The organism is Pseudomonas luteola NBRC 103146 (genome assembly GCF_002091675.1).
GTDB classification, from domain to species: domain Bacteria; phylum Pseudomonadota; class Gammaproteobacteria; order Pseudomonadales; family Pseudomonadaceae; genus Chryseomonas; species Chryseomonas luteola.
The window spans coordinates 57,424-115,094 of the sequence record NZ_BDAE01000010.1 but is presented as its reverse complement, the minus strand read 5'-3'; the positions used below and the strand labels follow the sequence as shown (position 1 = coordinate 115,094).

The following is a 57,671-nucleotide window of genomic DNA, read 5'->3' as shown; positions in this document are numbered from 1 at the left end:
AGTCAAAACCTTCTCCCAAAGGTAAAGTGTGGCCTATCGCCAAGAGGCTTCTGACCTACGCTTTTTTCATTGCCGTTACTGTTCTGCTCGTGATGTATGCCCGGCAGGTGAACTGGGTGCAGGTATGGCATTCCATTCGCCAGTATGGCTGGACCGCTATCCTCATGGCCGTGGGCCTGGTTGTGGTCAGTTATATCATGTATGGCTTTTATGACCTGATCGGGCGAGCCTACTGCAGGCACAAGCTGGGCAAACGGCAGGTGATGATCGTGTCGTTTATCTGTTATGCCTTTACTCTTACGCTCAGCACATGGGTAGGCGGCATTGGCTTGCGGTACAGACTTTATTCTCGCCTGGGTCTGGAAAGCGGCACCATTACCCGTATCTTCAGCCTAAGCCTGGCGACTAACTGGCTGGGCTACATCCTGCTGGCAGGGATTATCTTTACAGCAGGGCTGGTGAAGATTCCGCCGCACTGGTACATCGGCAATATGACGCTACGGATGATAGGCATCGGCCTCGTCACCTTTATTGCCGTCTACCTGCTGTTCTGCCAGTTTTCCAAGCGTCGCTCATGGACCATCAAAGGGCAAAACCTTAATTTACCTTCCCTGCGTATGGCCTGTATTCAGCTTGTGGTGTCGTCCATCAACTGGATGGCAATGGGTGCCATTATCTATGTGCTGCTCGGACAGAAGATGGATTATGTGTTTGTGCTGGGCGTTCTCCTGATCAGCAGTTTTGCCGGTGTCATCACGCATATTCCTGCGGGCATCGGAGTGTTGGAAGCAGTATTCGTAGCCTTCATGGGCCATGAGCTAGATCAGTCGTACATCATCGCGGCACTGCTTGCCTATCGAGCCATCTATTTCATCGCTCCGCTGCTGATTGCCATCGTTGTGTATTTCTTCATGGAAAGCCGTGCCAAGAAAATCCGGGCGCGAAACGAGGCCAAGATGGAAAAACAGGACGAACAGGCACAGGCACAGGCACAGGCACAGGCCAAAGGTCCGGCAGCCTGACGGGCTGCCGAGTCCTTATCGGTTGTTGGGTTGATGCATGGTGACCAATCGGTTGAAGGTCACCTTACCCCCTTCGGTAGAAGGTCCCTCCTTGTCCTCCACATAAGCGCCCGCCTTAAAGTAAAGGTGGTAACTTGCCCAGCGCTGATCCAACTGTACAGACAGCTCCCCGTTTCCGCGCCCATGTGTAAAAAGCCTTACGCTCAGCACGCCGGTCCGACTCAAGCGCAATTCATAACTGAACGGACCGTCCAATGGAATATTGCGTAGCAGAATTTGTGGCGGAATCTTGAGGGTGTCCGGCTTGGTACGAATCAAGGCCTCAACCTGTCCAGTGACAGGCGTTTTCCCCTCCATGGTAGGGTCCAGACGATAACGCAGGCTGATCAATGCTGAGTCTGGTGTACCCTGACTATCTCCCACCGTACGGATCTGTCCGATAATCATCTTGCCACTGGAAGGCACTTGATTAACGCGCAGGTCAGCCTGCATCAGGCTGACGGAGTCTTCGTATTTCCAATTGTATTCACTGCCATCCGGGCGCGTTTCCCGAAGCTCAGTACTGGGATAGTTGAGTTCCGGCGTATAACGTCCTGTTACGGGAGCCCAGAGGGTCACGCTACCATCGGGAGTACGATAAAAGTAATCACTGCGGTAGTTGCGATTGAGTACGTTGGTCTCAATAACGACAGGACTGGATGGCTCGGGAATTGTCAGATTCCACTCTGCCAGATCTACCATGTGAGTCCTCCCTGATTACCTATAAAGACCCTGACCCGGTGCTACTGCATTAGTAGAACCCATAGCGTGTCAATAAAACGTGAATGATGCAAACAGCCGCTTAACAACCCCGACAGCAGTAAAATATCAGCCTCTTTCACCAGTCAAAAAACGCAAGAAAAACGGCGCGTTAAGCGCCGTTTTCTTTTGCTGTCTCCCGATCAATGCTCGGGCCGGGTGCCAGGTCTCAGGATAACAACGCCCAATGGCGGCAACTTCAGATTCAAAGAGGCTGGCTGGCCATGGCTGGAGGTTTCGTCGGCCATGACGGCACCGCTATTGCCGAACCCACTCCCACCATAAATATCGCTGTCGCTATTGAAGAGCTCCAGCCATTGCCCCCCTTCGGGAACGCCTATCCGATAATCGCTACGGGGAACGGGCGTGAAGTTTCCAACAACCAGCAGGGGCCGCTTCTGTGAGTCGAAACGCAGCCAGGCAAATACGCTGTTGGCAGAATCATCACCTACCAGCCACTGGAAACCTTCCGGTTCGCAGTCATGCTCGTGCAGCATGGGCTCTGCCCGGTATAACCGGTTCAGATCCGCTACCAGCTTTTGTACACCCTGGTGGTTCTGATGCTGCAGCAGGAACCAGTCCAGTTCGCGGTCGTGGCTCCATTCACGCCATTGACCGATCTCGGACCCCATGAACAGGAGCTTCTTGCCCGGATGCGTCCACATAAAGGACAGGTACGCACGCAGGTTGGCAAACTTCTGCCAATTGTCACCGGGCATCTTGTTCAGCAAAGACCCTTTGCCATGCACGACTTCATCATGGGAAATGGGAAGAACAAAACGCTCGGAATAGGCGTATACCATACCGAAGGTCATGTTGTGATGGTCGTAACGGCGGTAGATCGGATCACGCTCGATGTAATGAAGCGTGTCATGCATCCAGCCCATGTTCCACTTGTAGGAGAACCCAAGACCGCCCTCGGAGGTAGGCTTGCTGACACCAGGCCATGCGGTGGACTCCTCTGCAATCATCAACGCACCGGGCGCTTCTTCATGCACCACATCGTTCAAATGGCGGAGAAAATCGATTGTCTCGAGGTTCTCGCGGCCGCCATATTTATTGGGAATCCACTCGCCCTGCTTGCGGGAATAATCGCGGTACAGCATGGATGCGACCGCATCCACACGCAGGCCGTCTATATGGAAATGCTTGAGCCAATGCAGCGCAGACGACAGCATGAATCCGTGTACTTCATTGCGCCCAAGGTTATAGATGTAAGTGTTCCAATCCTGATGGAAACCTTCGAAAGGATGCTCGTACTCATAGAGTGCTGTACCGTCGAAACGCGCCAGTCCATGGGGATCCGTCGGGAAATGCGCAGGCACCCAGTCGAGAATCACACCGATGTGCGCCTGATGGCAGGCATCTACGAAGGCGGCGAAATCAGCCGGCGTGCCATGACGAGAGGTTGGAGCGAACTGCGACAGTGGCTGATAGCCCCATGATCCACTGAACGGGTGCTCCATCACAGGCAATAGCTCGATATGGGTAAAGCCCATCTCCTGAATATAGGGAATCAGCTGTTCAGCTAGCTCCCGCCAATTCAAGATACGACCATCGTCGCCACCGTCACGACGCCACGAGGTAGAGTGCAGCTCATATACCGAGAACGGCGCATGAACAGACTGGCGCTCCTTGCGCTGCGCCATCCAATCATCATCATGCCATTCGAACGGAGCCGGATCAGCCACTACCGAGGCGGTGCACGGGGGTAGCTCCGTTGCCAAGGCGACTGGGTCAGCTTTTAGGGGCAATAACCCATGCTGGCCAAGGATTTCGTACTTGTATGAGTCACCCGGCTTGATACGGGGGATAAACAATTCCCATACCCCTGCCCCGTGCCGTAGGCGCATTGGGTGACGGCGACCGTCCCAGGTGTTGAAGTTACCCACTACGGAAACCCGACGTGCATTGGGTGCCCACACAGCAAAGCGTACACCCTGAACACCATCGATCGTCATCGCTTGAGCACCCAGGCATTGGCCCAGCTGACGATGCTTACCCTCATTGATTAGGTAGATATCGACATCGCCCAACAGCGTACCAAAGCTGTAAGGGTCTTCTGTCTCCTGTACGCCACTGGGCCAGCGGATCCTGAAGAAATACGTTGCCTGATAGTCCAGGCGGGCATAAAACAGCCCGGGAATCTGCCCGGCTTCCATATGGGCCAAGTGGCGACCGCTCTCACGCTCGACCAGCTCGACACCCAGCGCATTGGGTAAAAAGGCACGAACCAGAAACCCGGTACCATCCGGGTGAGGCCCCAAGATGGCAAACGGGTTGCCATGTTCTCCGCGAGCCAGCGCGTCCGCCTCTGGAGCAGATAGCTGGGCGTAGTCTGGTTGGTGGTTCTGGGGTGCTACGGCTTGAGTCATCCTTTTGCTCCCGAAATGAGCGAATCCACAATGGCGGCTACGCCGCGCAGCGGAATGTTGATCCAGTTAGGCCGATTGGCCGCTTCATAACCAATTTCATAAACGGCTTTCTCTAGCGTATAGAGATCCAGCGCTGCCTGCTCACCACGCTCGCTCCACTCATGGGCGATACCGGCAGCAGCCTCACGATAAGCCTTGAGGAAGGCCGCGTAAGCCGTTGTGCGATAGGTCTCTGCTGCCTGTAGCCGTTGACGCATTGCCTCTTCCGACGTATCGGCACCACTGTTACTGCTCATGGTGATCATGGCCGCCGCATAGTCAAAGGATCGCAGCAGACCTGCCACGTCCTTGTGCGGACCATACTTGGCACGACGCTCGTCCAGCGAACGGGCAGGCTCACCTTCAAAGTCAATCAGGTAGGCATCGTCCTGAGACACCAGGACTTGCCCAAGGTGCAAATCTCCGTGAACACGGATGCGCAGGCCACCCGCTACGTCTTCGGCAAGGGCTTCAATGCGCTCGCCAAGCTCTTTGCGCTGAGATACCAATTTGTCGAGGTGCTGGGTGCTGGCGCTATCCAGGGAGGCGCGCTTGTTCTCAAGCGTATCCAGAGCAGCGTCAACCTGCTCCCGTACACGGTGAGCAAACGTACGCGCGGAGTCTGCATCGATCTTCTCGGGTGCAAACGCAGCGTCATCGGTGTCCTGGGCAAGCAAGGTGTGCATTTCACCCAGGCGCTGCCCCAGAATGGCGGCAAAGTTTTCCAGATCGGACATGGCAGTGAACTCGTTCTCCACCTCTGACAGCCCTGCCTCCAACATGTCACGGGTTACCTGGTCCAGCTTGTCCAGCGTCCACTTCCAGGCATCCCCCTGGTTATGGATCTGAGGCTGCACCAGCATGAGCACATTGGGTGTGCCCTCTTCGTTGTAGCGTGTTACCTCACCCAGCAAGGGCGCCATGTTGGCAAAGCCTTTGTCCGTCAGGAACCGACCCATTTCGACTTCAGGATGAATACCTGTAGCTACCTTCCGGATCAGCTTGAGCATGTACTTGTCGCCTACAATGAGCGAACTGTTGGACTGCTCTACACCCATGTGCCGAATTTCAGTTTCATCGGTTGTAGTGAAGTTCTCGACATCCATGTACGGCTGGAAGCGGATTTCACCTGCAGGCGATTTCAGTACGGCCTGATCCTTGAAGGCCTTAAACACCCCATGCACAAAGCTGGTCAGTGTAAAGGCATCGGTAACCAGACCTACGTTGCGAACATGGCGAATGCGGGACATCGCCAACTGGGTAGCCAACGGACTGCAATGCTGGTCACTCTCGGCCAGGAAGCCCAACGGCAAAGCATAATGTTCCTGCCCCTTGGCATTTTTCACGCAGACTTCCATGAACAGCACGGGGAATTTCGGCGTTGGAATTTCCACAGCGTACATGAGAGTGACCTGCTGGATCGCCTCGTCCTTGCTGCCGAACCAGCGGCGCTTGGGCAGGTACAGCGGCAGGATTTCCTGCTCAAGAGCCTTGCGCGGCGTACCGCTGAGCAACTCTTGCAGATTCTTTTTGATGACGAGCGTTTGGAAGTCAGGCATGGTTTCTGGAGGCTCGGAGTGCCACGCAGGCATCTGTTCATTGCCTGCGAGGTAGAACCAATAAAATCCGTACGGCTGAAGTGTCAGCATGTAAGGCAGTTGGCCAATGGGCGGAAAGGCACTGCCTCCCAGCATTTCCACGGGCACCTTGCCTGCCATGGATGACAGATCCAGTTCGACGGCCTGGGCAGCACGCGACACGTTGGCAACACAGAGAATGGTCTCGTGCTCGCCTTCGGGCGTGGTGTAGTCACGCAAATACGCCAGAATACGGCGGTTGGTTGGCCGGAGCATCTTCATGGTGCCGCGACCAAAGGCTTTCTGTTGCTTGCGCACGGCCAGCATGCGGCGCGTCCAGTTCAGCAGCGAATGAGGATCGCGCGCCTGTGACTCTACGTTGATCGACTGATAGCCATATAGCGGGTCCATTACCACCGGTAGCACGAGGCTGGCCGGGTCGGCACGGGAGAAGCCACCATTGCGGTCGACCGACCATTGCATCGGCGTACGTACGCCGTCTCGGTCGCCTAGGTGGATATTGTCGCCCATGCCGATTTCATCGCCGTAGTACATCGTAGGCGTACCTGGCATGGAGAGAAGCAGGCTATTGAGCAGTTCGATCCGCCGACGATCCCGCTCGAGCAGCGGTGCCAGGCGACGGCGAATCCCCAGATTGATGCGCGCACGTCGGTCCGAGGCGTAAAAATTCCACAGATAATCCCGTTCCCGGTCAGTCACCATTTCAAGCGTCAGTTCGTCGTGGTTGCGCAAAAAGATCGACCATTGACAGTTCGCTGGAATTTCAGGGGTCTGACGCAGGATATCGCTGATAGGAAAGCGGTCTTCCTGGGCAATAGCCATATACATGCGAGGCATCAGCGGAAAGTGGAACGCCATGTGGCACTCGTCACCTTCGCCAAAGTACTGCTGCGTATCTTCCGGCCACTGATTGGCTTCCGCCAGCAACATCCGGTCCGGGTAATTCGCATCGATCTCGGCACGAATCTGTTTGAGTACCGCATGGGTTTCGGGCAGGTTTTCGTTATTGGTGCCGTCACGCTCCACCAGATAGGGAATGGCATCCAGACGCAAGCCATCGACGCCCATGTCTAGCCAGTAGCGCATGATCGAGATCACCGCTTTCATGACCTGAGGGTTATCAAAGTTCAAGTCAGGCTGGTGCGAGTAGAATCGGTGCCAGTAATACTGCTCAGCGACAGGATCCCACGTCCAGTTGGACTTTTCGGTATCCAGAAAGATGATCCGCGTACCATCGTACTTCTTGTCATCATCTGACCAGACATAAAAGTTACGCGCCGAAGACCCTTTCTTCGCCTTGCGTGCACGCTGAAACCAAGGGTGATCGCTAGAGGTATGGTTGATTACCAGCTCAGTGATGACCCGCAATCCCCTTTTGTGCGCCTCGGCAATAAAGCGCCTGGCATCCGCCATGGTGCCGTAATCCGGATGCACTCCACGGTATTCGGAGATATCGTACCCGTCATCGCGGCGCGGCGACGGGTAGAACGGCAGTATCCAAATGGTGTTGACGCCCAGGCCAGCAATGTAGTCGAGCTTATCGATCAGGCCAGGAAAGTCACCGATTCCGTCGTTGTTGGAATCGTAAAACGACTTCACGTGAACCTGATAGATGACCGCATCCTTGTACCACAACGGGTCATTGATAAAGGCCGCTGGTTTGCGCGAGCGCGTTTTCTTTGGTTTCGCCATTTATAGTCTTCCTTTGGCCTAGATGGCCGGGCGGATACGCCATATGCCAAATGGCATGGAAGGATCGAGACGCGTCCATTGTGTTTTCCCGTGCCATGTCCAGCGGTGGCCGGTCATGAGGTCTTCGCCATGCATGGATGCATTATCGTCGAGTCCGAATTCCCACAAGGGGAGTTCAAAGTGGCCTTCCTGGGCGTTATGGGGATCAAGATTGATTGCCACTAGTACGAAATTGCTGAGATCAGGCGTGTACTTGCCGAACAGGATGATGTTGTCATTGAACACGTTGTAGAACTTGATCCCCAGATGTGTCTGGAGAGCAGGGTTCTGCTTGCGGATCCGGTTGAGCTGTGCAACTTCCGCCATGATGTTGCCCGGCGCATACCAGTTGCGGGGGCGCAACTCGTACTTCTCGGAATCCAGATATTCTTCCTTGCCGGGCGTTAGCGGCGTGCCTTCACACAACTCAAAACCTGAATACATGCCCCACAGGCCCGACCCCATGGTGGCCAGCGCTGCGCGAATCAAAAACCCTGGACGCCCACTGGTCTGTAGGAAAACCGGATTGATGTCCGGCGTGTTAACAAAGAAGTTGGGCCGATAGCATTCGCGCCAGGGCGAACTATTGAGCTGTGTGAAATATTCCGTCAGCTCAGCCTTTGTATTGCGCCAGGTAAAATAGGTATAGCTCTGCGAATATCCGACTTTGCCCAAACGCGCCATCATCGCTGGCTTGGTAAAGGCCTCGGCCAGGAACATGACTTCTGGGTCACGGCCACGGATATCCGCAATCAGCCATTCCCAGAACGGCAATGGCTTGGTGTGGGGGTTATCGACCCGGAAAATCTTGACGCCCTGCTCCACCCAATGCCAGACCACATCACGCAGCGCGAGCCAGAGGTCCGGGACGGAATCCTTGGCATAAAAATCGACGTTGACGATGTCCTGGTACTTTTTGGGCGGGTTTTCCGCGTAGCGCATGGAGCCATCAGGACGCCAGGAGAACCAGCCCGGATGCTCCTTGAGCCAGGGATGATCAGGTGAACATTGGATGGCAAAGTCGAGTGCGATTTCAAGACCATGATCAGCCGCTGCGGCAACCAGCGCACGGAAATCTTCAAGCGTTCCGAGTTGCGGATGTACGGCATCATGGCCACCATCGGGACTACCAATGGCATAAGGGCTGCCAGGCTGATCAGGGCCCGCACCCAGGGTATTGTTCTTGCCCTTGCGGTGGGCGAGACCGATCGGATGGATCGGTGGGAAGTACAGGACATCGAAGCCCATGTCACGTACACGAGGCAGCTCACCGATTACATCGCGAAAGGTGCCGTGACGCTGTGGGTCATTAGTGATCGAGCGGGGAAAGAGTTCATACCAGCTGGCGAATTGTGCCTTGAGGCGCTCAATGTCCAACGGGTACTCGACGCTGTGGGTCAGATGCGGATAGGCATCTGCGTCGCGCATGTTGCGCTCAGTTTCCGAGCTAAGCAACAAAGCCACCTTGTCACCTTCGGTAGCGCACTGATCGAACCGTACCAGCAAGGATTCCAGACCGGGCCGCACCTCGTCATCCGCACGAGTCAGGGCCTGCTCCAGATGGATGCGTCCTTCCTGTAACTCAAGTCCGATCGGCACACCAGCGCCATATTTCTTTTCAAGCTCGTAGCGGTAACTGCCGTACACATCCCACCACGCTTGAACGACAAATTCATGTCGAGCCACCTGTACCGGCGTGAACTCGCACAGCCAGAGGTCATTGGTTTGAAGCTCCAGCGGTACTCGCTGCCAGTCTTCAGCACCCTCCACGCGCCACAGTACGCAGGCGGCCAGCTTGTCGTGCCCGTCTGCGAAAATGGTGGTCTTTACGGTAATGGGCTGGCCGGCGATGCCCTTGGCAGCGAATTGTCCGTTATCCACTGTCGGACTGACCGACTCGATGGCAATTCTCGGTGTTTGCGACGCCGTTTCCGGGTCATAAGGTAGATAAGCGAGTGAACCGGGGAGATCGGTATTCGACATCGAGCCTGACTCCTTAAAGTGCTGTTGGCTGGCTCATGCCCAGCTTCCGGCGATCGGAACATCCTTCGATGCCTTGTGGCGGGTGCGGCGGAGGGTCATAACCTCTACCGCGCTGAGCCCAATAGGTATGAAATACTGAGCCGACGCCTAAGGGAAAAGTTCAGGCTATTGATGGAGATAAGTTGCAAGCAGCCGAACGGTTGACTCGGCTGCAGCACAGGCGGGGGGAAGAAATCAGGCGTGTCGGGCAACGCATTGCAGGCGCACTGCCCGTCTACTTACTCAACGGTCAAGACGACCCGCCCCTTGAGGCATTCGTTTTCTACAAGCCGATGGGCTTCCACGAACTGGTCAAACGGCAGCGTATGCGCAACGATGGGCTTGAGCAGACCATCCCGGGTCATTTGATTGATCACCGTCAGCGCCCGTTGTACCGCCTCGGCATGGGGCTCCAGGCCAAGCTCTGGATGACCTGTAAAATCCAGGACGCTATGCCGGAAAATCTGCAGGTGCTTCTTGAACGCAGCGCAAGCCGGAAAGGACGCCTCGTTACCGCCACCCATCCCGTAAATGATCAGCTTGCCCCGTGTCGCGGCAATATCACCCAGGCGGGACAGCTGCGGACCACATAGCGCATCCAGTACAACCTCAACGCCGCGACTCTCGGTAAAACGCTCTACTTCCAGCACCAGATCCTGCTCATCGGTCGATACGACCTTCACAGCACCCAGCCCTTTGAGCAGTGCACGGTTTTCCGACTCGCTGGTAGCCGCGATCACCTGTGCACCCAAGGCGGTCGCCAGCTGAACCACCGCCGGGCCTACGCAGTTGCTGGCTTCGGTAACCAGTACCTGCTGTCCGGCCTTGAGCTGAGCCAGGTCTACCAGGGCAAAATAGGCCAGCAGCAGACCGGCATAATGAACTGCCGCTTCAGCCGGCGTCAGCGTATCAGGGTATTCGGTCAATGCCTGCTGGGGCATCAGCACCATGTCACCACTGGCCGGATACTGGTTGATCGAGTGCGCAGGAAAGCTGGCCACTCGCATGCCTGGTTGGAAATGGCGGACGCCCTCGCCCACGGACACAACCTCACCCGCCAGCTCAGAACCAAACCCAGCCGGCAATGTGGCAGGCTCATCGGCCAGGTTCTGCCGCCAGAGCACGTCGCCCCAACATACGCCCAGCGCCTGTACACGCACCAGTACTTCCCCTGCACCAGGCTCAGGAGTGGGTTGGTTTTCGCAGCACAGGACATCAGCACTGCCGAACTGGTGAAAGCGAATCACACGGGACATCGCAAACCTCTTTGGTGGATTCCGTATGGCTACGGACTGTATCCAAGCTGGCGCCTCAACGCTACCCGCCCGTATCGATAGTTGTCATGAATGTCAGTGATGCAAGGCTTGACGCCGCCCTCGACTCACTACAGTCTCATGCGCTCGAACAAATGCATGGCCACGGTTAAGGGCATACCATGAATCGCAACGATCTTCGCCGAGTAGACCTCAACCTGTTGATTGTGTTCGAGACATTGATGCGGGAGCGGAGCGTAACCCGCGCTGCTGAAAAGCTCTTCCTGGGCCAGCCTGCCATCAGCGCCGCCCTTGCCCGTCTGCGCAGCCTGTTTGACGATCCATTGCTGGTCCGCACCGGCCGTACGATGGAACCTACACCCCGTGCCATGGAGATCTTCGGCCTGCTTTCACCAGCCCTGGACTCAATCTCCTCGGCCATGAGCCGCGCACAGAATTTCGAACCGGCAAGCGCCGATCGCGTATTCAGAATAGGACTGTCGGACGACGTCGAGTTTGCCCTGCTGCCGCCCCTGCTCAGGCGCCTTCGCGCAGAGGCACCCGGAGTAGCCTTGGTCATACGCCGAACCAACTACCTGAACATTTCCAGCCAACTGGCCTCCGGCGAGATAACTGTAGGCGTTGCCTACACCTCCGAGCTGCCCGCCAATGCCAAACGCAAGACCTTGCGGCGCTCGCGCTCAAAAGTGCTTCGGGCCGATTCCATTCCCGGCACGCTGACCTTGGACGACTTTTGTGCTCGCCCTCATGCTCTGGTATCGCCTGCTGGAGACCTGAGTGGCTTTATCGATGATGCGCTGGCCACGCTGGGCAAGCAGAGGCGCGTCGTGCTGGCAGTCCCCCAGTTCAACGGTCTGGGAACACTGCTGACCAATACGGACCTGCTAGCTACCGTCCCTGACTACACCGCCCAGGTATTGGCTTCCAATGGCGGCTTGCGCATTGAGGACCCACCTCTAGAGGTGCAATCCTTTGAACTCTCCATGGCCTGGAGCGGTGTGCACGATAACGATCCTGCCGAACGCTGGTTACGCTCTCGTATACAAATGTTTGTGGGAGATCCAGACAGTTTATAGTTATGGGCTGGTATTACATAGCTAAAAATAGTCTGCTATCGATACATTTGAAGGCTTTTATCATTTTGATCGATAGTTAAATTCAGAGTGTTCGATTCGATCGTGTCAGACCCTTGAGCCAGACTCCGCCGTACTTAAATTTTCCTCACTTTGTCCGGCGGAAACGAACATGGAACAGTCTTCCACTCTCTGGCGATCTTCTCTGGCATTAGCCAGCGTTCTATTGCTCAGTGCCTGCGACAACAAGCCTGATGCGTCGGCCACAGCACCAGCAAAGCCCAAGGTCAGCGCCGCTCAGGTCATTCAACAACCGATCACGGAATGGGATGAGGTTACCGGCCGCCTCGAAGCGCCCGAGTCTGTCATCATTCGTCCGCGCGTTTCGGGCTATATCGATCGGGTTGTCTTTCAGGAAGGCACCTTAGTTAAGAAAGGCGACCTGCTTTTCCAGATCGACCCCCGCCCCTTCCAGGCCGAAGTGAAGCGTCTGGAAGCGCAGCTGCAACAGGCCAAGGCTCATCTGGATCGGGCTCAGAATGAAGCACAACGTGGCGAGCGCTTGCGCTCAAGCAATGCGATCTCTGCCGAAGTAGCGGATGCCCGCACCAGCGACGCATTGGAAGCCAAGGCGACGCTTGCCGCTACGCAAGCCGAACTGGACGCAGCTCGTCTGAACCTGAGCTTTACTCAAGTTACCGCCCCCATTACAGGTCGCGTTGGCCGGGCCGAGGTCACCGCGGGTAACCTGGTAAATGCTGGGGAAAGCCAGCTCACCACGCTGGTATCCACCGACAAGGTGTATGCCTATTTCGATGCTGATGAACGTGTTTTCCTCAAGTATTCCGACTTGAAACGCCAAGGTGTGCGGGGCGAAACCAGTCCGGTCTTTATGGGGCTTTCCAGCGAAACCGGCCACCCTCACCTAGGCAAGATGAACTTTCTTGATAACCAGGTTGATCCCCGTACAGGCACCATTCGTGGACGGGCCGTATTCGAAAACACTGATGGCCAGTTTACTCCCGGGCTCTATGCAAGGCTGAAGCTGGTTGGCAGCGGTACCTATAACGCGATGCTCATCAAGGATGAGGCTGTAGGTACTGATCTGGGCAAAAAATACGTGCTGGTAGTCAAAGACGACGGCACCGTGGATTACCGCTCGGTTGAACTGGGTCCGAAAATCGAAGGGCTGCGGATCGTCCGTACAGGTCTGGCCAGCAATGACAAGGTCATCATCAATGGCCTGCAACGCATCCGTCCGGGCTCCCAGGCAGATGCTCAGATCGTACCCATGGCTGACGAGGCTACCCTGGCTGCACTCAAGCATCAGCGCGAGCTGGTAGCGAAAAGCCTGCCTCTGCCGGACAAGCCGATTCAGCTTACTGCCAACGATACGCGTCGCTAACACCGTCTAACCCTGCCGCCAAGCCCATGCGCCTCGCTCTTCTACCAGGAGAGCGACGGTGCCCTGTTGCTCGCGTTTACAAAGGAATGGTCCGATGAACTTCTCACAGTTCTTCATTAAGCGTCCCATTTTCGCGGCCGTTCTCTCGCTGATTATCCTGATCGGCGGAGCCGTCTCGCTCTTTCAACTTCCTATCAGTGAATACCCGGAAGTCGTGCCGCCCACAGTAGTGGTTAACGCTACCTTCCCGGGCGCCAACCCCAAAGTTATCGGCGAGACCGTGGCAGCCCCGCTGGAGCAAGCCATGAACGGCGTCGAGCACATGCTCTATATGTCGTCCCAGGCCACTGCCGACGGCAAGATGAAGCTGACCATTACGTTTGCCTTGGGCACAGATCTGGATACAGCGCAGGTACAGGTGCAGAACCGTGTCACCCGCACCCTGCCCAAGCTGCCTGAAGAAGTGCAGCGTCTTGGTGTAACCGCTGACAAAGCCTCACCGGATCTGGCCATGGTGGTGCACCTTACCTCGCCCGATGAGCGCTACGACATGCTGTACCTGTCCAACTATGCGCTGATCAACATTAAGGACGAGCTGTCCCGCCTGGACGGTGTGGGTGATGTCCAGCTGTTCGGCATGGGCGAGTATTCCCTGCGTGTGTGGCTTGACCCGAACAAGGTGGCCTCCCGTGGCCTGACGGCAACAGATGTTGTCAACGCCATTCGCGAACAAAACCGTCAGGTTGCGGCAGGCTCTCTGGGCGCCCCGCCCGCGCCCAACGCGAACAGCTTCCAGCTGGCTATCAACACCCAAGGCCGCCTGGTCAATGAGGAAGAGTTCGAAAACATCATCGTTCGAGCCGGCGCAAATGGTGAAATCACCCGCGTGAAGGACATTGCGCGCGTTGAATTGGGCTCGAACCAGTACGCCCTGCGTTCACTGCTGAACAACAAACCAGCCGTCGCCATACCGATCTTCCAGCGTCCAGGCTCCAACGCAATCGACCTGTCCAATCAGGTGCGGGCGAGAATGGCTGACCTGAAGAAGAGCTTCCCTCAGGGTATGGACTACTCCATCGTTTATGACCCTACGATCTTCGTCCGTGGCTCCATCGAAGCGGTTGTGCATACCCTTTTTGAAGCCATTGTGCTGGTTGTGCTGGTTGTGGTGCTGTTCCTGCAAACCTGGCGCGCCTCTATCATCCCGCTGGCAGCCGTTCCGGTTTCGCTGATCGGCACGTTCGCCTTGATGCACTTGTTCGGGTTTTCACTGAACGCACTGTCTCTTTTCGGGCTGGTATTAGCTATTGGGATTGTGGTGGACGATGCCATCGTGGTCGTGGAAAACGTCGAACGGAACATTGGGCTGGGCCTCTCTCCGGTTGCCGCAACCCAGCGAGCGATGCGGGAAGTAACTGGTCCTATCATCGCTACCGCGCTAGTGCTGTGCGCTGTGTTTGTACCCACCGCCTTTATTTCCGGATTGACGGGACAGTTCTATCGACAGTTCGCCCTGACCATTGCTATTTCAACGGTCATCTCAGCCTTCAACTCGCTTACGCTCTCCCCTGCACTGGCAGCCGTCCTGCTCAAGGGACACGATGCTCCCAAGGACCGTTTTTCGCGCTTGCTGGATCGCCTGCTGGGCAGCTGGCTGTTCGCGCCATTCAACCGTATGTTCGAACGCGCCAGTCACGGCTATGTAGGCGTGGTTGCACGTGTGCTTCGCCGCGGCTCGATTGCGCTGGTGGTCTATGCCGGTCTGATGGCGCTGACGGTGTTTGGGCTGACGAACACGCCTACAGGTTTCGTGCCGCAGCAGGACAAGCAGTATCTGGTCGCCTTTGCGCAGCTGCCTGACGCTTCTACGCTGGATCGTACCGAAGACGTCATCAAGCGGATGTCCGATATCGCGCTCAAGTATCCGGGCGTGGAAAGCACCGTGGCGTTCCCGGGACTCTCCATCAATGGGTTTACCAACAGCCCCAACAGCGGCATTGTTTTCGTGACACTCAAGCCCTTCGAAGAGCGTAAGGACCCGAGTCTGTCAGCCAACGCGATTGCAGGTGCACTCAACGGCAAGTTCAGTTCTATTCAGGATTCGATCATCGCGATCTTCCCGCCTCCGCCGGTTCAGGGCCTGGGTAGCATCGGCGGTTTCCGTGTGCAAATCGAGGATCGAGGCAACCTGGGCTATAACGAGCTGTTCGCCCAAACGCAGAACATCATTGCGAAAAGCCAGAGCGTGCCGGAACTGGCAGGCCTGTTCTCCAGTTACCAGGTCAACGTTCCGCAAATCGATGCCGATATTGATCGTGAGAAAGCCAAAACTCATGGCGTTGCGATCAGCGATATCTTCGATACGCTACAGGTTTATCTGGGCTCGCTGTATGCCAACGACTTCAACCGCTTTGGCCGTACCTTCCAGGTCAACGTACAAGCCGATCAGCAGTTCCGCCTTGAAGCCGACCAGATCGGCCAGCTGAAGGTACGTAACAACCTGGGCGAGATGGTGCCGCTGTCTACCTTCGTGAAGGTAAGTGATAGCGCAGGCCCCGACCGCGTGATGCACTACAACGGGTTTATCACAGCCGAAATCAACGGCGCCCCGGCACCCGGTTACAGCTCGGGCCAGGCACAGGCCGCGCTGGAAAAACTCATGAAGGAAGAGTTGCCCAATGGCATGACCTACGAGTGGACCGAGCTGACCTACCAGCAAATCCTGTCGGGCAACACGGCCTTCCTGGTCTTCCCGCTGTGCGTGCTGCTGGCCTTCCTGGTGCTTGCTGCCCAGTACGAAAGCTGGAGCCTGCCGCTTGCCGTTATTCTCATCGTACCAATGACGCTTCTGTGCGCTATCACAGGGGTCATTCTGTCCGGGAGTGATAACAACATCTTTACCCAGATCGGCCTGATCGTCTTGGTTGGCCTGGCCTGCAAAAACGCAATTCTGATCGTGGAGTTCGCCAAGGATAAACAGGAAGAAGGCATGGACCGTGTGGCCGCCGTACTGGAAGCATGCCGGTTGCGTCTACGCCCGATCCTGATGACCAGCTTTGCCTTCATCATGGGCGTGGTGCCGCTGGTGACGTCTACCGGTGCAGGTGCCGAGATGCGTCATGCCATGGGCGTTGCGGTGTTCTCCGGCATGCTGGGTGTGACCTTCTTTGGCCTGCTACTGACTCCATTGTTCTATGTGCTGATCCGTGCGTTCGTAGAGCGTCGTGCTGAGCGCCGTATCGCCGCACAGGAGGTGCTGTCATGAAAATCTTCGTTCCAAGTCTATTGGCCCTTGCCTTGAGTGCCTGTGCGGTCGGTCCGACTTATCAGGCGCCGCAAACCGAACCGGCTCATCTGCAGACCGCGGCGGGCAGCCAATATGATCACTCCCGTTTCGAGGCACAGTGGTGGCAACAATTCGAGGACCCCACCCTTAATCAGCTGGTGGCGCGCTCGATTTCTGGCAACCGGGAGCTTCGCGTGGCCTATGCCCGACTGCGCTCGGCTCGTGCCCTGCGTGATGATACGGCCAATGACCGCTTTCCTGTTGTGACCAGTCGCGCTAGTAGCGAGATCGGCAAGGCGCAGCAGCCGGGCTTCACCGATAAGCGTACAAACAATGAGCGTTATGATCTTGGATTAGACATGGCCTGGGAGATTGATCTCTTCGGCCGGATCCAGCATCAACTGGAAGCCAGCGATGCTCAGGCAGACGCCGCGCAGGCAGAACTCAATCAACTGCAGGTCAGCCTGATTGCAGAACTGGTAGACGCCTATGGCACGCTCCGCGGTGCCCAGCTGCGCGAGCATATTGCGCAGGAAAACCTGAAGAATCAGCGAGCCTCCCGGCAATTGACCCAAACCCTGGATGAAGCAGGCGTAGGCAGCCAGCTGGATGTCTTGCGGGCTGATGCACGCCTTGCGGCTACCGAGGCGACTCTGCCGCAACTCCAGGCAGAAGCGGCGCGGGCAAAGAATCGGATAGCGACCCTGATAGGCGAACGGCCTGATGCGATGAGCATTGACCTTTCACCCAAGCCAGTGCCTGCAATTGCCAAGGCGCTTCCCATTGGTGACCCGGCCGAGCTGTTGCGCCGCCGCCCGGATATCCAGGCAGCCGAACGTCAGCTGGCAGCCGCAACCGCGAATGTCGGTGTAGCTACTGCAGATCTTTTCCCGCAAGTTAGCCTGAGCGGCTTTCTAGGGTTCACCGCGGGGCGGGGTTCCGAGATCGGCTCTTCGGCCGCCCGCGCATGGGGCCTGGGTCCTACCTTAAGCTGGCCAGCCTTTGACTTAGGTAGCGTTCGCGCACGCCTGCGTGGGGCCAAGGCAGATGCCGAAGGCGCCCTGGCCAACTATGAACAGCAAGTGCTGCTTGCCCTTGAAGAAAGTGCCAATGCCTTTAGCGACTATGGTAAACGCCAGGAGCGCCTGGTTGCACTGATTCGCCAGTCCGAAGCCAGCCGCGCAGCAGCCGAGCAGGCAGCGATCCGCTACCGCGAAGGCGGGTCGGACTTCCTGGTATTGCTGGATGCAGAGCGCGAGCGACTGGCGGCGGAAGACGCCCAGGCCCAAGCGGAAGTCGAACTCTACCAAGGCATTGTAGCGATCTATAAATCACTAGGCGGCGGTTGGGAGATCCCCAACGCCTGATCCTTCGGTTAGGGGCGACGATGTCGCCCTGGCCCGCGGCTTTCCCTGCTCCTTGGGCCGCGGGCTTTTTCTTGTTACGGCTCACTCCTGGCGAGCGGATCCTGCTGAAGCTCAACGGCATTCCAGCCACCACCCATTGCAGCAATCAACTGAACGCTGGTAACCAGACGACTACCCAACAGCGTCAGGTTGGTGCGTTCGTTGTTTAATGCCGTGGTTTGCAGCGTTACTACGTCCAGATAATCGATCAGACCTGCACGGTACTGATTTTCTGCCAGACGCAGCGACTCCCGCGCCGAATCCAGTGCCTCCTGCCTTACACCGGATTCCTGATTAAGAACGTCCAGCTCAACCAGGTAATCTTCGACCTCCTTGAAACCGTTGAGTACCGCCTGACGATATTGGGCAACAGTCTGATCATAAGATGCTTCGGCCTGCTCGACCTGTGCACGGCGTGCGCCGAAGTCAAACAATGTCAGATCGAACGCTGGCCCGATGGACCAATAACGGTTAGGGGTGCTGACCAGATTACCCCACTGGCTGTTTCGATAACCGCCCGAGGCTGTCAGGGAAAGCGTCGGGTAATATGCCGCCTTGGCAACACCGATCTGGGCATTGGCAGCCATTACCTGCCGCTCAGCCTGAGCAATATCCGGACGACGCTGCAACAGCTCGGACGGCACGCTGGCAGGGATGCCGGGCACGGTCGGTACTGTCTCTACTGCCGCCAGACTGAACTCAGATGGCGGGACACCAATCAACACAGCAATCGCATTTTCCAGCTGCGCACGCTGGTACTTGAGGTCAATGGCATCCGCCTGGGTACTTTTGAGCTGGGTCGTAGCCTGGGCAACGTCCGAACGCGTAGTCATACCGGCGCGATACTGGTTTTCGGTGACCCGTAGTGACCGCTCATAGGCCTGCACCGTAGCATCCAGGAGCCGTTGCTGGGCATCCAGAACCCTCAATTGCAAATAGTTCTGTGCCAGCTCCGATTGCAGACTCAACTTGGTAGAGGCCAACTCGGCCACGCTGGCTTGCGCCGATCCTGTTTGGGATTCCACGCTGCGGCGAATGCTTCCCCACAGGTCAAGCTCCCAGCTGACACCAAGACTGGTGGTGTAGCTGTTGGAAGTAGTGGCGCTGCTGGTGCCTTGTGGCAATGTGACGGTCGTTCCTGTTGACGTCTGATACTGATAACTCGAACTGCTTCCACCGCCCTGCCCCGAGCGTGTTGCACCAGCGCTTCCGGTTACCGCGGGAAGGAAGGAGGCGCGTGCTTGGCGTACCAGAGCGCGTGCCTGGCGATACTGGGCTTCATACTGGGCCAGTGTCTGGTTGGAGTTCTCCAGGCGCTGCATCAGACCATCAAGGGTGCTGTCTCCATACACCTCCCACCATTGCCCCCGCTTGATGGCATCGCTGGGCTTGGCCATCTGCCAACCTTCAGCATGCTTAAATGCGATGGGCGTAGTGACCTGGGGTCGCTGGTAATCTGGTCCCACTGTGCAGCCACCCACGGCTAAGGCAAGGGCAAGTCCCAGGTAATGGGGACGAGCTGAAAACGACATCATGATGATTTCTCCATGGGCGCATGCGTGCGCGAGCCTGCTCGGCGTCCCGCCCAACGGCGGTTAAACCAGTGTCGCAGACGGTCCAGATACAGGTAGATAACGGGAGTGGTATATAACGTCAGCAACTGACTGCCAATCAAGCCACCAATGATAGTGATCCCCAGCGGCCGACGCAGCGGCGCATCACCGCCCATGCCCAGAAGCAAGGGCAAGGCGCCAAGCACTGCAGCCAGCGTGGTCATCATGATTGGTCGGAAACGTCTGACGCAGCCATCCAAAATCGCCTCGCGAGGCGCCAGCCCCAGACGCCGCTCGGCATCCAGCGCAGAGTCCACAATCATGATGGCATTCTTCTTGACGATCCCGATGAGGAGGATTACGCCAATAAGTGCGATCAAGGTGAACGGCGTATTGAAGAGCTGCAGCGCCAGCAAAGCTCCAACGCCCGCCGAAGGCAGCGTCGACAGAATCGTCAGTGGATGAATATAGCTTTCATACAACATACCCAGCACGATATACACCGCAACCAGGGCAGCCACAATAATCAGGGGCATAGCGCTCTGGGACTGCTGCGCCATGCTGGCATTTCCCGCAAACGCCGTCTGTAATCCAATCGGCAGCTTCAACGGTTTGATCGCGTCACGGATCGCATCCCTGGCCTGACTGATACTTACATCAGGCGCGAGATCGAAGAAAAACGTCGACGCGGCAAACTGACCGTCATGGGCAACCCGCAGCGGAGCGTTACTGAACCGATAACGAGTGAAGCTGGAAAGCGGGACACGATTACCCTCGCTGGTGACCACATACACCTGGCTCAAGACGTCCACACTCTGCCTGTACTGATCACCCACACCCAGCACAACGTGGTACTGGTTGCGGTCTTCATACATGGTCGAGATTTGCCGCTGCGAGAACGAGTTGTTCAAGACGGCATTAATCATCTGAATGTCGACGCCGTACCGGCTGGCCGTGTCTCGGTCGATGTCCAGCGATAGCTCAACCCCCTTGTCCTGCGAATCGCTGTTCACAGAAATGATCTGCGAGACCTTTCGAAGAGCAGCCTCGATCCGTGGATTCCAGGTACGCAAAAGCTCCAGGTCGTCACTTTTGACCGTGAATTGATAAGCACCATTTCCTTCCCGCCCTCCGGCGCGAAAGTCTTGTGACGCCACCAGGAAGAGGTTGGCACCAGGCACCTGAGCTGCCGCGGCTTTGCGCAGCCGCATGGCGACGGTCTCGACTGGATCGCGCTGGGAGATATCCTTGAGCGTAATGAAAAACGACCCGCTATTGGTGGATGAGCCGCCAGGCCCTCGGCCTCCGGTAAAACCCAGCACATTGTCGACCGCCGGATCGGCCATGAGCACTTTCCGATAAGCCTCCATCTTGCTCTGCATTCCACTGAAGGAGATTCCCTGATCCGCCACGGCATAGCCACGCAGGCGGCCGGTATCCTGATCCGGCAGAAAACCCTTGGGTACTACGGCATACAGGTAAAAGTTGAGCGCAATCGTGGCGATCAGAATCAACAGCATGAGAAGCGAGTGATCCAACGCCCAGGCAAGGCTTGCCCGATAATACCGGGACATTGCTGCAACCAGACGACTCGTCTTTTGCTCTACAGGCGTTTCCTTGCGGGGCCGGTGCGCCCTGAGAAGCCTGGCGCACAGCATCGGCGTAAGCGTCAGCGATACGACCATCGACACCAGAACGGCAACCGATAGCGTCACCGCAAACTCGCGGAACAGGCGACCAATAATGCCCGTCAGCAACAGAATCGGCAGAAAGACCGCCACCAGCGACAGGCTCATGGAAAGAACCGTGAACCCTACCTCGCGCGCACCCAATAATGCGGCCTGATAGGGTTTCTCGCCCTCTTCGATCCGGCGGGCAATATACTCCACCACCACAATGGCATCGTCGACTACAAATCCGGTACAGACGATCAACGCCATGAGCGACAGGTTATTGAGCGAAAACCCGCACAGATACATCACCGCAAAGGTGACCACCAGAGAGATTGGTACGGCAATGCTGGGGATCAATGTCGCACGAATGTCCCGCAGGAACAGGTATACCACCAGAATGACCAGGGCGATGGAAATGATCAGCGTAAACTCGGCTTCATGCAGCGAATCGCGAATGCCGGGGCTACGGTCATCCATGATGCTCAGCGTGACGTCCTTGCCCAATGTCTCCTGTAGCGTTGGCAACTGCTCCCGGATACCGTCGATGGTTTCAATGATATTGGCGCCGGCCTGCCGTGAAATCAGAATGAGCACCGCCGGAGAATTATTGGAGAAACCAAGGTTGCGGGTGTCTTCGACTGAATCGGTAATGGTGGCTACATCGTCCAGGCGCGCCACTTGACCATTACGGGTGCGAATGATGAGCGGTCGATAGTCACTCGCCTTGTTCAACCGGGAATTGGCGTCGATTTGCCAATGCAGATCGCCGTACTCAAATGCGCCTTTAGGCGAATTGGAATTGGCCGCATTGATCGCGGTACGAACATCGTCTAGAGACAAGCCGTATTGGTTGAGCGCATCCGGGTTCAGATCGATCCGCACGGCAGGCGACGAACTGCCGCCTACGCTGACCTGACCGACCCCTTTGGCCGAGGCCAGTTTGAGGGCGACCGTATTGGATGCCAGATCATAAAGCTTACCCTTGTCCAGCTTATCCGACGTGAGCGCCAATACCATGATAGGCATATCGGCCGGATTGATCTTACGGTAGGTCGGATTGCTGGGCATTCCCGTGGGCAACGAAGGCACCGCCGCATTGATGGCAGCCTGAACCTCACGCGCGGCACCGTCGATGTTCTTATCCAGATCGAACTGGATGATGATGGTGGTACTGCCCTGAGAGCTGGTGGACGTCATTTCAGTAATGCCCGAAATACGTCCCAATGAGCGTTCCAGAGGTGTAGCCACTGAAGAGGCCATGGTCTCGGGACTGGCTCCTGCCAGAGTGCCGCTGACCACAATGGTAGGAAAATCCACCTGTGGTAACGGTGCAACTGGCAGCAAACCGAAAGACAGCCAACCGGATAGCACGATAGCCAGCGTCAACAACAAAGTCGCAACCGGTCGCCGAATGAACAGTGCCGAAAAATTCATCGGATTTCCCCGGAGAAATCCAGGTTATGCCGATAGCGCCAGCGGTTGAATCGTGTGGCTAACCGGCCAAACGCCAGGTAAATGACCGGAGTGGTAAACAAGGTCAGCAGCTGGCTAACCAGAAGACCGCCTACCATCGCAATACCCAGCGGCTGGCGCAGCTCGGCGCCTGCACCGCTGGCCAACATCAATGGCAAGGCGCCCAGCAAGGCAGCCATGGTAGTCATCAGGATCGGCCGGAAGCGCAGCAGACAGGCTTGGTAGATAGCCTCCTCTGGTGTTTTACCCTCTTCCCGCTCAGCTTCAAGGGCAAAGTCGATCATCATGATGGCGTTCTTCTTGACGATACCGATCAGGAGAATGATGCCGATGATGGCCACCATGCCGATGTCCTGCCCAGCAATCCAGAGTGCCAGCAACGCTCCTACCCCGGCCGAAGGCAGCGTCGATAGAATCGTGACGGGATGGATAAAGCTCTCATAAAGAATTCCCAGCACAATGTACATGGTGACCACTGCGGCCAGAATCAGCAGTAGCGTGCTCGACAGGGAAGACTCGAACGCCAGCGCTGCACCCTGGAAATGGGTATCAACAGTTGCCGGCATCTTGAGATCCTGCTCCGCCTGACGGATCGCTTCCACAGCCTCACCCAGCGATACACCTTTGGCCAAGTTGAAGGAAACTGTCGCGGCAGGTAGCTGCCCGGCATGGTTGATCGCTAGAAGGGTATTGCGTTCCTCTACATGGGCGATGGCCGATAGCGGCACCTGCCCACTGGTTGTAGTGGTCGTGCCGTTGGTAGTGGTCGTCGTGGAGCTTGGCACGTAGATCTGCGTCAGCGCCTGCGGTCCCAGCTGGAACTGCGGCCCCACTTCCAGTACGACCCGGTACTGGTTGGACTGAGTGAAGATAGTTGAAACCAGGCGCTGACCAAACGCATTGTACAATGCGCTGTCAACATCGCTCAGGCTCACGCCCAGCCGAGACGCGTTATCCCGATCAACGCTGATATAGGCCTGCAGGCCGCGCGGTTGCAAGTCACTGGCGACTTCCGTCAGCTGCGGTAGCGTCTGCAAATGCTCGACCAGCTTTGGAACCCAAGTCTTGAGCGTTTCCAGGCTCGAGTCGACCAGACGGAACTGGTATTGCGTACGACTAACCTGATCTTCCACCGTTAGATCCTGTACCGGCTGCAGATAAAGCTTCATGTCAGGCGGATCGGCCATCTGGTCCTGAAGGCGTGTAATGATCTCCGAGGCAGATACATCTCGGGCATCATGAGGCTTTAAGTTGATCAACATGCGCCCGGTATTGAGGGTCGGATTATCACCATCAACTCCGATAAATGATGACAGACTGTCGACCGCAGGGTCCTGCATGATGATCGAAGCCAGCGCCTGTTGCCGCTTGGCCATCCCTTCAAAGGACATGCTTTGCGGGCCTTCGGAAATTCCCTGAATCAGGCCTGTGTCCTGAAGCGGGAAAAACCCCTTCGGCATGAAGAGATAAAGCACCGCGGTCAGCACCAGCGTACCGATGGCAACCATCAGTGTTAGCGGTTGATGCCGAAGAACCCAGCGCAAACCTGTAGCGTATCGATGGATCATCCCGTCGATAACGGCTCCGGCCTTGCGCGAGAATGCGCTCTGCTTGTCTTCCGGCACATGGCGCAACAGTTTCGCGCTGAGCATCGGCGTAAGGGTCAGCGAAACCACGCAGGAAATCAGAATGGAGACAGCCAGCGTAATGGCAAACTCACGGAACAGCCGCCCGGCAATGTCACTCATGAACAGAAGCGGGATCAGTACGGCGATCAGCGAGAAGGTCAGCGAGATGATCGTGAAACCTACCTGCTTTGAGCCTTTGAGTGCAGCCTCAAGTGGCGATTCTCCCTCCTCCAGATAGCGGGCAATGTTTTCGACCATGACAATGGCATCGTCAATGACGAAGCCGGTAGCGATCGTCAGCGCCATCAACGACAGGTTGTTGATGGAAAAGCCAGCCAGGTACATGACTCCAAACGTACCGACCAACGACAACGGCACAGCGACGCTGGGAATCAGCGTCGCCGAGACGTTGCGCAGAAACAGGAAAGTCACCATGACCACCAGTCCTATGGCCAGCACCAGTTCGAACTGAACATCACGGACCGATGCCCGGATAGTGGTTGTGCGATCCGTCAGCACCATCACATCCAGGTTTTCCGGCAAGGTCTCCTGCAGGGTTGGCAGTAGCCGCTTGATCTGATCCACAACCTGAATGACATTGGCGCCGGGCTGCCGCTGAACGTTCAGAATGACTGCAGGAGTGTCGTTGGCCCAGGCAGCCAGCTTGTTGTTCTCAGCCCCATCGATTGCCAACGCAACGTCTTTCAGCCGTACAGGCGCACCGTTCTGATAGGCAATGACGAGGTTTTTGTACTCATCGGCTGATTGCAACTGATCATTCGCGTCCAGTGTCGATGAGCGTGTCGGTCCGTCAAAGCTTCCCTTCGGCCCGTTCTGGTTGTTGTTAGCGATGGCGGTCCGCAGATTTTCCAGACTCAAACCATAGGCCGCCAATGCAGTAGGATTGGCCTGAATCCGAACAGCAGGACGCTGCCCGCCGGATAGGCTAACCATACCAACGCCACTGACCTGAGCGATTTTCTGCGCCAGGCGGGTTTCCACCAAGTCCTGAATCTTAGGCAAGGGCAGGCTGCTGCTGGTGACTGCCAACGTCAGAATCGGGGTGTCGGCCGGATTGACTTTGCTAAAGATCGGCGGCTGCGGCAGGTCGTTGGGCAGCAGGTTATTGGCGGAGTTGATCGCCGCCTGTACTTCCTGCTCCGCCACATCCAGATTACTGTCCAGACTGAACCGCAGCGTTATGACAGAGGCGCCTCCAGAGCTGGTGGAAGACATCTCCTCCAACCCAGGAATCTCCCCTAATTCTGACTCCAACGGCGCGGTCACGCCTGAGTTCATGATTTCAGGGCTGGCTCCCGGATAAAGGGTCTTGACCTGAATGGTGGGATAATCAACTTCTGGCAGCGAGGCTACAGGCAACAACCGGTAAGCAATAATACCGGCCAGCAGAACAGCGACCATCAATAAGGTGGTCGCTACCGGCCGAAGGATAAAAAGACGAGACGGGTTCATTCACCGGCTCCGCCGCCTAACGTGGCCTCATTGGCGTCCGGATCTGACTTGGGCGCAGTTTCCGTAATAGGCTGAGTAACCTTGACTGTCTGGCCGTCACGCAGGCGGTCGAGTCCTTCTGTCACAACAGTTTCACCGGCATTCAGGCCTGAGCGGACCTCTACTTGCTCGCCCTGTATCTCGCCCAGGCTGACTTTGCGCGTTGCAACCTTATTGCCTTCGCCAACGACGAAGACGTAAGGCCCTTCGTCGTTACGTTGAATGGCCGAGATCGGAATGACAATGACATCGCTCAGCTCCAGCGCATGCAAGCGGACATTAACGAACTGATTGGGAAACAGAGACTCATCCTGATTATCGAAGCGAGCCTTGAACTTGACCGTGCCCGTGCTGGTATCGATCTGGTTGTCCACCGTTACCAGCGTACCCGTTGCCAGAACCCTGTTTCGCCCGCGGTCCCATGCCTCTACGGCCAGCGGCTTTCCGGTCGCCATCTGGCGACGCACCGTGCTGAGCTGATCCTCAGGCAGGCTGAATGTCAGGGCAATAGGCTTGGTTTGGGTAATGGTTACGATCGGCGTAGTGTCACCGCTAGCCACCAGATTACCCACGTCCACCTGACGCAGACCCAACCGGCCGCTGATGGGAGCCCGTACTTCGGTAAAGGTCAGGTTCAGTCTGGCATCGGCTACCTGCGCTTCGCTGTTCTTGACGGTTCCCTGATACTGAGCAACCAGCGCCTGCTGTGTATCCAGTGTCTGCTTGGCTACTGAGTCTTCCTTGAAGAGCTGGCGATAACGCTCCAGATCGATCTGTGCATTCTTCAGCTGAGCCTGATTCTCCTGCAAGGTGCCCTGGGCTTGTGCCAGCGCCGCCTGATAAGGCCGCTGATCGACGACAGCCAGTACGTCCCCGGCCTTCACCTCCTGCCCTTCAGTAAACAGTACCTTGGCCAACTGACCGTCGACACGGGCATGAACTTCAACCGTGTTGTAGGCCGTTACCGTGCCCAATGCATTGAGGTAAACCGAAAGCGTCGTTTTTTCGGCCTTTCCTGTGCTCACGATCATGTCTGTTGGAGCCATGGAACCACGGCGTCCGGCTCCAGCCGGCCCTTTCTGCTCAGTTTGAGCAGCGTTACGACCGGTAGGCCCCGCCTGTTCGGGTGATTTACCTAGAAAATGCCATGCAGCTACAGCGCCAACCGCCACCACCACAACAGCAATCAACAAAGGAAATTTGGAGCGAGAACGTTTGGAATTGAGGGAATCGCTCATGAACGCCACAGCAATAAGTTTCGGAAAGATAACGGTAAGCCGCAGCCTTCATCAGGCCAAGCGGATTTACGCGTTGTTTACATACAGGATTGAATGGTGCGGAGCAGCAAGCAATACACTGCCGCCAGAATGTCATAAGAGTATGACGGAACGTTGGATTCTGCCTTGCCTTGTTACATCTTGAAGCGCATCGACTTCATGCATCAGCACCCGGGCCTTGATCGAGGCCCGAGTGCTTTTCTTCTATCTTATTTCAGCGCTGCGATAGCCGCTTCGTAGTTGGGCTCCTGCCCAATTTCAGGCACCAGTTCGCTATAAAGCACCTTATTATTTTCATCCAGAATCACTACCGCACGTGCGGCAAGACCCGCCAAGGGGCCGGACGCGATGGCAACACCGTAGTCTTTCAGAAACTCGCGACCACGCAGCGTGGATAGGTTAATTACATTTTCGATGCCTTCCGCACCGCAGAAACGCTTCTGGGCAAACGGCAAGTCAGCTGACACGCACAGGATCACGGTGTTTTCCAGCTTGGCGGCTTCGGTATTGAACTTGCGAACCGACATGGCACAGGTCGGGGTATCCACACTGGGGAAAATGTTCAGCACCTTGCGCTTGCCGGCAAAGCTTTCCAGCGTGGTATCGGCCAGATCGCCATTGACCAGGCTGAATGCCGGTGCGGACTGACCCGCCTGAGGCAGAGTACCTTCAATCTGAACCGGATTACCGCGAAGAGTGACTTCTGTCATGACCTGTTTCCTACAATTGAATGGAACATCAAGTAAACACGCTTCGCCTCAGGCTTTAAAGCCTGAAGACCTGTTTATTGCAAATCATCCCTACCGTGCACTAACGGGTCACTACCCAAGCGTTACCCTGTTGCCCGACCAATACGATCGGGCAACCCTGGCGGGTTAGAAGTCTCGCTTGTAGAAGAAATCCAATGAGCTGGCAATACCACTGGCTGCTTCAAGATACAGCTGCTTGGTAAGCTGATAACGCAAGGCGACCGTATTGGCCGGCTCGAAGACGCCTACACCGTATCGAAGCGCCAAGCGGTCGGTAATATTGCCTGACGCAACGACACTGGTCTTGTCGCCTGTCCCTTCGGTATCCAGCTGAAAGTTCTGTACGCCCAAACGCTGCGCCAGCTCACCCGCCGTGGATGACCCTCCGGCAAGGCCCAGCGCAAGTGCGGCCTGCCCCAACATGTTGTTCTCGCCTTCGTCGTTGTTGGTCAGCGGGCGCCCTAGAACAATATAGGCCAAGGCTTGCTCCTGGCCCATAGTAGGGTCCGAAAACACCTCGACGCGTGGCTGGTCGGCCAGACCTGACAAACGTAACCCTGCGGTTACGTCATCCACGACACGCACCGCTTCCACATCCAGGAACGGTTGAGCGATCGGACCCTGGAAGAATATACGCGCCCGCCGAATAGTCAGTCGCTGACCGTAAGCACGGTAGCGACCATCCATTAAACGAACTTCACCGCGCGTATCCAGGTTGTCACCAATATGCACGTTCCCTTCAAGGTTGGCAGTCAGACCGAACCCTGAAAACGTGAGCTTGTCCTGGCCCACCAGTACATTTACATCCATGGACAGCTGGGTCTCCTGCTTGGGCGCAGGCGCTTCCTGTCCAACGATTACCGCATCATTGGAAACCTTGACGGTAGACGGTGGCAACTCCCGAACCGTAATGGCACCGCTCGGCACGCGAACCGTACCCTTGAGCGCCAGACTACCGTTCTGCATGACAATATTCAGGTCAGGCGCCACGATAAGGTTAGCATAGGGCTCAACCACAACAGGAAGACGATCGCCACGTACGGCGACATTCATGTCCAATCCATCCGCCCAGGATATCGCTCCACTCACATTACCCTGGCCGCGCTCGCCGCTGCGCCATCCACCGCTCACGTTCGCTTGGTTCCCGGCAATCAGAGCAGTCAGCCGAAGATCCTGAAGACGGGTTGGAACGATACCGCCTCCGACCTGACCATTGCTCAAATCGATCCGGCCATTGATCGAAGGTTGAAGCAGCGTACCGCTTACCTGACCACTACCGTCGATTCTTCCGTCCAGCTGCTCAATACCTGAGACAAACCCTTTGGCAATGGCTACATTCAACCCGCGCAGATCGAAGCGCCCTGAAACAGGCTTGTCATCAGGTCGTGGATCAATCTGTGCATTCAGGGTGAGGTTGCCAAGCTGCGGGCCATTAAAATCCAATGAGACACGCACATCATCGGGGCGCAACGTACTATTGAGCTTGAGCGTGTCATAGGCAAAGTCTGCCCACTGGCCGTCGGCGTTACGTGCTCTTAGCGTCCCTGTGCCTGCGTCGACTGTAACCGTGCCGTCTGGCCCGCTCTCAGGAAGATCAAGACGGATATCAGCATTAAGCGCACCTTGCCAGCCAAAATCCTCGGGCAGGAAAGGTGCCAGTCCGGCAAGGTCAAAGTTGCGCAGATGGTAGCGTAGCCGTGGTTCCGGCATCAGGCGCTGGTCTTCCCCACAGAGCGAGGCTTTACCTGATAGCCAGCAGTGCTGGCCAAGCGTCAGTTGCCCGTTTGCCAGACGCTCAAGGCTTGCAGGGTTTTGCAGGCGCCAGTCCTGGGGACCACTCTGGACAGCACCTCGAGTAAGCCGCCCTCGCCAGTTCATCGCATCATCGAGCGTACCCTCCAGGGCAAGCGCCAGATTTGCCAGCGGCCCTTTTACATCAAGCGTGACTGCCTGCTGATGACGGTTACCCTGTCCATCGAGCGTCACACGTCCAATGTCGCTAGTGCCTGCACGCACACCGGAGGTTAATAGCTGGATTCGTCCCTGCTGACGCGCATCAAGCGTACCTTTAAGGCTCAAGGCCGCCAGCCGGTTGGTTTGATAGGCAACCTCTCGCCCATTCAACACCAGCTCCCCTTGCGGCGCCTGCTGAGTTCCGCGCAAATCCACTTTTCCATTAATGGCGCCAGCCAGACCAGGCCATAACTGGCCGAGACGAGGCAAGTCGATATCCAGGTGCCCTTTCCATTGCTCGGCCAGCTGACCGCTTCCCTGAATGCGATTACTGCCCAGACGGACAGTCAGGTTATCAAGATCCCATTGCTTATCCTGACCACGCGCCTGCGCTGCCAGCTGAGCAGGTTGACCTCTCAGCTGTCCCTGCAGTCCCAGATCAGCCGTTACACGCAGCTGCTCACCCTTGATTTCTCCTTCACTGCGTAGCGGTCCGCCCAGATTGCCAGGCAGCTGGGCGACCCAGAATGCAGGATTAAACTGGCTGAGGTTCAGGTTTGCCTTCCAACCAATGCCATCAGCAAACCGGACATTCACCTGCCCCTCGGCACGTCCTTGCCCGGCATGTAGATCCAGCGACGGCAAATTGATCTGTGTGAGATCACCCGTAAACGGCGTTACCAGTGTGAAATCACCGGCAGGCCCCGTTAGTGCAGCGTCCACATTTCCGATATAGCGCTCATCGGCGTACTGAACTTCACCTTTCAATCGACGCAGCGCTACGGGCGGCTCCTCAATCTCCGGGTACAGCCGACGCCATGGGAACTCATTCCAGTTGATAGTGGCATTCGCATTGAGTCCTTCCGACCAGCCTGCTTTGCCGCTCAAGACGACTTTACGCTGCTGCCCCGCATCGAGCGTCAGTCCTTTAAGGTCTGCACCTTCTGCCGTAACGGTGCCATCAAGCTTCAGGGCGACGTCACCTCCTTCACCCGGCAATACAGACGTGCCTACCAACTTATATCCATCTGTAAGAGTGCCGTTTGCAGTCAGGTCGAGCGCGTTGAACGTCAGGGTCTTTGGCAGATCCTGTGTTAGCTTGAAACCGTTGGCCGTCAGATGCAGCGAAGCCGGCACACCCTCTGCCAAAGGCTGCACGTCGCCTGTCAACCGGCCCGGCAGGTAGCCGCTGCTGTCGGCCTGAAGAGTCAAGCTTCCCTGCAGATCACCTTCCACATGTAAGGTCAGTGGCCACTCCTGCTGGTCAGGCGCAGGCAGACGGGCATTGGCGTCCGCCGTCAAAGGCCATTTCCCGGAAGGCTGCAACGTCCCGGTAAGGCTGAGCATCATGTCGTCGCGGTGCGCATCCAGCTGCTCAATGACCAGGCTGCCACCCTTAGAATGAGCGCGTAGCGTGGCGTTTGCGAACTGCTCATTGCCATCGAGCGTAAACCGTCCTATGCGTACATCACCCAGCTGAACGTCTACCGGTAGCTTAAGGTCAGGTAACGTAACCGGCCCCTCATCGGGCGTCTGCTCCTCGGTAGGCGCCAGATCGAGATTGATCTCGCTGGCTACGAGCGTATCGATGCACAGTGTTCGCTTGAACAGGCAACCAGGCGACCAAGCGAACTCAGGAGACACCAGCCTAACCTGCGTACCGGCCTGAGCCCAGGTCAGCGTGTCGGCCTTCCAGTGCCCTCCCAATCGACCCGTATAGCCTTCCACTGCAAGCCCGGGAATCCGGCCCAACACCCAACGGCTTCCAGACTCGGTTCCCAATAAAATGGTCACGCCCAATACAAGAACAACGACAACCGTCAGCAGCGTGGCGCCAACAATCTTGAGCGCACGCATCATAATTCCGGCCCCATCGAGAAATGCAAACGAAAGCCACCTTCTTCATCAAGGCCATGAGCCAGATCGACACGTATGGGCCCCACTGGCGAAACCCAACGGATACCAAGGCCGATACTGGTCTTGATATCCGGATTATCGAGCGCATTGAACGCTCCCCCCTGGTCGACAAAGGTCGCCAGTCGCCATTTATCCTTGAGCGGATACTGGTACTCAACGCTGCCCGCGACCATGTATCGTCCACCGATTCTGTCTCCGTCGGAGTTCGTGGGCGATAGCGTCTGGTAGTCATAACCCCTGACGCTCTGATCACCACCGGCAAAGAAGCGCAGCGATGGCGGAATCTGCTTGTACCCATTGGTGGCGTTGCCGCCGACCTGAACCCGCCCTAGCAGCCGGTGCCCATCGGCAAAAGTAGTCAGGCCACGCGCCAGCGCCGTCACATGCACCATGTTGGCGTCGGACACGATGCCCTCTTTGGCAGCCGAGACACCAAACTGCAGTCGGTAACCATGGCTGGGATCAATCCGATTATCGCTGCGCAGGTAGGAATAATCGACACCCGGCATGAGCAGTGTCGATAGACCCGAATCGTCTCCCAGACGGTATTCCTCTCGCTGGAGTTTCAGGGAGAGCACCCGTGTCCAGCCGCTGGGCAATTTGCGATGCCATTCGGGCCCGACGGTGAGCAGGCGACTCAGCGAATCGTCATCGGCGATTTCTTCATACTGATATCCCCCCGCCAAACGGAATTTATCGTTGATGGGGTCGCGCCCGGGAATGTCATACCAGGCGCCGATGTTCTGACGTGGCGCGGAAAGCTCCATCTCCGCGCCCAAGCTATGCCCCTGCGCATTGAGCCAATGTCGATCCCAGGTTGCGCGAACACGCGGGCCGACGTCGGTAGAGTAGCCAAGCCCCAACCCCAGCGTACGTGGCTTGCGAGTAGTCAGGTTCACCATGACCGGAATCGTCTGGTCTTTGGCATCTGCCGGAATAGCGTTGACGCGCACGCTGTCGAAATAACCGCTTCGGAGCAGCGTCTGCTGAAGCTCAGCAAGGGTTTCCGAATCATAGGGCTCGTCTGGCTTGAACGGCACCATGCGATTGAGCAGGTCTTGATCGAATGGAAAATCCCCTTCGTATTCCACGTTACCCAACCGGTAGCGAGGTCCGCTTTCGTAAACCAGTGCAATGTCTGCGTAGCCAGCCTGCGGATCGATGATCAATTTCTGCTGGGTGAAGTACCCACTGAAGAAGCCATAACGTGCAGCCTGATTCTGGATCAGTGTCTTGGCATCTTCATAGAAGCCATGATTGAGCTGAGCGCCAGACTTCAGATTGGCACCATCGGGCGACTTGAATGACTTGAGTTGCCGCGCCGGACCTTCCACGCGGATATCTACCTGGCGCAGTCGAACGGGCTCTCCAGTCTGGATATCCAGTATCAGCCGAGGCGTCTGCCCTGTCTCGACCCGGCTATCAATCTGCGCATGGTAGTAGCCCAGTGCCTGGGCAGCCTGCTCCGCCTGGCCTTCAGCCGTACGCCGCAGCCGTTGCAAGGCAACCGCGTCCCGATCGGCAAGGCTGCCTATATACGCAGAAATGTTATCCCGCAGCGCACGATTATCAGGCGTAACGTGCACGGTGAGTTCGGCCGCTTGGGCCATGGCGACGCCGCTCATTAAAAGCAGGCCGGCAATACTGAGTCGGAGTCGTAGATGAAAAGTCATGACGCGATGCTACCGGGCGAGTGGTCGTGAGACAAACGCAGCGTCGTGGCGTTCATCGGCTATACCAGCGAAGCAGGCTCGTCATGAAGCCGTTCTATACGCTAGGATGGCCATTTTACCGAGAGTCTTCTTCGCCCATGAAGATTGTTTGCTTTAATATCAATGGTTTGCGAGCACGTCCTCATCAGCTGGCTGCCTTGATCGAACGTCACGCACCCGATGTTATCGGGCTTCAGGAAACCAAGGTCTCGGATGACCAGTTCCCGCTGGCTGATATCGAGGCGTTGGGCTATCACGTTCACTATCACGGGCAGAAAGGTCACTATGGCGTAGCACTGCTTTCGCGCCAGGCACCGCTGGAGATCCACAAGGGCTTCCCCAACGACGGCGAAGAGTCCCAGAAACGTTTCATCTATGGCGTTTATGCCGACCATAACAACCAGCCGGTCGTCATTATGAACGGCTATTTTCCGCAGGGCGAAAGCCGGGACCATCCTGTCAAATTTCCCGCCAAGACCAAGTTCTATGCAGACCTGCAGCAGCTTCTCGAACAGCGCTACTCCACCAACACACCGCTGCTGCTAATGGGCGATTTCAATATCTCACCTGAAGACTGCGATATCGGCATTGGTACCGATAATGCCAAGCGCTGGCTGCGTACCCGCAAATGCAGCTTTCTACCCGAGGAGCGCGAGTGGCTGGCCAAGCTCAAGAACTGGGGGCTGGTTGATAGCTTCCGCCACCTCAACCCTATTGTTGCGGATCGTTTCAGCTGGTTTGATTACCGTAGCAAAGGATTTGAAGCGGAGCCCAAGCGAGGTCTTCGCATCGATCTGATCCTGGCCTCGCAAGGTGCCCAGCCTCGCCTCAAAGACGCCGGTATTGACTATGACATCCGTGCCATGGAAAAGCCCTCTGACCATGCCCCTATCTGGGTTGAGCTGACCTGACGCGATACAGTGGTCTGCTCAAGCAGGCCACTTCACAACACAATAGTGGCAAAAAGCTGCCGTTGTAACGTTTTCGTCATTTTTCCCTTTTATGCTGCCCGCGTCTCATTTCCAGGGTAGCTGTAGGAATATGAATTCCGCCCGTCAGGATTCCATCCGTTGGAGCCGTCTTCTTGTCAGCGCGCTTCTCGGCATCGTTTGCACCGTCTCATCATGGTCGACCGCGGCGCAGCCATTACCGCTTCGCACAGATGGCAAACCGGTACTGAGTATCCATGGCTCCAACACCATCGGCGCTCAGCTTTCCCCGCTCATGGTCGAAGGCTTTCTCAAAACACATGGGTTCGAGACCATAAACAGCCGGACTGGCAGTCATGAAAACGAACGTATCATTATTGGCAGACGCGCCAACGGTGATCAGGTTCGCATCGATATGGCGGCGCATGGATCGAGTACCGGCTTTGCCGATCTTATTCATGGCGATACCGATATCGCTGCTGCCTCACGACCTATCAAGGACAGCGAGGCACTCGAACTCAAGCGCTTGGGTAATGTACGAGATGCCGGATCCGAGCATGTCATCGGTATTGATGGCATCGCTATCATCCTGAACGCGGCGAACCCATTGACCACGCTTTCAACCGATGAGTTGGCCCGACTCTTTTCAGGCGATGTGAAGAACTGGAAAGACATTGGGGGTTCACTAGGTCCTGTTCACTTGTATGCGAGAGACGACCAATCAGGCACCTTTGATACCTTCAAGGAACTGGTCATGTCCTCTCATGGCAAAAGCCTTTCGCCTACGGCTACGCGTTTCGAATCCAATGACGAGCTATCCGACGCTATCAGCCAGGATCCATATGGAATCGGCTTTGTCGGACTGGCTGCTGTAGGCAAGGCAAAAGCCGTATCGATCTCTGACGGATCGGCGCTAGCCCTCCCCCCAACGGTTACCACCGTTGCTACGGAAGACTATCCCCTCTCACGTCGTCTGTTCCTCTATAACAAACCCGACGAGAAAAATCCGTGGGTAAACGCCTTCATCCGCTACGCTCAAAGTTCGGAGGGGCAAAGATGGGTCAGCAAGAGCGGATTCGTGGCTCAAGAAGTACTGGCGGTCCAGCCCGTCGTGCCGGCAGATGCGCCAGCGTTTTATCGTCAGCTTGCCGACCATGCGCAGCGCCTTTCGGTCAATTTTCGCTTCGCTGAGGGTAGCGCCACGCTGGACAACAAGGCCAACCTCGATATCGAACGTCTGATGACCTACCTCAGAGAAAATGACAAGCTCGACAAGAAGGTAGCACTGATTGGCTTTAGCGATACAAAGGAAGACTTGAAGCGAGCCGAACTGCTCTCCAAGCTACGCGCCATGGCCGTACGGCGGGAGCTGAACAAGGGTGGCGTGATGTTCCATGACATCGTAGGGCTGGGCGATGCCTTGCCTGTAGCAGCCAATAGTGATGAAGGCCGGATGAAGAACCGGCGCGTAGAAGTGTGGGTCTATTGAGATGACGAAGCCAACCGCTTTGTTAGATTCAACCCTACCTCTATGGAGGTGTGACGCCGGGCCCCTCTGACGATCACCCGATCGCCATGTCGGAGTCACCTAACGACATCGACAGGATCGATCATGCCCGACGCATTTGATTTCCTGACTACGCCCTTCATGGGTGCCGCCGCTTGGCTGTGGCTGAGCTTTCTTATCATCGTACTCTTGCTTCTGATCTTCGATCTGGGTGTCCTCCAGCGCAATCATCACGAAATAGGCATCAAGGAGAGCCTGTTGATGTCGGCAGGCTACATCTCGTTCGGGATCGCCTTTGGTGGATGGATCTGGTACGAATTTGGTGCCACTCGCGCCCTTGAATATTACACAGGCTATCTGGTCGAACAGTCGCTTTCGATGGATAACGTCTTTGTCATGGCGCTGATCTTCAGCTTTTTTCAAATTCCGCGTAAATACCAGCATGAAGTCCTGTTCTGGGGTGTACTCGGCGCCATTGTCATGCGTGCCATCATGATTGGCGTTGGCGCTGCGCTGGTACAACGCTTCGATTGGATCCTTTATGTATTTGGCGCGTTCCTGTTGATCTCAGGAATCAAAATGCTCTTCAGCCGCCACGACGACCAGCCCGACCTGGCCCAAAATCCCATGCTGCGCTTCTTGCGCAAGCATATCCGCGTGACGGATCAGCTCCATGGTGATCGCTTTCTGATACGCAAGGAAAAGGAAGGATCCAGCAAGCCCCTGGTCTACGCCACCCCGCTTCTCTTGGCGTTGATACTCATCGAAATGGCGGACCTGGTTTTTGCGGTGGATAGCGTTCCGGCCATCTTCTCGATCACCCAGGAGCCTTTTATCGTTTACACATCAAACATTTGTGCCATTTTGGGCCTTCGAGCGCTTTACTTTGCCTTGGCTGCCATGATCAGCCGATTCGCCTATTTAAAATATGCGCTGGCGTTGGTGCTCATTTTCATCGGGGCCAAGATCTTTGCGCACTCCCTCATTGGCCCAATCCCGGCACCGCTATCCCTGGGTGTAACCTTTGGTCTGCTGGCTGGTGGTATCGTGTTGTCGTTGTTCAAGACACGGCAACCCTCACAGCCTACAGGCTCTCCAAGAGATCATTAACTTTCGGAAGCCTTATAAATAACGCGTCCAGACCATCTCTACCGTAGGGCCGGGTCGTCCGTCATACATTGAGCCGTTTGTCATCCCTCCTGTCCCTACAGGTGCATTTCCGGGGGCTTGCTCAGGAGAATAGGTTGCAGGCCAGCCAGAGGTATCAATCGTCGTAGTGCCTCCCATCTGTTGGGTGGCCCCTCCCTGGGAGGCAGAGGTCAGCGTACCGTGAACCCGGGTAGTGCTATTGGTTACGACATTGTTGCCCGCCACGACACTGCCATATACATCATTAACAAACAGATCAAGGTTCGAACCCAGCGTAATAGTACCGCCTACAAACGAACCTCCTTCATAGCTGCCTGCTAGAAAGGCCAGATTACCTTCGGCTGAAGGCTTATACGTACCGGCAGCGGTATCACACAGGTTTCGTGGAAACAGTCCTTTCAGATCATTACTGATAGCGAGCCCGTCTTCTTGCCGAGCTACTGCGGTGCAGACAGGACCGTATCCGGCATAATTCACGGCAACCGTCTTGTTTCTGCCGGAAGTCCTTATGTTTCCCGTTGCAATCATGGAGTTGTAATAGACACCGCTGCCTGCATCGAGATTACCCTTGAACCACAGTACGCCCGGCGCCAGCGTTCGCCCACCCAGATACCATGTGCCCTGCTGGTAGGTAATACATCCATTGAAAGATGTCTCGCCCTGGCACAGCGTACGATTGGGCTGAGCGGGCACCGTACAAAAGCCGTCACTGCCAACTGCGGTACAGAGATAATCCCTGTAGCCACGCAGCAAGGTGGAAGGGTAGTTCCCTAGGTAATAAGTGCCGTCAGCGATACCTTGTACATTTCTGACGGTAACCTTGCGCTGAGTACCTACCATCTCGAATTCATAGTTGGCACTACTGCGCAAGGCATAGGCATCTACCTTGCTAACTTGAGCGGACGTAGGCGCAGTAACGGCAGTGACGGTTACTGCTGGTACGGCCACTGAATAGCCAGCAGTGCTGATTACGTTTATCCGTGATTTCGAATTCGGGTCCGCGGTAATGCTTCCGCCTACTATTCCGGCCGAGACCGCACTTCTGTTTCGGGCGTCTAGACTGCCTCGACCATCCAGTCGATTGGCGATTGTACTAGTGTCTAACGTTGTAGAGCCCTGAGTCTTGACAGCTTGCACCGTAGCACTGGTCAGCTGCACATCACCCTGATTGTTAATGACCGTGCCATTATTGCTACCTGAATAGATGACTCTACCGTTGGCATTGAGCGCCCTTGACGCCTCGCTGCTGGTCCAGACAATATCCGCCTGTGTATTTATCGTACTGACAGCACCACTTTTTACTGTCACGGTCCCAAGCGCATTTGCAACACTCACAGCAGTCGTTTTAACCAAACCGGCAGCAGTTGCCAGCGAGGCCTGCCGGAAACCATTAAGGGTAATGGTTCCGTTGGCCGTAACGTTAGCGCTACTGGCTGAGTCGTTTAACGTCACGTTTTTCATCGCCCTAACGGTCAGTGCTGAAGCAGCGTCATTCAGCGTGATATTGCCACTGGTTGTTAACGCGCTCATCGATGTTGTGCCACCTATTACGATGTCGTCCGTTGCGCTGATGGCATCCAGTCCCTGTACGTTGCCGCTAAGATTGACCTTGCCGTTAACACTGACGTTAGCCTCTTGGGGGCCGGTGAAAATAAGAGTGCCACTCCCAAGGTTCAAGTCGGTACTGGTGCGAATGAGCGGCGGCACGGTAGCCGGCGTGTTTACAGGTGCCGGACTGGTCGAGCCCGTCGATGTGCCTGGGGCGGTTGTAATGTAATCCAGCGGCTTGACATTATAGACTGCCTGCACGATAGCCGTGGAGTCAGCCGCTCTACCTGTAACATTCGCTACGATTCGATATTGACCGCTTTGCGGCTTTGTCTTGGAAAGCAGCTCGACCTTGATCCCTGTCGTACCACCCACAGCAATTTCTCCCGCCGCAAGCGCCTCCAGATCGTTTGTAGATCGGTTTGTCAAAAATTGCCTCAGCAGCTCCACGCCTGTCCAGGCCTTCAACTGGGCTGGCGTTGTTGCATGAACCGCCAGCTGCCGCTCCTGCGTGCCTTGCACCATGTACATCATGCCTAGCGCTGCAATGGTCAGCGTCATTCCAGTCAGCAGAATGACCATCAGTGAGGCGATACCTCTTTGGCGAGCCGGAAAGCTAATCATGGCGCGAAATTCGACAGGCACGTGGTAAAACTAATCGTCAGCGGCTCAGGCTGCGGCTCCAGATCCAATACAGGAAAACGCACCTGTACCGCATGAACCCCTTCATTTGTACTAAAAGGCCAACACGTCGCTTCGACCACTTGCATATAGGCGCCCTGTGTATCGCTGCCCATCTCGTTGATCAGGGCAGCCATGATCCAATCCAGCGATGCCCACACCTTCGCACTTGTGCACTTCATGGGTTTGAGCAGTACAAGCCCTGAGGAAGTCGAGACCAGACCGCTGCATTGATAGGCATCCGCGATCGGAGCAGCCGTAATGGTGCTGGCATTGAAGCCCCAGATAATCGCGTTTCCCAACGACCCTTTAATCGGGTCCGCTTTGGTAAAATCGATTACCGTTCCACCCGATAATTTGCGCACATTGTTTTCGTCTGCCTTGGACAGCACTGCATCACGGATGAAGACCAGATCCGTACCTAGTTGAGGTCGCTTGGTACCAGTTACCGGCAAACCAAACCCTGCCTGTTGCAAAGCGATCTGTGCAGTCAAAAGTCCCGAGGCTTTCTGCCCCTCCACCTTAGCCAGGCTTGCCGACTCTACACTTACACCTACCAGGGTCCGGTATAGCGACAACATCGCCAGTATGGTAATCAGCGAAATTACCATGCCTATCATGAGGCTGATCAGGTTGAATCCCCTCTGACGACTGCCTGTCACAGATCGCCCACCTGAATGGGCAGACCAAATACCTCCTGATCCATGGCACGGGTCTGTAGCATAACGTGTTGAGGAGACGCATCTACCGTGCGTCCACCCAGCGAAATAGCACCCGACGTCGTCGTGCATTCCACATCCAGTGGAAATGGGGAACCATCAATGGGTGAATAGACAATGGCTTTGCTATTGGCGCTATTACCTGGACAGAGCGTTGTTCCATAGACATGCAGCAGGTTGCGCATTTGCACCACGATATAGTTCTGGATATGCAGGTCTGTTTGCGTCTGCTGAATACGCGTGGCGATATGAATCATGCCGATGCCTATGATTGACATCAGCAAGACACCCACCAGGGCCTCGATCAGCGTATCGCCGCGCTGGCAAGACCTGCCATTAAATGATGGTGATCGGAAGCGCATCTTCTCGACCCGCCTTCACTGCCAGATCCACCGTGGCACAATCAAGTCCCGACGGGCTACTTTGGAAAGGTAGCGCTCGGTTATCCAATGCGACGCACTGGAAGGACTTGTTGTCGGACTCGATGGTAACTTGTTTGGGTAGCGCACTGCTCCATACAACCTGGGCATTACCCACCTGCCCGCAGTTAAAGGCGCTTTGCCCGGCAACTGGCTGGGCCAGCACCAAAGAAGTGTCGTTCAAACAGAGCAAGGCAGCAGGTTTATCCGCTCCGACGACGCCCGCCGGGTTCCTCAATGCCATCGCCTTGGCCCGCGCAATTCCCTGTTGAAGAACACTGGCAGCATCACGCTGATGAGCACTGTTCAACCATCCCTGAGTCAAGGGAACGCCTGCCATCAAAAGAATACTCATCACAGCCAACGTAACCATTAGTTCGATCAGGGTGAAACCCTTGGCCTGTTTTACCATGATGTCACTCCTGGGCACCCGGTCGCGGTACGTTCGTTCTTGCTTGTCAATGTAAGTGTACAGGTGCTCAACTTGGCACTCTTGCCACGGGCAGATACCGTATAGGCCGTATCGGTGACTTGAGTGATCATGTATTCGAAATCCGCACCCTGAGCAGGCTGCCATTTGCCATTGAACAGCGCCTGTGTGGCAGCTGTGGTCGTTGTAACCGGCGCAGAGGAATATTTCAGGGTACGCTGCCGCACGTTCTCCATATTAAGTCCAAGCGCCACAAGGTCGCCCTGCGCTGTCTTGATCTGGCTGAGGGTGACATACGAGCTGTAGGACGGAACCGCGATAGCCGCCAGGATGCCGACTATGGCGACCACAATCAGAATTTCGATAAGTGTAAAACCGCCGCTGCGGCGAGTATCGATATGCTTATGCATGTGTTTGAACCTACGTCTCTTTAACGTCCATGCACGATAATTCCGAACAGTGTTCGGACTTTCCCTGAACCATTGATCGTTATACAGCCAACTACCAATACCTATTCAAATGCTGTGCCAGCTAAGCAAACTGTTGTTCTGCTTCAGGCTGGACACAGCATCAATAAAGGGCCAGAGCACCTTCAAACTTTATGCATATACGATAAGAGAAGCTGGTAAAGCGCCATGATGCAAGTCGTTGATGACAATATTCTGGCGCAAAGCTAGCGAAGCGGAAGACGCTGCCAGAAAACAGTCTAGCCAGAAGGACCCTTTCCTCAATCAAATACTTACTTCCAGCTTTAACTTTATTCATTAAGTAGCTGATTAATCTATATAAATTAAATAATCCTGGAAATTACTTTAACTTTTTAATCTGTGTTCTGAAATGAGGTATAGCTTTCAGGCCTCTCATCTGATAACGGTTTAATACGGCAAATACCTCATGCAGTGGCTTACGTAACGAAACCCTGCTCAGCAGCGTCTACACGGTAATATCGCTTTATTGGATGCTTAGCTAATGATCCAATAAACAGTTCAAACATTCAGGAACGCTTTTGTTGTCCATGTCGAACACCGAGTCCCAATCACAGCGACCTTTTGCAATTACGCTTGTAGTCGTTTCAACTGTCCTCTTTACTTTCCTTGCTTATCTGACCATCGGGATTCCACTTGCGGTCCTGCCCAAATATGTGCACGACCAGTTGGGGTTCAACTCGGTCGTCGCCGGACTCGTCATTAGCAGTCAATACCTCGCTACGCTTCTCTCACGATCCCATGCTGGTAAAGTCATCGATACCATAGGCGCCAAGCAAGCTGTCATTTATGGCATGGCTGGATGTGGCATCAGTGGGACGCTCATGCTGGCATCGACGCTTTTACAGAACGCACCCTCAATCAGCTTAGGGTGTTTGCTGGCAGGACGCCTTATCCTGGGCTGCTCGGAAAGTCTTGTAGGCACGGGAGCCATCAGTTGGGCGATTGGTCGTACCGGGGCGGCGCATACGGCCAAGGTGATTTCCTGGAATGGCATCGCCAGCTATGGGGCCTTGGCCGTTGGCGCACCCTTGGGCGTCATGCTGGTCAATGGTCTGGGCCTATGGAGCATGGGTGTCAGCATTCTTTTGCTTGCCCTGCTAGGCTTCTACCTGGCCAGACCTAAACCTGCCATTGCAATTGTGCCTGGTAAACGCATGCCCTTTCTCAATGTGCTGGGGCGGGTTGCTCCGTATGGCATGGGCCTTGCCCTAGGCGGAATCGGGTTTGGAACCATCGCAACCTTCATCACACTCTTCTACAGCAGCCGTCATTGGGACAACGCAGCCTTTTGCCTAAGCGTATTCGGCTTTTTCTTCATCTGTGCACGCCTCTTGTTTGCCAATGCCATCAATCGACTAGGCGGATTTCGGGTAGCGATTGTCTGCCTGACCGTTGAGACGTTCGGATTACTGATGCTCTGGCAGGCCTCGACACCCTTCCTTGCGCTTGCAGGCGCAGCCCTGACCGGATTTGGCTTTTCCCTGGTATTTCCTGCACTGGGTGTCGAGGCCGTCCGGCTGGTGCCAGCCGCGAACCGAGGCTCGGCGCTGGGCGCCTACTCAGTTTTCATTGATCTCTCATTAGGTATCACGGGTCCATTGATTGGGGCCATTGCAGCGAACTTTGGCTATTCCATCATGTTCCTAAGCGCAGCCCTGGCGTCGTTAATGGGCTTGGCATTGAGTATCACGCTGCTAAAACGGAATCCTAACGTCTGAGCCGGGAGGCCTTACCTACTGATGAACGCTTCAGAATCCGTTGCCATTACCTTGCGTATCGCCTCAATCGTCGTTTTCAGCTTTTTGACGTTTCTGGCCATTGGTCTACCGCTTGCCATCCTGCCCGGATATGTCCATGACACCCTGGGCTTTGGGTCGGTCATGGCAGGCCTGACCATCAGCATCCAATACATCGCCACCCTGTTTACGCGCCCGATTGCAGGCAAGATTGCTGATAGCATCGGCCCCAAGAAAGGCGTAATCGCAGGGCTGTTTGGCTGCGGCATCTGTGGCATCCTGACTTTCATCTCAACTCTGCTACAGGACTTTCAGGTTGCAAGCCTGGTGCTGCTTATCATAGGGCGAGTCTTTCTAGGATGCGCCCAGGCACTGATTGGTACAGGCTCGCTGAGCTGGGGCATGGGCAGTGTTGGGATGCAGCACGTCAGCAAGGTGATTTCCTGGAACGGGATCGCAGCCTACGGCGCCTTGGCCATTGGTGCTCCGCTAGGCGTTGCCATGGTAAGCAGCCTGGGACTCTGGAGCCTGGGTGTAAGCATTGTTTTACTGGCCGCCATCGGCTTGGCCCTGGCCTGGAATAAAGAGCCAGCTCCTGTCATTCCTGGCGAGCGCCTCCCCTTTCTTCGCGTCTTCTGGCGCATCAGTCCTTATGGATTGGGTCTACTGTTAAGCTCGATTGGCTTTGGCACCATCGCGACGTTCATTACGCTGTACTACGGCAGCCATGGCTGGCCTAACGCTGCCTATAGCCTAACCGCATTTGGTGCTGCGTTCATTTGCGCCCGTCTTTTATTTGCAGGAACAGTCAACCGCTTCGGCGGCTACCCCGTCGCCATTGCCTGCTTTATCGTGGAAACACTAGGTCTGCTGCTTCTGTGGCTAGCCGTTTCACCCGGCATGGCCATGGCAGGAGCCGCGTTAGCAGGCTTTGGCCTCTCGCTTGTTTATCCCGCCCTGGGTGTAGAGGCCATTGTAAAGGTCCCCGCCACTAACAGAAGCGCTGCGCTAGGTGCCTACTCACTGTGCCTAGACATGTCGCTCGGAATTACCGGCCCCGTAGCCGGCAGCATTGCCAATGCGTTTGGCTTCAACTCCATCTATCTCTTTGCTGCAATAATGTCTCTAGCCGGACTTCTGCTGTGCCTTTATCTTTTCAAACAGGCGCAGCGCGCTATGGAAACACCTAACGCCAGGCAGGATCGGCCAAGCTAGGCTTACAGATGAAAGTATCCAGCTGATACGTATGCCAGCTGGATACTTTCGTTCAGCACACACTAACAACCTATGGCGTAAAAGCTTCGGGCCAAGTTAGCAAGATATTATTAATAATGCCTCGCATTACACATCAAGCACTTACTGTAGAACCCGTGCTCATCATCGTGATGGCTTAACAAGCCTTCACAATGAATACACCCTCCATGCAGCCTTCCTTTTTTCCAGCGCAGCAGTTTTTGGAGGCGTGTTAACAGCCACGACAGACCTATCGACAAACTTACCAACCACATCATCAAGCTAATCAGCTTGGCAGTAATCGCTAGATCCAAAAGCACTAGCGCTTCAACGTTACCCGCCCAAACGAAAAGAACGATCGAAACAGCCTGGCCTACCAACAGCACCAATACAGGCATGGCAAAAAGTCTAAAACCCATAGAGCCCAACACGAATAAAAGACAATTAATGACTCCTTTGAAGATGCCTGGCCATACAAACAACCGGGACAATCTTATCGGGTAAGCCGAAACGTTGACTCAATGTCAATTTAACGGCCACCTATCCCAAAGCTGAAATGAATATCAGACTCAAAGCATTCAACGCTACGTCGATCCAGGAGAGCCCATTATACAATCACCAGACGCTATCAAATGGCCACTAGTCTAAAAGCTTTGCCGCTGGTGCCATAAGGAGCCAACAGAGCATGGCTCCCATATCCAAGTGATTAATAACAACCCCTTCCGCACTTAAGCCATTAATAAAGCTTACGCCTAGGCTGCTTGTTTTGAAAAAGCCCCTACATCAGGCACCCGCTTAATGCCCATGTTTTTTAGAAATGGAATTTTCTATATAAATTCATATCAGGGCTTCGTAATTTCATTAATGACCTGAAAAACGCCAGCTTATATTTCTTACTCTACGATCCAAACACTTGAAAAAGCGACAAGCGGTCCATACAACCCAAACAATTGATATTGTTTTTAACCCTCTCGACCCCATATCTGTAAAGCACGACTTAGAACTTCGGAAATTTATAACTAGCGCGCAAGTTAATTATAAAGCACGCTTCTGACCGTTTTGATGTCAGCTTACTGAGCAACTCTCAACTTCAGTTTTCAGGAATGATTGAACGTATCGATGGGCAAACTAAAATAGTCGGCTTATACGTATGGACATCAGTAATGTATACAAAAGACCGCAGCCCTAGTGCTGACTGTGAGGTTTCGAATGGCTAGAGGTATCAACAAGGTTATTCTCATTGGTAATGTAGGTGCCGATCCCGAAATCCGCTATACGCCCAATGGTAACCCCATCACCAATATCACCCTTGCAACCAGTGAAAGTTGGAAGGACAAGCAGAGTGGTCAGTTGCAAGAACGAACCGAGTGGCATCGGGTCGTTTTTTTTGGCCGGCTGGCCGAGATAGCCGCCGAATACCTTCGCAAAGGGTCACAGGTTTACGTAGAGGGTACGTTACGCACACGAAAGTGGCAGGGCCAAGACGGGCAAGACCGCTACATGACTGAAGTTATCGTCGACATAAGCGGTACCATGCAACTGCTTGGCGGCCGAGGGGATAACGAACCATCGAGTAACCAACAATCCGGCAAACAACCCTCTGGGCAAGCCCGTAGGCCTACACAGCCGCAGCCCTCAACCCAGCCGGCTCCAGACTACGACAGCTTCGATGATGATATTCCCTTCTAAAGGCGCTTAGGCGCCTTTTCTTCTGCCATGTGATGGCTGGCTCTCAGTTCTTCAGGGCATACGCACATCGCTTCTCAGGCGGTGAATGATGTGTCATTCACCTTTTGAGCTAATTTTTTTCGCCCGCTGTGCAGCGCTTTTAAATTTTTATGGTCATAGCTGGCAGATCAGCTTCATCACTTCGTTTTGTCGCCCAGCTGACTCACGCTTCCGCTCTATCTCTACTCAGCAAGGAATGCTTTATGACCCGCATACAACTTCGCCGTCGACTCATCTGGACAAGTTTTGCTTACGCACTGCTTTTTTATGCAGGGGTTATTTCTGTATTAGGCTTGGCTGATTTTGTATCCAGTTAGTGATAGTTAAGAGTTAACATTAGTCACACCTAGAGCCCCTTCTTCTTTCGTGCAATCCATTAGGCAAAGCCCTTATGAGAAGTTAGCTACGCAACTAACTTAACCTGTTCCACATATTTTTAAAAGACGCTGTTAATTGTCAAACAAGCACTAGCCAACTTCAAACGTTAAGAGTAAAAAGAGAGCGGCGCCAAAATGCCATCATCCTTAGCGTATTCATGGAGCGAAACGTTATGAACGAGTCGTCAAAAGTAGAGACCGGTAATTTGCTGAGCTGGCTATTTCTTGCCGCTTTCAGTATGACAGTATGGTGGGCGTATGATGGAGACTCCTGTCTTGAGCAGTGTAGGCCATCGGCTGACATGTCATTAGCGGCCAATGTCAACGACCAGCGCAGTGTTGACATGAGCCTGACGGCGAAAACAGATTTCGATGTTTCTCATCGTCGTTATCGCTAACCGTAAAACAAAGCTCCACTGCATGTGGAGCTTTGTTTTTAAAAGGCTTAATGATCGCTATCGCTATTTACAAGCAGCCTGATACGGTGCTTCTGATTCCAGCAAAAGGAAAGGGATTATTCGCCTTGCCGTCTCGCAGGACGACTTTAGTCCCATGCGAAGTCTTGTCAGCAATAACCAGTGCCGGAGCTGGCGAGGCCAACCCTTGAGGAACCAGGGCCTTGATACTACCTCCCTTCCTCTCAATAATAACTTTTGACTGATTGACAGACAGGTCTGTCATCAGGCACTCCATAAAGGCATCTGGATCTTTATTTGATCTTCCCGCTAGAGAAGGCTGTACCTTTTCAATATCGCCAACCCCAGCGCAACCTGTTAAAGCAAGGCTGATAACTACTACTAAACGCTTCATGCCTACCCCGGCTAAACCGCTCCATTGATTAAATACGAATCCAGAACCTCTGGAGCCGTCTCGATCAATTAACGTCAAGAAAGATGTTCGAATGAAAGCTGCATCAACAGTATTGGTGCGGCCGCGTCAGATTGGCTAAGTGTCACGGTAGTTCTTCAGGATCTTTGTCTGGCATCAGTCGATGCCAATCAACACCCAACCCTAGACACAACGGGACCAGCATCCACAGCCAGTAACTGTGCCTGAATCCAAAGAAAATACAGCCAAACGCCAATAGAAACGCCCACCCCTCTATCTGGAGATTGCGCTTCAGGTTGATCCATTTTCCCATATACACTCAGCCGCTCCAGACTATTCCGTACAGAGCGAACTACAACGTTAAACGTGTAAGGATACTCAAGATTTGAGTGATCGAAAACACAACCCGACACTCAGTACCGATTTCAAGATCGCTGGTTATCGATCAGGATAGCGCGCGTTTCTTTCAATACTCTCTGTTTTACACCAAATAAAGTACTGCTTAACCGACTATTGCGGCAGAGTTGTCGATGTGCAGGAAAGGCTTTGTATATCCCACCATCAAAGTTACGCATCGGCGCTTCAGAAATACAAATAATTCTTATTTATAATACAGACTAAATGCATAATTACGTCTGAAAGTAATTTGAGAGTATTTTAACGCGCTACCAATTAGCGTATTCAATAGCTCGAACTACCCTGAAATACCAGCAGCCCTAGCGCTTGCCTCTGAGTATTCATCGGTCAGTACAAGAGCCACGTCATCATCAGTCGAAGACATTTTTTGTATGGATCTGGGTCGCCCTTCTAGGTGCTTCATTAACTTCCTTGGAGGCCCAGAAGTCCAGCAATGTAAAACTGGTCAGCCAAAAGAAGCATTCAGTACCGAAATGGCTGAGCGCTTATAGCCTGTTTTCTCCAAACAAGCTCCATTTGAGTACTGCTTGCAGATCATCAGTGAGCAGAACACACGTTTGGCTAGTCGCACTAGCCAAGCAGGCAACACCAGACGGCACAACTATTCTCCAAGCCGTTTCAGCCTCAATGAGCCTACTTCCCAATGTTTATGACTCGATCGAATATGACCCGATCAACGACTTTACGCCCCTCGCCTTGTTAGGGACTACACTTATGCTCTTGCTGTAGGGCCAGCAGCTCCGCAGTCTATCCAGAGCGTGGTTGCCTATGTCGACTGGGTTAGCAAAAAACCACACTTCCGAGATGTAGGTATAGCCCTGTATGGGTCTCAAAGTCATCTGGCAGGCTTGATGTTGGGCTTCGAAGAAGAAATTGCTCTGCGCATGCAAACATACAGTCACACCACAGCTATTATCGACGACCTACTCGACGGAGGATTGGCCGCCACGATATTTGTATGCGGACAGGTTAACAGCCGTAGAGCAGAAGGAAAGGTACACGCTCTTACTGTAACCAGCAAAGATCGCCTTCCTAACTGGCCGGCCGTCAAAACCTTCACTGGGCAAGGTATGCCGATGGATATAAATGGCTGGATTGGATGGTTCGTGTCAGCTAATACACCAGACCCAACGATTTCCGACCTATTTAATAAAGTAGCCGGTATGCAGCAGACCCAGGACTATCAGGAATTGCAAAAGCGTTATCTGCTTACTCAGGTTTCTCTTTTACCCGAGTAGATTCAAACACCGCATTACTGATGAAAATGGTTATTCCGGTAAGCTCATAACAGGGTTAAGTATAAGCAAGCTGAGCAATAGCGCCTAAGCGTCACAACGGATAGATTCTGAACTTGACCAGCAACGCTTCGGCAGCCTGTTTGAGGGCCTATCTGCACAATCAGCAGGCACATAAGCTTAGACAACGTGAAGACCAGCTTGATACGAAAGCGAAACCCGACTCATCGGTCGGGTTTCAACAAGCTGAGTCAGCACTTATGAATACTCTCTTCGAAGCAGGCCTTATTACTGCGTGCTTCGTACCAGTGTATAAGGAGCTGCTTCCAAACATTATTTCTCTTGTGAAGGAATAAACTCAGCGACTGCCTGATCCGCCGCCCGAGCCGGATGAAGATCCGCCCGCCCCGCCAGTGCCGCCCATACCGCTGCCCGCACCTCCAGGTCCACCTGCCGCACCACCTTGCTCCTGCGGACTGACATCTCCGCCCCCTTGATCTTTGCCCCACGGTACACAGCCAGTCGCCAACAATGCCCCGAATAAGATACTCGTCACCCATGCTGCTCGTTTCATTTTGGATCCTCCTGTCTGGACTAAGTGGGACCCTCAACATGGCCAATAAGTGCAAGGCGAGAGGCTCTACGGCGTTTCTTTCCTAGGAGTCACTCTGGTGCTTGTCCTGGGCACTATCCATAAGCGTCAGAAGAGCTTCACTAATGAAATCAGCATTTGCTGCAAGCTCTTCAAGATGCTCCATGGCACGACCTGACACATCGGTTGACCCGCGCTGATCAATCCAAATTGCAAGCTCCTCAACCGCTGCGCCGAGCGCTAATTGGTTCCGATTCAAACGGGACAGTAACGCCACCATGATTTGTTGATCACCGTAAAGCATACCGGGCAGCCTCCTGAGCTTAGGAATGAAACTACACATCACTTGAACGTTATACCTAACCTACTCATACCCCGATATGATCAAAAGATCATGAATAGTTAAAGCATGAAAAGACAAGCTCATCATTAGGCTAGCAACCGCACAAAAGGTAGTGATGCATTCTTTGTAGCCTTTCGCCAGCAAACGCAGCCGTACTCTAAAGCCTGGCCTGAGTATTGCTAGAACACTGAGGCACTATTACTCAAGCTCTATTCTGTCAAAAAACCATCAAATTAAATTTTCGGCCGGTTTTGACGATAAGCAGACGTGCGCTCCGTTGTCCGTATTAGGTGTGAGCAATGAATATACTTTTTTATCTGTCCGGCTTTATCAGAAAAGCGCCGCTTTTCCTGTCATTTTTTGTTTTATTGACCGTCCAAACCGAAACTGCTAAGGCATCCGTAGAGTTGATAGGTCTGAATATGTCTGGAGCAGGGTTTGCAGGACAAGTGCTGCCTGGCGTAAACGGCCGTAACTACATTTTTCCTACAGAGCCTTACTTTCAGCAATGGAGCGCCAAAGGCATACGGCTGATTCGCTTTCCTATTCTTTGGGAACGCCTTCAGCCTACCCTAGGTGGGCCGCTGGATCCGACTTACGCTGCCTTGATAGATGGTACGTTTAATCTTGCCAATAAATATGGCATGAAGGTAATTCTGGACCTGCATAACTACATGCGTTATCGGGGACAGATTATTGGTACAAGTGGTGTGCCTTATCAGAGATATCAGGACATCATGGCCAGGATTGCACAGCGCTGGAGCACCCAACCATCGTTGTATGCTTACGACATCATGAACGAGCCTCATGATGCCCTAGCCTATTGGCCAACGGCCGCTCAATATGGGATTAATGGTGTTCGCAGTATAGATAATGTTCGCCCCATCATGATCGAAGGTAACGGATGGGCTGAGGCCACCCGCTGGGCATACTGGAATGATCCGCTGCTCAAACTGCAGGATCCTGCAAATAATATTATTTTCGAAGCACATACTTACTTTGATGAGGGAGCTGGCGGCACATACGACGCTGTCGACGTTAGCACCCTAAGCCCAACATATGGTGTTGAGCGTGTTAAGCCCTTTATAGAATGGCTGAAGAAAAACGGCAGACGGGGCTTTATTGGAGAATTCGGCGTTCCAGATAACGACCCCCGCTGGCTCACTATTATGGACAACATGCTGGCTTACCTAAGACAGAACTGCATTCCAGCAACTTACTGGGCAGCAGGTCCTGGCTGGGGAACATATAACCTGTCAGTAGAACCCGTTGGCGGACAAGACCGCCCTCAGTGGGCGACACTGAAAAAATATATCGATAATACAAGCTGCTCTTCCTATGGACCTGCAGTAACACCTGTTACAGCTCTGCCATCAGGAGCAGGAGTCATTACCCCGTCGACACCTAATACAGCTATACCAAAAGCCACACCTACAAATACGGCTCCTGTTTCAAATATCTCTGTGTCACTATCCGGGTTTGATGCACTAAACTATATAGCATCGTATCCGGACTTAGCGGCTGCTTTTGGTACAGACGTTCAAGCTGCAACGCAGCACTATATCAATACTGGATACAAGGAAGGACGGGTTGTGTCATTCAACCCTCTAAGCTATATAGCTTCAAACCCTGATCTAATTACAGCCTTTGGTGCAGACACCAATGCTGCGGCCAGACATTATATCCTTTATGGATATAGGGAAGGCAGAACGGTATCCTTTAATGCTCTATCTTATATCGCAAGCTATCCTGATCTTATAAGAAACTTTGGAACTAACGTTACTGCGGCGACCAAGCACTATATATTGCATGGATACAAAGAATCTAGGAAATTATCTTTCAACGCAGATAAGTATTTGGCAAATTACGCAGATCTTCGTGCCGCATATGGCTCTAACAATTACCTAGCAACACTGCATTACATTAATAATGGCTATAAGGAAGGACGTACACCCTGACGCTTATATGTATTTCGAATCGCACGAAACGATTCGCGTGACGATTCGAAATCCAAAAAATTTATACATATTTCAAAACAGCTTCTAGTCAGCCATGACCTTCGATAATCCACTTTTAACTAAGCCAGCCACTTATTTCAGCTGTAATGCACTAGGTTTTAACTCTCACTGATCAGCATCACTGAAAACCAGGCAAAACTAGCGGCAAAATTAGGATAAAATAGACTCACGTCTAAGCCTGTACAGGCGGACCCGATTGATTTCCTGCAATATAATTAGCGCTGCGGACTGATAACGCTGATCCCTGGCGATCACAAAGACCTTTTTGAAATAACCCCTTAACGGCATGAGTTTGGGCATGGATTTACCTATACTCATGGACCAATAAAAAGCCGTTTTCTCGCCATTGAGCCAGCGGTCCAAAGCGCTGCGTTGGCCCTTCCCTTGCTAGCGATGCCCTAATTTGTCAGCCCTCGGCATTGCATAGATAATCACTTATCGCATATACAATGCCAAAGACAACCAATGCTCCCCCGGTCCTCTATCTGCAGCACATGCTGAAGAAAGCAAGCCGGTGGAAAGCTTTCCAAGCTTGTACAGCCGCAATCAATTTTTATCCCCCGCAGCCTGGTGAACTGAGATTATAAATCATCTAGACTCTTTCACACCTCTCGGACAGTCTTTATACTCCGAAAAAAACTATACATCCCTCAGCAAATAATAAGGATATGAAATGAAAATACCCAACTTCAAAAGTTTATAGATTTTATAACTCCCCATTTCTTTTAATTAATAAAGAATAAGCAAACAGCCAGATGACTTTAATAACGTATTTTAAAATTTGGCTTTTCAACACTTTCTTGATGCTAGTCATGCTTTGATCGGAAGTCCTCATGCTTACTAACGAATCTTATTTAGGGCACGACAAAAAAGTGCTAAGGTCATCTACTGCAATTTCGGTACTTGTAGCAATAAGTTTTTTCGCAATAGCATTCATGTTATTTTTTATGCGAAATTCAGAGCCACTCCTCAATCCGACTGTGTTTGCTGAAGATGGTGTTTGGACAGGTATGGGAATGGAGCATGGATGGCTACAAACTGCATGGAATGCAAGGCCTGATTATAAGGTCGTCCTAAATGTCGCTATGCTTTGGCTAGCTGCAAAAACAAGCTATATTTTTACAGGAAGCCACATAGAAGAATTGGCTTTCTTTATAGCTATATTTTCATATGCTTTTTTTGCCGCTATCGCTACTCTTGGCTACCTTGCTACGCAAGGTATTATCAGCCACCCATTGAGAATCGTGCTTTACATTCTAATTGTAATGGCTCCAGTGGGTCTGCATGGAAATGAAATATTTGGAAGGATTCTCCAAATAGGGTTCTTTTTGCCACTGGCTTCTATTTTTCTTCTGATGATAAGAGACCAAACGCTTGGAGTTATCGGCACTATTACTATCGATGCGATTTTAGTTTTGTTCGTGATAACAAACCCAGTCGTTGCGTTACTGGTATTTCTATACGCAGCGCTTTACTTCCTAAAAAACAGGAACCTCCTCGCCACTATTAAAAAGCTTAGCACCACTATGCTTGATTTCTCTAACCTACATTATCGCGGTAAAGGACAACGTTCGACCAGGCTCGTCGCTGCCTATAGCGTGGGACCAAAATCATGCTGTAGAGGCGATTGTAGCAAGGAGTGTGCTCTACCCATTCGTTCATTTAATTTATAGAAACATGACCGATGTTACTTCTATAGTTTTACTGGTTGTATTTATTACACTTATTGCATGTGCACTTTACCTTTCCCGCAGGAACGGTAAGTGGTTTATACTCGCATTCTCAGCTGCATCGCTGTTCATCTACGTCGCGCTAACATTCAAGATGCGCGGGGGACTGACGACGCTGCTAAACGGATACAACTCGACGTTCCCTGACCGTTATTTTGTCGGAATAAACTTGATTGCGATGCTTTGCTTTGTTCTGGCACTCTCGATTATTATCGAAAGCGCAGGTAGGAATGTGCGCATTGCATGCTATTCATTATTGGCACTGATTGTTTTTTCCTATGTTTGGAAAGCAAGCTCAATATTCGAAAGAGGCAGGCCGACGATGGTAATTTACCAAGACAAATCATTTGGAGACCGACTGTGAGCTGCTAAAAAAACTATGGATGGACTTTATTCTCAAGTGCTAATAGAACCGGCAGGATGGTCAATGAAGATACCAAATGGAGAGCTTCATTTAACCAGATGCCCGTAGCTAGAATAGGCCACGATCAGGCAACCAGAATATACCAAGGTGGCGATATTAACATTTTCACCTTGGCATATACTTATTTCTAGCAATGTGAGTCACATCCTGCCATTTAAAACCAAAAGAATTACTTTAGAAATGCGCATCACTACTAGCCACTTTATTATGCACATAAACAGCGAAACCCGATGACTTCTCTCTGTATTCTTATTAGCGTAGCCAGATCAATAAGTTGAATTTACAAAAATTTTCACTTTTCTCTAGATAACAAACTTCGCAATATCAAAAATTAATATTCAGATTCCTGACTGGCTAGCTGGATGCCTTGCATCAACACAGTATTTATTCCAATAGAGCCGATCAAAGATCGTTTCTTTGGTACCTAAAATACTCGTATTGTCAGGAGCCTCGACCCATATATTATTTATAACTAATGTATTTTCTTTAACTGACACTGACGAAACATACCTCATGAAACGTGGAGCAGTTTCCCTGACGCCTACCCCGCTTAAGCGTCCACATACATATCCGTCCCCAGTCCCGCTACTCAATGAGCCTAAAAAGTAGGTATACCCAAATTTTGCTGACTTTGGGTCTTTCAGCTCTTTCTTGACTAACGCCTGACTTTTTTCAATAGCATCCTTCTCGGTTGGACTACATCCAGCCAAGCACACAAAAGCAATAGCAATTAACAGGACGTTTCTCTTCATGACTGGTCTCTTCAAACCGCTCAAAGGCTAAATACATTTTTTACATTGAAGTCCGAATATGATTACGCCGGTTTCTACCGCTTTCTATGAACAGTTGGAGGAGTCGAAACCATAAATCTTGCCGTACACCTTTAAGCCAAACCTTCATCATTGACCACCGTATAACTGTAGGCACAGTTATGCCACAATATGCCTAATGTCGGGAACGAATCCCGCTTTCATCACCGGTCAGCTGGGTCATAGCGTTCAACTGCTGCTATCGCCTTACGCCACTGGATCTCTTCACAATCAGACTGCAACGAGCTGGCAAAACTTCAAATTGGCCTTGAATCGGTCCTCGCCTCGCTTATGACAGTCTGGACACCGCGACAGGTAAGACTCTTGATCTCCACCGCAAATATCACCATGCAGTTCGGGGCAAAGCCCCTGTTTGAAAATGTTTCAGTCAAATTCGGCAATAGCAACCGTTACGGCCTGATCGGCGCGAACGGTTGTGGCAAGTCGACCTTCATGAAGATTCTGGGTGGTGATCTGGAACCGTCAGCGGGTCAGGTCATGTTGGAGCCGAATACTCGTCTGGGTAAGCTGCGCCAGGATCAGTTCGCCTATGAGGAGTTTACCGTCATCGATACGGTCATCATGGGGCACACCGAGCTGTGGAGGGTTAAAGCCGAGCGTGATCGCATCTATGCACTTCCGGAAATGTCGGAAGACGACGGCATGGCGGTTGCCGAGCTTGAAGTTCAGTTTGCTGAAATGGATGGCTACACAGCCGAATCACGTGCAGGCGAACTACTGCTCGGGCTCGGTATTCCTCTTGAACAGCATTTTGGTCTCATGAGTGCCGTATCGCCAGGCTGGAAGCTTCGCGTGCTTCTCGCGCAGGCGCTGTTTTCAGATCCAGACGTGTTGCTGTTGGACGAACCCACCAACCACCTGGATATCAACACAATCCGTTGGCTCGAAGGTGTACTCACTGCGCGTAACAGCACCATGATCATCATTTCGCACGATCGCCACTTTCTTAACAGCGTCTGCACGCACATGGCCGATCTGGATTATGGTGAGCTGCGTCTGTTTCCTGGCAACTACGACGAATACATGACGGCCGCCACCCAGGCGCGTGAGCGTTTGCTGTCTGATAATGCAAAGAAAAAAGCACAGATTGCCGAGCTTCAGTCCTTTGTCAGCCGTTTCTCGGCTAACGCATCCAAAGCAAAGCAAGCTACAAGCCGAGCACGCCAGATCGACAAGATTCAGCTTGAAGAGGTAAAGCCTTCCAGCCGGGTAAGCCCCTTTATTCGCTTCGAACAGACTAAGAAACTGCATCGCCAGGCTGTAACGTTAGAGAACGTTGCCAAGGGCTATGACGGCAAGCTGCTTTTTGACCGCTTGAGTCTTCAGATTGAAGCCGGTGAGCGCGTAGCCATTATCGGACCGAACGGGATTGGTAAAACCACCCTTCTCCGCTGCCTTGTCGGCGAGTTGCCTGTCGATAAAGGTGAAGTCAAGTGGACAGATAGCGCGGAGGTTGGCTACTTCGCCCAGGATCATGCTGAGGATTTCGAAGACGATATCAACCTGTTCGACTGGATGGGCCAATGGACCCAGGGCGGAGAACAGCTGGTACGTGGAACGCTAGGTCGGATGCTATTCTCCAACGATGACATTCAGAAGTCTGTAAAAGTCATCTCGGGTGGCGAACAGGGTCGCATGCTGTTTGGCAAGCTTATCCTCAAAAAGCCTAACGTACTGGTAATGGACGAGCCGACAAACCACTTGGATATGGAGTCCATCGAAGCCTTGAACCTGGCGCTCGAAAACTATCCCGGTACACTGATTTTTGTCAGCCACGACCGCGAATTTGTGTCCTCGCTCGCCACCCGTATTGTTGAGCTGACCGAAACAGGTATTACTGACTTCAGTGGTACCTACGATGATTACCTGCGTAGCCAAGGCGTAATTGTCTAGGCCAATGTAGCCTTTAGTATATAACGCTACAAAAAGCGGTGAGATTTATTAAAAGTCCACCGCTTTTGGGTTTTATCCTGAGCTCCGCGCTTGTATCATCCGCCATGCTTTTCCGATTCGCCCATGAAACGGATATTTCAAGCATGTTCCGGTATGTCCGGCTGTTGAAAAGAGAAAATGCCTTTTCCTACGTCGCTCACCTTATCGAGTCGTTGTGTACTCGATCCTTCCATCAGGCAGCCATGATGCCTGACCGCAGCGATATTCTTCGTTTCCTTAATCATCGCCGCCGACTGTCTTCAACAAAATTATCTGTCAGCATTGTTAGTCTGCTTACGATCTGGCTTAAGATTGTTTATAACGTATTTCCGTTTGTGTTTTATGCCTCAAGCCCCATATGGATAAGGTGTGGCTTTGCATCGCGTCACAGCCAGATGTGCCTGGCACGCGAGCTCGAGGTATCTGAACTAGGTAATGCAGGCTCAAGTCGTAAAAGGCTTGGCCTTTATAATTCAAGAATGACCTTGTGCTTCAGGAGTACCATTAATGACCCAACGTGGTAGCGGAGAGTCGGATCTCGTTTTCGTGGGAGCCGGCATCATGAGTGCGACGCTTGCTGTCATGCTCAAGGAACTCGACCCCTCATTGAATGTGGAAGTTCTAGAGCTACTCAGTTCCGGCGCCGCCGAAAGTTCCAACCCTTGGAACAATGCCGGCACAGGTCACGCAGCACTTTGCGAGCTGAACTACACCCCGGAAGGCAAGGACGGTACGGTAAACATTACCAAGGCCATCGATATCAACATCATGTTCGAAACGTCCAAGCAGTTCTGGACCTACCTTGTCGAACAGGGCCATTTCGATTCGCCTAGAAGCTTTATCAATCCTGTTCCTCACCTAAGCTTTGTCCGCGGCGATAAGGATATTTCGTTCCTGCGCAA

Annotated in this window: 39 protein-coding genes and 2 pseudogenes (2 of these 41 only partly in view); 18 read left to right on the top strand and 23 right to left on the bottom strand. The window is 53.7% G+C overall.

The annotated features are described in order from the left end of the window. Nucleotides 1-1,022, top strand: partial view of a lysylphosphatidylglycerol synthase transmembrane domain-containing protein gene (locus PLU01S_RS13060; RefSeq protein WP_139208805.1) — the 3' portion only. Its footprint begins 4 nt before the window's first position; the window shows 1,022 of its 1,026 coding nt (coding positions 5-1,026); its start codon lies beyond the left edge, outside the window; its stop codon occupies nucleotides 1,020-1,022. 15 nt (nucleotides 1,023-1,037) lie between these two features. Here PLU01S_RS13060 and PLU01S_RS13055 read toward each other — a convergent pair whose 3' ends face one another. The 5 genes from PLU01S_RS13055 to PLU01S_RS13035 form a co-directional block, all read right to left on the bottom strand. Then, nucleotides 1,038-1,763: a polysaccharide lyase family 7 protein gene (locus PLU01S_RS13055; RefSeq protein WP_010798374.1), complete on the bottom strand. Its 726-nt coding sequence runs from the start codon at nucleotides 1,761-1,763 to the stop codon at nucleotides 1,038-1,040. Between the two features lie 200 nt (nucleotides 1,764-1,963). Next, nucleotides 1,964-4,195 (bottom strand): 1,4-alpha-glucan branching protein GlgB, encoded by a 2,232-nt coding sequence (gene glgB / locus PLU01S_RS13050; protein WP_074826583.1) that lies wholly within the window; start codon nucleotides 4,193-4,195, stop codon nucleotides 1,964-1,966. Further along, nucleotides 4,192-7,524 carry a maltose alpha-D-glucosyltransferase gene (treS, locus tag PLU01S_RS13045; RefSeq protein WP_074826586.1) on the bottom strand — a complete coding sequence of 1,111 codons (3,333 nt, stop codon included), beginning with the start codon at nucleotides 7,522-7,524 and terminating at the stop codon, nucleotides 4,192-4,194. The genes glgB and treS overlap by 4 nt, the downstream gene beginning before the upstream one ends. Nucleotides 7,525-7,542: 18 nt before the next feature. Then, nucleotides 7,543-9,546, bottom strand: coding sequence for an alpha-1,4-glucan--maltose-1-phosphate maltosyltransferase (locus PLU01S_RS13040; RefSeq protein ID WP_074826589.1), 2,004 nt, complete (start codon nucleotides 9,544-9,546; stop codon nucleotides 7,543-7,545). A gap of 278 nt (nucleotides 9,547-9,824) precedes the next feature. Further along, complete coding sequence (locus tag PLU01S_RS13035) at nucleotides 9,825-10,841, bottom strand: zinc-dependent alcohol dehydrogenase family protein (protein ID WP_010798378.1); 1,017 nt, start codon at nucleotides 10,839-10,841, stop codon at nucleotides 9,825-9,827. Nucleotides 10,842-11,020: 179 nt separating this feature from the next. Between PLU01S_RS13035 and PLU01S_RS13030 the strand changes: the two genes are divergently transcribed. The 4 genes from PLU01S_RS13030 (at nucleotide 11,021) to PLU01S_RS13015 (ending at nucleotide 17,990) form a co-directional block, all read left to right on the top strand. Then, nucleotides 11,021-11,935 (top strand): LysR family transcriptional regulator, encoded by a 915-nt coding sequence (locus PLU01S_RS13030; protein ID WP_074826592.1) that lies wholly within the window; start codon nucleotides 11,021-11,023, stop codon nucleotides 11,933-11,935. 169 nt (nucleotides 11,936-12,104) lie between these two features. Further along, nucleotides 12,105-13,337: a multidrug efflux RND transporter periplasmic adaptor subunit MexE gene (gene mexE / locus PLU01S_RS13025; protein ID WP_074826595.1), complete on the top strand. Its 1,233-nt coding sequence runs from the start codon at nucleotides 12,105-12,107 to the stop codon at nucleotides 13,335-13,337. Nucleotides 13,338-13,431: 94 nt separating this feature from the next. Beyond that, the gene (locus PLU01S_RS13020) at nucleotides 13,432-16,602 is read left to right on the top strand and encodes an efflux RND transporter permease subunit (RefSeq protein WP_074826598.1); all 3,171 of its coding nucleotides are present in this window, start codon (nucleotides 13,432-13,434) and stop codon (nucleotides 16,600-16,602) included. After that, entirely contained in the window at nucleotides 16,599-17,990 is a 1,392-nt protein-coding gene (locus tag PLU01S_RS13015; RefSeq protein WP_074826607.1) for an efflux transporter outer membrane subunit, read from the top strand. The genes PLU01S_RS13020 and PLU01S_RS13015 overlap by 4 nt, the downstream gene beginning before the upstream one ends. A 74-nt stretch (nucleotides 17,991-18,064) precedes the next feature. Here PLU01S_RS13015 and PLU01S_RS13010 read toward each other — a convergent pair whose 3' ends face one another. The 7 genes from PLU01S_RS13010 to PLU01S_RS12980 all read right to left on the bottom strand — a co-directional run bounded on the left by PLU01S_RS13010 (nucleotide 18,065) and on the right by PLU01S_RS12980 (nucleotide 33,437). Further along, nucleotides 18,065-19,564, bottom strand: a complete 1,500-nt coding sequence (locus tag PLU01S_RS13010) for an efflux transporter outer membrane subunit (protein WP_139208807.1) — start codon at nucleotides 19,562-19,564, stop codon at nucleotides 18,065-18,067. Continuing rightward, nucleotides 19,561-22,689: a multidrug efflux RND transporter permease subunit gene (locus PLU01S_RS13005; RefSeq protein WP_074826611.1), complete on the bottom strand. Its 3,129-nt coding sequence runs from the start codon at nucleotides 22,687-22,689 to the stop codon at nucleotides 19,561-19,563. Before PLU01S_RS13005 ends, PLU01S_RS13010 begins: the two co-directional genes overlap by 4 nt. Further along, entirely contained in the window at nucleotides 22,686-25,829 is a 3,144-nt protein-coding gene (locus PLU01S_RS13000) for an MdtB/MuxB family multidrug efflux RND transporter permease subunit (RefSeq protein WP_074826614.1), read from the bottom strand. The genes PLU01S_RS13005 and PLU01S_RS13000 overlap by 4 nt, the downstream gene beginning before the upstream one ends. After that, on the bottom strand, nucleotides 25,826-27,106 hold the full coding sequence (locus PLU01S_RS12995) for an MdtA/MuxA family multidrug efflux RND transporter periplasmic adaptor subunit (protein ID WP_074826616.1): 1,281 nt from the start codon (nucleotides 27,104-27,106) through the stop codon (nucleotides 25,826-25,828). Before PLU01S_RS12995 ends, PLU01S_RS13000 begins: the two co-directional genes overlap by 4 nt. 248 nt (nucleotides 27,107-27,354) lie before the next feature. Next, nucleotides 27,355-27,855 carry a thiol peroxidase gene (tpx, locus tag PLU01S_RS12990; RefSeq protein WP_010798387.1) on the bottom strand — a complete coding sequence of 167 codons (501 nt, stop codon included), beginning with the start codon at nucleotides 27,853-27,855 and terminating at the stop codon, nucleotides 27,355-27,357. A 165-nt stretch (nucleotides 27,856-28,020) separates the two neighbouring features. Continuing rightward, nucleotides 28,021-31,704 carry a translocation/assembly module TamB domain-containing protein gene (locus PLU01S_RS12985; RefSeq protein ID WP_074826618.1) on the bottom strand — a complete coding sequence of 1,228 codons (3,684 nt, stop codon included), beginning with the start codon at nucleotides 31,702-31,704 and terminating at the stop codon, nucleotides 28,021-28,023. Further along, on the bottom strand, nucleotides 31,704-33,437 hold the full coding sequence (locus PLU01S_RS12980) for an autotransporter assembly complex protein TamA (RefSeq protein ID WP_074826620.1): 1,734 nt from the start codon (nucleotides 33,435-33,437) through the stop codon (nucleotides 31,704-31,706). The genes PLU01S_RS12985 and PLU01S_RS12980 overlap by 1 nt, the downstream gene beginning before the upstream one ends. A 137-nt stretch (nucleotides 33,438-33,574) precedes the next feature. Between PLU01S_RS12980 and xthA the strand changes: the two genes are divergently transcribed. From xthA to PLU01S_RS12965, 3 genes are all read left to right on the top strand, one after another. After that, the gene (xthA, locus tag PLU01S_RS12975; RefSeq protein ID WP_074826623.1) at nucleotides 33,575-34,387 is read left to right on the top strand and encodes an exodeoxyribonuclease III; all 813 of its coding nucleotides are present in this window, start codon (nucleotides 33,575-33,577) and stop codon (nucleotides 34,385-34,387) included. Between the two features lie 130 nt (nucleotides 34,388-34,517). Next, entirely contained in the window at nucleotides 34,518-35,894 is a 1,377-nt protein-coding gene (locus PLU01S_RS12970) for a phosphate ABC transporter substrate-binding/OmpA family protein (protein ID WP_074826625.1), read from the top strand. A gap of 123 nt (nucleotides 35,895-36,017) precedes the next feature. Beyond that, complete coding sequence (locus PLU01S_RS12965; RefSeq protein WP_074826629.1) at nucleotides 36,018-37,022, top strand: TerC family protein; 1,005 nt, start codon at nucleotides 36,018-36,020, stop codon at nucleotides 37,020-37,022. Between the two features lie 12 nt (nucleotides 37,023-37,034). Here the strand turns inward: PLU01S_RS12965 and PLU01S_RS12960 are convergent, their stop codons facing one another. Genes PLU01S_RS12960 through PLU01S_RS26325 form a run of 5 tightly spaced genes read right to left on the bottom strand, consistent with a single transcriptional unit; the run spans nucleotide 37,035 to nucleotide 41,268 of the window. Continuing rightward, nucleotides 37,035-39,254: a DUF342 domain-containing protein gene (locus tag PLU01S_RS12960; RefSeq protein ID WP_139803982.1), complete on the bottom strand. Its 2,220-nt coding sequence runs from the start codon at nucleotides 39,252-39,254 to the stop codon at nucleotides 37,035-37,037. Further along, nucleotides 39,230-39,952: a PilW family protein gene (locus PLU01S_RS12955; RefSeq protein ID WP_074826635.1), complete on the bottom strand. Its 723-nt coding sequence runs from the start codon at nucleotides 39,950-39,952 to the stop codon at nucleotides 39,230-39,232. The genes PLU01S_RS12960 and PLU01S_RS12955 overlap by 25 nt, the downstream gene beginning before the upstream one ends. Next, a complete protein-coding gene (locus PLU01S_RS12950) occupies nucleotides 39,949-40,287 on the bottom strand; it encodes a hypothetical protein (RefSeq protein WP_139272271.1) in 339 nt (112 codons plus the stop codon). The genes PLU01S_RS12955 and PLU01S_RS12950 overlap by 4 nt, the downstream gene beginning before the upstream one ends. 58 nt (nucleotides 40,288-40,345) lie before the next feature. Further along, nucleotides 40,346-40,840 carry a pilus assembly FimT family protein gene (locus tag PLU01S_RS12945; RefSeq protein ID WP_010798396.1) on the bottom strand — a complete coding sequence of 165 codons (495 nt, stop codon included), beginning with the start codon at nucleotides 40,838-40,840 and terminating at the stop codon, nucleotides 40,346-40,348. Further along, nucleotides 40,834-41,268, bottom strand: a complete 435-nt coding sequence (locus tag PLU01S_RS26325) for a type IV pilin protein (RefSeq protein WP_074826642.1) — start codon at nucleotides 41,266-41,268, stop codon at nucleotides 40,834-40,836. The genes PLU01S_RS12945 and PLU01S_RS26325 overlap by 7 nt, the downstream gene beginning before the upstream one ends. Before the next feature lie 605 nt (nucleotides 41,269-41,873). Here PLU01S_RS26325 and PLU01S_RS12935 point away from each other — a divergent pair. From PLU01S_RS12935 to PLU01S_RS12915, 4 genes are all read left to right on the top strand, one after another. After that, a complete protein-coding gene (locus PLU01S_RS12935) occupies nucleotides 41,874-43,064 on the top strand; it encodes an MFS transporter (protein ID WP_074826645.1) in 1,191 nt (396 codons plus the stop codon). A 21-nt stretch (nucleotides 43,065-43,085) separates the two neighbouring features. Further along, entirely contained in the window at nucleotides 43,086-44,297 is a 1,212-nt protein-coding gene (locus PLU01S_RS12930; protein ID WP_010798400.1) for an MFS transporter, read from the top strand. 1,227 nt (nucleotides 44,298-45,524) lie between these two features. After that, the gene (gene ssb, locus PLU01S_RS12920) at nucleotides 45,525-46,004 is read left to right on the top strand and encodes a single-stranded DNA-binding protein (RefSeq protein ID WP_074826648.1); all 480 of its coding nucleotides are present in this window, start codon (nucleotides 45,525-45,527) and stop codon (nucleotides 46,002-46,004) included. Between the two features lie 589 nt (nucleotides 46,005-46,593). Further along, on the top strand, nucleotides 46,594-46,818 hold the full coding sequence (locus PLU01S_RS12915; RefSeq protein ID WP_074826650.1) for a hypothetical protein: 225 nt from the start codon (nucleotides 46,594-46,596) through the stop codon (nucleotides 46,816-46,818). A gap of 67 nt (nucleotides 46,819-46,885) precedes the next feature. Here the strand turns inward: PLU01S_RS12915 and PLU01S_RS12910 are convergent, their stop codons facing one another. Further along, on the bottom strand, nucleotides 46,886-47,230 hold the full coding sequence (locus tag PLU01S_RS12910; protein WP_074826654.1) for a hypothetical protein: 345 nt from the start codon (nucleotides 47,228-47,230) through the stop codon (nucleotides 46,886-46,888). Between the two features lie 142 nt (nucleotides 47,231-47,372). Then, nucleotides 47,373-47,567, bottom strand: coding sequence for a hypothetical protein (locus PLU01S_RS12905; RefSeq protein WP_037030278.1), 195 nt, complete (start codon nucleotides 47,565-47,567; stop codon nucleotides 47,373-47,375). An 817-nt stretch (nucleotides 47,568-48,384) separates the two neighbouring features. On the opposite strand from PLU01S_RS12905, the pseudogene PLU01S_RS12900 reads away from it, so the two are divergent. Beyond that, nucleotides 48,385-48,903, top strand: a pseudogene (locus PLU01S_RS12900) (tripartite tricarboxylate transporter substrate-binding protein); the annotation flags it as partial. A gap of 355 nt (nucleotides 48,904-49,258) precedes the next feature. Here the strand turns inward: PLU01S_RS12900 and PLU01S_RS25990 are convergent. Both PLU01S_RS25990 and PLU01S_RS12890 read right to left on the bottom strand, forming a co-directional pair. Continuing rightward, nucleotides 49,259-49,474 (bottom strand): hypothetical protein, encoded by a 216-nt coding sequence (locus tag PLU01S_RS25990; protein ID WP_125888442.1) that lies wholly within the window; start codon nucleotides 49,472-49,474, stop codon nucleotides 49,259-49,261. 82 nt (nucleotides 49,475-49,556) lie between these two features. Further along, complete coding sequence (locus PLU01S_RS12890; RefSeq protein WP_074826660.1) at nucleotides 49,557-49,796, bottom strand: hypothetical protein; 240 nt, start codon at nucleotides 49,794-49,796, stop codon at nucleotides 49,557-49,559. Between the two features lie 338 nt (nucleotides 49,797-50,134). On the opposite strand from PLU01S_RS12890, the gene PLU01S_RS26170 reads away from it, so the two are divergent. Together PLU01S_RS26170 and PLU01S_RS12880 are read left to right on the top strand one after the other, a co-directional pair. Continuing rightward, nucleotides 50,135-51,793 (top strand): glycoside hydrolase family 5 protein, encoded by a 1,659-nt coding sequence (locus PLU01S_RS26170; protein WP_083397926.1) that lies wholly within the window; start codon nucleotides 50,135-50,137, stop codon nucleotides 51,791-51,793. Nucleotides 51,794-52,686: 893 nt separating this feature from the next. Next, nucleotides 52,687-53,526 (top strand): hypothetical protein, encoded by an 840-nt coding sequence (locus PLU01S_RS12880; RefSeq protein WP_074826661.1) that lies wholly within the window; start codon nucleotides 52,687-52,689, stop codon nucleotides 53,524-53,526. Between the two features lie 819 nt (nucleotides 53,527-54,345). Here PLU01S_RS12880 and PLU01S_RS12870 read toward each other — a convergent pair. Next, nucleotides 54,346-54,759 carry a hypothetical protein gene (locus PLU01S_RS12870; RefSeq protein WP_010798416.1) on the bottom strand — a complete coding sequence of 138 codons (414 nt, stop codon included), beginning with the start codon at nucleotides 54,757-54,759 and terminating at the stop codon, nucleotides 54,346-54,348. A 154-nt stretch (nucleotides 54,760-54,913) separates the two neighbouring features. On the opposite strand from PLU01S_RS12870, the pseudogene PLU01S_RS26165 reads away from it, so the two are divergent. Further along, nucleotides 54,914-55,101 (top strand): annotated as a pseudogene (locus tag PLU01S_RS26165) (site-specific integrase); the annotation flags it as partial. On the opposite strand, the gene PLU01S_RS26400 reads toward PLU01S_RS26165, so the two are convergent. After that, a complete protein-coding gene (locus tag PLU01S_RS26400; protein ID WP_372238914.1) occupies nucleotides 55,048-55,170 on the bottom strand; it encodes a hypothetical protein in 123 nt (40 codons plus the stop codon). The pseudogene PLU01S_RS26165 and the gene PLU01S_RS26400 overlap by 54 nt on opposite strands. Between PLU01S_RS26400 and PLU01S_RS12860 the strand changes: the two genes are divergently transcribed. Then, on the top strand, nucleotides 55,141-56,730 hold the full coding sequence (locus tag PLU01S_RS12860; RefSeq protein ID WP_074826795.1) for an ABC-F family ATPase: 1,590 nt from the start codon (nucleotides 55,141-55,143) through the stop codon (nucleotides 56,728-56,730). The genes PLU01S_RS26400 and PLU01S_RS12860 overlap by 30 nt on opposite strands. Nucleotides 56,731-57,276: 546 nt before the next feature. Next, nucleotides 57,277-57,671, top strand: partial view of a malate dehydrogenase (quinone) gene (gene mqo / locus PLU01S_RS12855; RefSeq protein WP_073450725.1) — the start only. It continues 1,096 nt past the right edge of the window; only the first 395 of its 1,491 coding nucleotides appear in the window; its start codon is at nucleotides 57,277-57,279; its stop codon lies off the right edge, out of view.

What these genes read in the sequence shown, in the direction of transcription:
- xthA (WP_074826623.1), top strand. Translation starts at nt 33,575, where the DNA reads ATGAAGATTGTTTGCTTTAATATCAATGGTTTGCGAGCACGTCCTCAT.
- PLU01S_RS13015 (WP_074826607.1), top strand. Translation starts at nt 16,599, where the DNA reads ATGAAAATCTTCGTTCCAAGTCTATTGGCCCTTGCCTTGAGTGCCTGT.
- PLU01S_RS12980 (WP_074826620.1), bottom strand. Translation starts at nt 33,437, where the DNA reads ATGACTTTTCATCTACGACTCCGACTCAGTATTGCCGGCCTGCTTTTA.
- PLU01S_RS12995 (WP_074826616.1), bottom strand. Translation starts at nt 27,106, where the DNA reads ATGAGCGATTCCCTCAATTCCAAACGTTCTCGCTCCAAATTTCCTTTG.
- PLU01S_RS12970 (WP_074826625.1), top strand. Translation starts at nt 34,518, where the DNA reads ATGAATTCCGCCCGTCAGGATTCCATCCGTTGGAGCCGTCTTCTTGTC.
- PLU01S_RS12890 (WP_074826660.1), bottom strand. Translation starts at nt 49,796, where the DNA reads ATGCTTTACGGTGATCAACAAATCATGGTGGCGTTACTGTCCCGTTTG.
- PLU01S_RS12880 (WP_074826661.1), top strand. Translation starts at nt 52,687, where the DNA reads ATGCTTACTAACGAATCTTATTTAGGGCACGACAAAAAAGTGCTAAGG.
- PLU01S_RS12950 (WP_139272271.1), bottom strand. Translation starts at nt 40,287, where the DNA reads ATGTCAATCATAGGCATCGGCATGATTCATATCGCCACGCGTATTCAG.
- PLU01S_RS12915 (WP_074826650.1), top strand. Translation starts at nt 46,594, where the DNA reads ATGAACGAGTCGTCAAAAGTAGAGACCGGTAATTTGCTGAGCTGGCTA.
- PLU01S_RS12945 (WP_010798396.1), bottom strand. Translation starts at nt 40,840, where the DNA reads ATGGTAAAACAGGCCAAGGGTTTCACCCTGATCGAACTAATGGTTACG.
- PLU01S_RS13035 (WP_010798378.1), bottom strand. Translation starts at nt 10,841, where the DNA reads ATGTCCCGTGTGATTCGCTTTCACCAGTTCGGCAGTGCTGATGTCCTG.
- PLU01S_RS13010 (WP_139208807.1), bottom strand. Translation starts at nt 19,564, where the DNA reads ATGATGTCGTTTTCAGCTCGTCCCCATTACCTGGGACTTGCCCTTGCC.
- mexE (WP_074826595.1), top strand. Translation starts at nt 12,105, where the DNA reads ATGGAACAGTCTTCCACTCTCTGGCGATCTTCTCTGGCATTAGCCAGC.
- glgB (WP_074826583.1), bottom strand. Translation starts at nt 4,195, where the DNA reads ATGACTCAAGCCGTAGCACCCCAGAACCACCAACCAGACTACGCCCAG.
- PLU01S_RS13000 (WP_074826614.1), bottom strand. Translation starts at nt 25,829, where the DNA reads ATGAACCCGTCTCGTCTTTTTATCCTTCGGCCGGTAGCGACCACCTTA.
- ssb (WP_074826648.1), top strand. Translation starts at nt 45,525, where the DNA reads ATGGCTAGAGGTATCAACAAGGTTATTCTCATTGGTAATGTAGGTGCC.
- tpx (WP_010798387.1), bottom strand. Translation starts at nt 27,855, where the DNA reads ATGACAGAAGTCACTCTTCGCGGTAATCCGGTTCAGATTGAAGGTACT.
- PLU01S_RS13020 (WP_074826598.1), top strand. Translation starts at nt 13,432, where the DNA reads ATGAACTTCTCACAGTTCTTCATTAAGCGTCCCATTTTCGCGGCCGTT.
- PLU01S_RS13040 (WP_074826589.1), bottom strand. Translation starts at nt 9,546, where the DNA reads ATGTCGAATACCGATCTCCCCGGTTCACTCGCTTATCTACCTTATGAC.
- PLU01S_RS12985 (WP_074826618.1), bottom strand. Translation starts at nt 31,704, where the DNA reads ATGCGTGCGCTCAAGATTGTTGGCGCCACGCTGCTGACGGTTGTCGTT.
- PLU01S_RS12935 (WP_074826645.1), top strand. Translation starts at nt 41,874, where the DNA reads ATGTCGAACACCGAGTCCCAATCACAGCGACCTTTTGCAATTACGCTT.
- PLU01S_RS26325 (WP_074826642.1), bottom strand. Translation starts at nt 41,268, where the DNA reads ATGCATAAGCATATCGATACTCGCCGCAGCGGCGGTTTTACACTTATC.
- PLU01S_RS12930 (WP_010798400.1), top strand. Translation starts at nt 43,086, where the DNA reads ATGAACGCTTCAGAATCCGTTGCCATTACCTTGCGTATCGCCTCAATC.
- PLU01S_RS13005 (WP_074826611.1), bottom strand. Translation starts at nt 22,689, where the DNA reads ATGAATTTTTCGGCACTGTTCATTCGGCGACCGGTTGCGACTTTGTTG.
- PLU01S_RS25990 (WP_125888442.1), bottom strand. Translation starts at nt 49,474, where the DNA reads ATGAAACGAGCAGCATGGGTGACGAGTATCTTATTCGGGGCATTGTTG.
- PLU01S_RS13055 (WP_010798374.1), bottom strand. Translation starts at nt 1,763, where the DNA reads ATGGTAGATCTGGCAGAGTGGAATCTGACAATTCCCGAGCCATCCAGT.
- PLU01S_RS12965 (WP_074826629.1), top strand. Translation starts at nt 36,018, where the DNA reads ATGCCCGACGCATTTGATTTCCTGACTACGCCCTTCATGGGTGCCGCC.
- PLU01S_RS12870 (WP_010798416.1), bottom strand. Translation starts at nt 54,759, where the DNA reads ATGAAGAGAAACGTCCTGTTAATTGCTATTGCTTTTGTGTGCTTGGCT.
- PLU01S_RS26170 (WP_083397926.1), top strand. Translation starts at nt 50,135, where the DNA reads ATGAATATACTTTTTTATCTGTCCGGCTTTATCAGAAAAGCGCCGCTT.
- PLU01S_RS13030 (WP_074826592.1), top strand. Translation starts at nt 11,021, where the DNA reads ATGAATCGCAACGATCTTCGCCGAGTAGACCTCAACCTGTTGATTGTG.
- PLU01S_RS12910 (WP_074826654.1), bottom strand. Translation starts at nt 47,230, where the DNA reads ATGAAGCGTTTAGTAGTAGTTATCAGCCTTGCTTTAACAGGTTGCGCT.
- treS (WP_074826586.1), bottom strand. Translation starts at nt 7,524, where the DNA reads ATGGCGAAACCAAAGAAAACGCGCTCGCGCAAACCAGCGGCCTTTATC.